Origin of the sequence: Halomonas sp. G11 (assembly GCF_001663515.1) — a bacterium.
Taxonomy (GTDB): domain Bacteria; phylum Pseudomonadota; class Gammaproteobacteria; order Pseudomonadales; family Halomonadaceae; genus Vreelandella.
Map to the genome: position 1 here is coordinate 230,687 of NZ_LYXG01000012.1, position 41,715 is coordinate 272,401.

36 protein-coding genes (1 of these 36 running past the window's edge) are annotated in these 41,715 nt (G+C 57.6%); 17 read left to right on the top strand and 19 right to left on the bottom strand.

Features of this window, described 5'->3' with window-relative positions; all coding sequences use genetic code 11:
- The 13 genes from ADS46_RS07040 to ltnD all read right to left on the bottom strand — a co-directional run.
- On the bottom strand, window positions 1-524 hold the start of the coding sequence (locus ADS46_RS07040) for an urea ABC transporter substrate-binding protein (protein WP_066318083.1). Its footprint begins 712 nt before the window's first position; 524 of the gene's 1,236 nt are visible here — the first part of the coding sequence; it begins with the start codon at window positions 522-524; the stop codon falls past the left edge of the window.
- Window positions 525-674: 150 nt separating this feature from the next.
- Window positions 675-1,325, bottom strand: a complete 651-nt coding sequence (locus ADS46_RS07045; protein WP_199825201.1) for an ANTAR domain-containing response regulator — start codon at window positions 1,323-1,325, stop codon at window positions 675-677.
- Complete coding sequence (locus tag ADS46_RS07050; RefSeq protein ID WP_066318087.1) at window positions 1,322-2,500, bottom strand: transporter substrate-binding domain-containing protein; 1,179 nt, start codon at window positions 2,498-2,500, stop codon at window positions 1,322-1,324. Before ADS46_RS07050 ends, ADS46_RS07045 begins: the two co-directional genes overlap by 4 nt.
- 520 nt (window positions 2,501-3,020) lie before the next feature.
- Window positions 3,021-3,896, bottom strand: a complete 876-nt coding sequence (locus ADS46_RS07055; protein ID WP_066318089.1) for an NAD(P)-dependent oxidoreductase — start codon at window positions 3,894-3,896, stop codon at window positions 3,021-3,023.
- A 30-nt stretch (window positions 3,897-3,926) separates the two neighbouring features.
- Window positions 3,927-5,387 carry an aldehyde dehydrogenase family protein gene (locus tag ADS46_RS07060; RefSeq protein WP_066318092.1) on the bottom strand — a complete coding sequence of 487 codons (1,461 nt, stop codon included), beginning with the start codon at window positions 5,385-5,387 and terminating at the stop codon, window positions 3,927-3,929.
- Between the two features lie 49 nt (window positions 5,388-5,436).
- Window positions 5,437-6,714: a TRAP transporter large permease gene (locus ADS46_RS07065; RefSeq protein WP_066318095.1), complete on the bottom strand. Its 1,278-nt coding sequence runs from the start codon at window positions 6,712-6,714 to the stop codon at window positions 5,437-5,439.
- On the bottom strand, window positions 6,711-7,274 hold the full coding sequence (locus ADS46_RS07070; protein ID WP_066318097.1) for a TRAP transporter small permease: 564 nt from the start codon (window positions 7,272-7,274) through the stop codon (window positions 6,711-6,713). Before ADS46_RS07070 ends, ADS46_RS07065 begins: the two co-directional genes overlap by 4 nt.
- Window positions 7,275-7,333: 59 nt before the next feature.
- Window positions 7,334-8,332 (bottom strand): TRAP transporter substrate-binding protein, encoded by a 999-nt coding sequence (locus ADS46_RS07075; RefSeq protein WP_066318100.1) that lies wholly within the window; start codon window positions 8,330-8,332, stop codon window positions 7,334-7,336.
- Window positions 8,333-8,437: 105 nt separating this feature from the next.
- Window positions 8,438-9,400: a D-erythronate dehydrogenase gene (gene denD, locus ADS46_RS07080; protein ID WP_066318105.1), complete on the bottom strand. Its 963-nt coding sequence runs from the start codon at window positions 9,398-9,400 to the stop codon at window positions 8,438-8,440.
- A 50-nt stretch (window positions 9,401-9,450) separates the two neighbouring features.
- Window positions 9,451-10,248 carry a 2-oxo-tetronate isomerase gene (gene otnI / locus ADS46_RS07085; protein WP_066318107.1) on the bottom strand — a complete coding sequence of 266 codons (798 nt, stop codon included), beginning with the start codon at window positions 10,246-10,248 and terminating at the stop codon, window positions 9,451-9,453.
- Window positions 10,249-10,293: 45 nt separating this feature from the next.
- The gene (gene otnC, locus ADS46_RS07090) at window positions 10,294-10,941 is read right to left on the bottom strand and encodes a 3-oxo-tetronate 4-phosphate decarboxylase (protein ID WP_066318110.1); all 648 of its coding nucleotides are present in this window, start codon (window positions 10,939-10,941) and stop codon (window positions 10,294-10,296) included.
- Window positions 10,938-12,233, bottom strand: a complete 1,296-nt coding sequence (otnK, locus tag ADS46_RS07095) for a 3-oxo-tetronate kinase (RefSeq protein WP_066318113.1) — start codon at window positions 12,231-12,233, stop codon at window positions 10,938-10,940. Before otnK ends, otnC begins: the two co-directional genes overlap by 4 nt.
- Before the next feature lie 3 nt (window positions 12,234-12,236).
- Window positions 12,237-13,169, bottom strand: coding sequence for an L-threonate dehydrogenase (gene ltnD / locus ADS46_RS07100; protein ID WP_234346780.1), 933 nt, complete (start codon window positions 13,167-13,169; stop codon window positions 12,237-12,239).
- Window positions 13,170-13,334: 165 nt separating this feature from the next.
- Between ltnD and ADS46_RS07105 the strand changes: the two genes are divergently transcribed.
- From ADS46_RS07105 to ADS46_RS07115, 3 genes are all read left to right on the top strand, one after another.
- Window positions 13,335-14,369, top strand: coding sequence for a LacI family DNA-binding transcriptional regulator (locus tag ADS46_RS07105; RefSeq protein WP_066318189.1), 1,035 nt, complete (start codon window positions 13,335-13,337; stop codon window positions 14,367-14,369).
- Between the two features lie 289 nt (window positions 14,370-14,658).
- On the top strand, window positions 14,659-15,993 hold the full coding sequence (locus ADS46_RS07110; RefSeq protein WP_156524484.1) for a sensor domain-containing diguanylate cyclase: 1,335 nt from the start codon (window positions 14,659-14,661) through the stop codon (window positions 15,991-15,993).
- A 71-nt stretch (window positions 15,994-16,064) separates the two neighbouring features.
- Window positions 16,065-18,515, top strand: a complete 2,451-nt coding sequence (locus ADS46_RS07115) for an EAL domain-containing protein (protein WP_066318117.1) — start codon at window positions 16,065-16,067, stop codon at window positions 18,513-18,515.
- 77 nt (window positions 18,516-18,592) lie between these two features.
- Here ADS46_RS07115 and ADS46_RS07120 read toward each other — a convergent pair whose 3' ends face one another.
- Window positions 18,593-19,924 (bottom strand): four-carbon acid sugar kinase family protein, encoded by a 1,332-nt coding sequence (locus tag ADS46_RS07120; RefSeq protein ID WP_066318119.1) that lies wholly within the window; start codon window positions 19,922-19,924, stop codon window positions 18,593-18,595.
- 24 nt (window positions 19,925-19,948) lie between these two features.
- On the bottom strand, window positions 19,949-20,995 hold the full coding sequence (locus tag ADS46_RS07125; protein ID WP_066318121.1) for a LacI family DNA-binding transcriptional regulator: 1,047 nt from the start codon (window positions 20,993-20,995) through the stop codon (window positions 19,949-19,951).
- A 131-nt stretch (window positions 20,996-21,126) separates the two neighbouring features.
- Between ADS46_RS07125 and ADS46_RS07130 the strand changes: the two genes are divergently transcribed.
- From ADS46_RS07130 to ADS46_RS07170, 9 genes are all read left to right on the top strand, one after another.
- Complete coding sequence (locus ADS46_RS07130) at window positions 21,127-22,416, top strand: ribulose-bisphosphate carboxylase large subunit family protein (protein ID WP_234346781.1); 1,290 nt, start codon at window positions 21,127-21,129, stop codon at window positions 22,414-22,416.
- 62 nt (window positions 22,417-22,478) lie between these two features.
- The gene (locus ADS46_RS07135; RefSeq protein ID WP_066318124.1) at window positions 22,479-23,453 is read left to right on the top strand and encodes a TRAP transporter substrate-binding protein; all 975 of its coding nucleotides are present in this window, start codon (window positions 22,479-22,481) and stop codon (window positions 23,451-23,453) included.
- A 70-nt stretch (window positions 23,454-23,523) separates the two neighbouring features.
- Window positions 23,524-24,039 carry a TRAP transporter small permease gene (locus ADS46_RS07140; RefSeq protein WP_066318125.1) on the top strand — a complete coding sequence of 172 codons (516 nt, stop codon included), beginning with the start codon at window positions 23,524-23,526 and terminating at the stop codon, window positions 24,037-24,039.
- 2 nt (window positions 24,040-24,041) lie between these two features.
- The gene (locus tag ADS46_RS07145) at window positions 24,042-25,334 is read left to right on the top strand and encodes a TRAP transporter large permease (protein WP_066318126.1); all 1,293 of its coding nucleotides are present in this window, start codon (window positions 24,042-24,044) and stop codon (window positions 25,332-25,334) included.
- Window positions 25,335-25,374: 40 nt separating this feature from the next.
- On the top strand, window positions 25,375-26,328 hold the full coding sequence (locus tag ADS46_RS07150) for an NAD-dependent epimerase/dehydratase family protein (protein ID WP_066318128.1): 954 nt from the start codon (window positions 25,375-25,377) through the stop codon (window positions 26,326-26,328).
- A gap of 404 nt (window positions 26,329-26,732) precedes the next feature.
- Window positions 26,733-28,340, top strand: coding sequence for a gamma-glutamyltransferase family protein (locus ADS46_RS07155; protein WP_066318130.1), 1,608 nt, complete (start codon window positions 26,733-26,735; stop codon window positions 28,338-28,340).
- Window positions 28,341-28,412: 72 nt separating this feature from the next.
- A complete protein-coding gene (locus tag ADS46_RS07160) occupies window positions 28,413-29,411 on the top strand; it encodes a Bug family tripartite tricarboxylate transporter substrate binding protein (RefSeq protein WP_199825202.1) in 999 nt (332 codons plus the stop codon).
- Complete coding sequence (locus tag ADS46_RS07165; protein ID WP_066318132.1) at window positions 29,408-29,944, top strand: tripartite tricarboxylate transporter TctB family protein; 537 nt, start codon at window positions 29,408-29,410, stop codon at window positions 29,942-29,944. Before ADS46_RS07160 ends, ADS46_RS07165 begins: the two co-directional genes overlap by 4 nt.
- A gap of 39 nt (window positions 29,945-29,983) precedes the next feature.
- Window positions 29,984-31,489, top strand: a complete 1,506-nt coding sequence (locus tag ADS46_RS07170) for a tripartite tricarboxylate transporter permease (RefSeq protein WP_066318134.1) — start codon at window positions 29,984-29,986, stop codon at window positions 31,487-31,489.
- Between the two features lie 184 nt (window positions 31,490-31,673).
- Here the strand turns inward: ADS46_RS07170 and ADS46_RS07175 are convergent, their stop codons facing one another.
- The 3 genes from ADS46_RS07175 to ADS46_RS07185 form a co-directional block, all read right to left on the bottom strand.
- Window positions 31,674-32,543, bottom strand: coding sequence for a glycine betaine ABC transporter substrate-binding protein (locus tag ADS46_RS07175; RefSeq protein ID WP_066318143.1), 870 nt, complete (start codon window positions 32,541-32,543; stop codon window positions 31,674-31,676).
- A 120-nt stretch (window positions 32,544-32,663) separates the two neighbouring features.
- Window positions 32,664-33,917 carry a M24 family metallopeptidase gene (locus ADS46_RS07180; RefSeq protein WP_066318145.1) on the bottom strand — a complete coding sequence of 418 codons (1,254 nt, stop codon included), beginning with the start codon at window positions 33,915-33,917 and terminating at the stop codon, window positions 32,664-32,666.
- A 37-nt stretch (window positions 33,918-33,954) separates the two neighbouring features.
- Window positions 33,955-34,845 carry a hypothetical protein gene (locus ADS46_RS07185; RefSeq protein WP_066318146.1) on the bottom strand — a complete coding sequence of 297 codons (891 nt, stop codon included), beginning with the start codon at window positions 34,843-34,845 and terminating at the stop codon, window positions 33,955-33,957.
- 102 nt (window positions 34,846-34,947) lie between these two features.
- Between ADS46_RS07185 and ADS46_RS07190 the strand changes: the two genes are divergently transcribed.
- On the top strand, window positions 34,948-35,859 hold the full coding sequence (locus tag ADS46_RS07190) for a LysR substrate-binding domain-containing protein (RefSeq protein WP_066318148.1): 912 nt from the start codon (window positions 34,948-34,950) through the stop codon (window positions 35,857-35,859).
- Between the two features lie 38 nt (window positions 35,860-35,897).
- On the opposite strand, the gene ADS46_RS07195 is transcribed toward ADS46_RS07190, so the two are convergent.
- On the bottom strand, window positions 35,898-36,803 hold the full coding sequence (locus ADS46_RS07195) for a LysR substrate-binding domain-containing protein (RefSeq protein WP_066318149.1): 906 nt from the start codon (window positions 36,801-36,803) through the stop codon (window positions 35,898-35,900).
- Window positions 36,804-36,986: 183 nt separating this feature from the next.
- On the opposite strand from ADS46_RS07195, the gene ADS46_RS07200 reads away from it, so the two are divergent.
- From ADS46_RS07200 to ADS46_RS07215, 4 genes are all read left to right on the top strand, one after another.
- Window positions 36,987-38,480 carry an aldehyde dehydrogenase gene (locus ADS46_RS07200; RefSeq protein WP_066318153.1) on the top strand — a complete coding sequence of 498 codons (1,494 nt, stop codon included), beginning with the start codon at window positions 36,987-36,989 and terminating at the stop codon, window positions 38,478-38,480.
- A gap of 5 nt (window positions 38,481-38,485) precedes the next feature.
- Window positions 38,486-39,685 carry an iron-containing alcohol dehydrogenase gene (locus ADS46_RS18725; RefSeq protein ID WP_066318157.1) on the top strand — a complete coding sequence of 400 codons (1,200 nt, stop codon included), beginning with the start codon at window positions 38,486-38,488 and terminating at the stop codon, window positions 39,683-39,685.
- Window positions 39,682-40,824 carry a mandelate racemase/muconate lactonizing enzyme family protein gene (locus ADS46_RS18730; RefSeq protein ID WP_066318160.1) on the top strand — a complete coding sequence of 381 codons (1,143 nt, stop codon included), beginning with the start codon at window positions 39,682-39,684 and terminating at the stop codon, window positions 40,822-40,824. The genes ADS46_RS18725 and ADS46_RS18730 overlap by 4 nt, the downstream gene beginning before the upstream one ends.
- 275 nt (window positions 40,825-41,099) lie before the next feature.
- A partial coding sequence (locus ADS46_RS07215) for an ATP-binding cassette domain-containing protein (RefSeq protein ID WP_156524485.1) occupies window positions 41,100-41,715 on the top strand: 616 nt, incomplete at its 3' end.

Below are 41,715 nucleotides of genomic sequence, written 5' to 3' on the forward strand. Positions count from 1 at the left end.
CCAAAGTTATAGTCCGCGGCAATCGTATAGACGTTCGGGCCATACTCTTCCATCATCCAGGGAATCAGTGTCGAGAACTGCTGTTCGGGAACCGCGCCGGTCACGATCATGTTGGCGTCGCACACACCGCCTTCATACTGGTTGTTATAGAATGCCAAGCCGTCGAACTGGTTAACGATCGGGCGATACGCTTCACGCGATGACGACGCAAAACCCGCAAAGACAGTATCCACCTGATCACGCTGCAGGACCCGCCGCATCAGCTCCTGGTAACGACGATCATCCGACTGCGTATCGTAAACAACCAGCTCTACCTCACGACCCGCAATACCGCCCGCCTCGTTGATTTCCTCGGCCGCCAACTCAATGGCACTCACCTTGGCCTGCGTCACCGCGGCAAAGTTGCCCGACTGGTCCTCAAGCACACCAATCTGGATGGGATCATCCGCTGACGCCTGGGTCACGAAAGTGCCCGCCAACAACGTCGTCAAGGTGGCCGTTTTCTGGATTGTTGAGTATTTCATTTGTATACCCCTGATGTAGTTTTACTTTTTCCTTCCTCGCCGTCCTGCAGCAAAACAGCTCCCTAATCGCCTCTGCCTAAAATGAGAAGCGACCTTTTGCTCTTGAAGCCTGACCGATATATTCCGCTTCGACCGATCTAAATCAGTTCGCTATAAATAACCGTTCAATCGGGTCTCCCGAAGGCGATGGACCGAGTCGATCTCCTCTTTGAGGGCCGCCACCGCGATCTCACCCGAGACAATCATTGCCGCCAAATCCTCAAGGGATAGCCGTCGGTTCATGCTCGCCGACCGCAACAGGGCAAAGGCGTCATTGACCGAAATTCCGATATCCTCGATGAGCTTGATCGCCGCCGTGCAGACGACCTGACGGGCACGAACCTGCTGTTCCAGACGATGGAGTTTTTGCTCCGTCTCGCAGGACTCGTTATAGGTTTGGTAAGCGATGATGAGACTGGCCAGAATACCGGCCTTGCGTAACGGCTTGGTCAGATAGCCGCATACGCGACGCTCGATGAACCAATTGACCGAACTCGGCGCATCCGAACCGATCAGGGCAACCGCCGGCCCCTGGACACTGTCGATCATGCGCGTGATGCTGCCGAATTGGCGGCCCAGGTCATCGTCGAAGAACACCAGGTCAAACGGCTTGTCGGCCTTCGCTTCACCCTGACTTTCCTGAACCACCGGGGTGACGCCCAGCTCCACAAGGAACTGAGTCAGCACCGCTCGATCCTTTTCAGCGGCACACACAATTAAGGCCCGATGCCCCCTGAAGTTGCGTCGTGTGGTAACCGTCATCGCACGATCCTCAAACCAATGTTGTTCTGGGCAATGGGCGTTTCCGGCTGTGCTGGACCTGATCCACATGCTTCCGCCCAGACGAGATAAGGATCCGGACGAACAGGTGCGCTTGCTTCTGAAATCACCTCAAACGTCGCGTCTTCGCGGGATATCCCCAGCCGAACCGTCAAGTAACTGTGATTACTTTCAGGATCGACATGCACCCTTCCCTGAGGGGCCTGGAACGATGCTCCATGCAAGGCTTTTTTCACCCGGTCGATATCCACGGAATCAGCGCCAGCCAAAGCAAGGGCGAGTAGATGCACGGTGTTGTAGGAAGCCTCTGCGTCGGCACTCGGCAGGGCATCATGGCCGTAACGTTGGCGATAACTGGCGACGAACTGCTCGTTAACCGGCGTGTCGATCGTCGAGAAGTAAACACTCGATGCGAGATGCCCAGCACACGCCTGCGGACCAATCTGGGCAAGCTCCGGCTCGCAGAGCGTACAGCTGCCCACCACGGTCTTTTGTAGCGCTGCGTTTTCACCCCGCGCCTTGGCAAACGCGCGGTAGAACGCATAGCTGGACTCACCGATCAGCATGTTCATGATGAAGGCTGGACGTTTTTCGTGAACCTCTTCGATGATACGAGCCACATCCAGATCGCCGACCTGCAGGTAGCGCTCGGCAATCATGTGTCCGCCATGCGCCTTGGTCAGCTCTCTGATGATCCGGCCATTTTCCCAGGCCCACACGTAGTTGGAGCCCACAAAATAGACATCGCGGGTGATATGGGTGAGCACATGGTCCATCAGCGGGAGAACATGCTGGTTCTGAACGGCGCCGGTATAGATAACGTTATTATTGGTCTCAAAACCTTCGTAGTGAGACGGATACCACAGCAAGCCATCGTATTTTTCGAAAATCGGGATGACCTCTTTGCGACTGGAAGACGTATAGCAACCAATCACATGCTTCACGCCCTCATGGCGTAGCAAACTCCTCACGTGGGTGCTGTAGGCCGTGTTATCACCGGCTGGCTCGCACTCGATAGGTTCAAGTTCAAAGGGGAATCGTTTGCCCCGGTTGACCTCTTCCAGCGCCAGCATCGCCCCATCACGCATTGAGCGGCCAACGGTGGCGTAAGGGCCCTGGGTGGAAAAGAGTATGCCAACCGGAATACGACTGTTCATTGAACGACCTTCCTGTTTGCGGACATAAAAAAAGGGCTCACAACGCAACCTGACGGTAACGATGGGAGCCCTATTGCTCTGTGCCCTTTCGGCGTATGCCGACGCACAATATGTCTATTACAGAATTTAGATTGTGACCCTTTATCGACTTTGTCAACCCGCTGACAGTATTTTTTAAAGTCGAAGATCACTCCCTAAAATTCTTACTACTCACTACTCAGCTAAAGCAAGCAATAAGCGTGCCAACTGATCAACGCCTGTCATAGCGGCTTTTCCACAAACCTCACGAACGAACGGTGCGCTTTTTTGACTCAAAAGTAAGTCTCTACGCCCCGAACAGGTGCAATCAGTTCTGTAAGTGCCCAACTCATTGCGCGATCAGCAATGATCCTGCCACCGAAGCCCATCGCCTGTAGAAAACCTGATCGCCCTACATAGTCGGGCTTCTACAAGGGCTGGGAGGAACCACAAAAGCATATGCCGGTGGATGCGGAACTTTCCGCTTACTCGGCACCGACCGCTAAGTTCGCTTCTCCAGAACGCCTATCACCTCCGGCACGGCCGCTGTTGTGTCGTCGATAGACGTATAAAGGGCATGAACAGCTTCGGCGACGCCACGCTCCACCCCCAATTCGTTGGTCATGGTGTGATAGTAACCCAGGTCTTTAGTGGCATTGGCAACGGTGAATTTGAAACCAGAGGGGTCATGGTTAACGATATAAGGACGCAAACGTTCTAGTACAACGCCCCCTCCGCCACCCGCTCCCAGCACTTCTAATAGCGCGGCATCGCTGATACCCGCCTTGCGAGAAGCAGCAGTGGCCTCGGCCAGCACGGCCGAAAAGCCCAACGACACAAAGTTATGCAGTAGCTTTAGCGTATGTCCGGCGCCGACGTCCCCAGCATGGGCAATGTTTTCGGCAAACCCTTGCAGTAGTGGCAGGGTTTCATCGAATAACGCCGTCGGGGCACCGACAATCAGATTAAGCCGCCCCTCTTCCGCTTCTTTAGGGGTGCGCGTCATCGCCGCATCCATAAACCGGCCACCTGCCGCCACCACCCTGGCTGCCACTGTTTCTGTCGAACTGGGTAGTGCGGTAGAACAGTCGACGACGACACTACCGGGCTTTAAGCCTTCCAGAACGCCGTTGGGTTCAAAGAGCACTGCTTCTACTTGCGGCGATCCAGTGACGCATAAAATCACCACCTCTGCATTCTGTGCCACTTCCCGGCCCGAACTCAGTGGGCTGGCGCCGGCTGCCATGAGATCATCCACAGGCTGATTGCCTGGATGTTCAAGAAAGCTGACCTTATGGCCTGCACGCAGCAGGCTATTGGCAATACCATGGCCCATCAGGCCCACACCGACAATGCCTACCTGTCGAGATGTTGTCATTGTTATCGCTCCACTTATATTGCTGACATCCTAGTTGTGCTTGATCGCGACGGTCTTGATCCGTGTATAGCTGCGCAAGCCTTCAAAACCCTTTTCCCGGCCATGACCAGAGCGGCCAACGCCACCAAATGGTAGCTCTATACCACCGGCAGCCCCGTAGTTATTGACGAATACCTGGCCGCTGCGAATACCTTTGGCCAAGCGTAGCTGGCGACCACCATCGCGCGTCCATATACCAGCGCAAAGGCCAAAATCCGTGGCGTTGGCCAATTCGAGAGCTTCTGCTTCATCTTCAAACACCTGCACCACCAGCACCGGGCCAAACAGCTCCTCTTTGAGCACTTCATGCCCTTTGGGAATGTCCGTAAGCAGTTGAGGAACGGCGAAATGACCGCCAGTGGGTGCATTGGGTGCTAGCTGCCCCTTTGCCGCCACGCGAATACCATCCGCTTCGGCAGCAGCCAGACGCGCGTCCAGCTTGGCTTTCTGACGCGCATTGATCAGCGGGCCACAGTCTGCGTCCGCCTCACCTGCATCGCAGCGCAGGGCAGCGAAGCGCTCACAAAGTTTCGCGACGACGCTATCGGCGATCTCGCGCTGAACCAAGAGGCGACTGCCCGCTGAACAGGTCTGCCCAGCATTTTGAATAATCCCTTTTATGACGGCTGGAAGCGCCGCATCGAGATCCGCATCCGCGAATACCAGTTGAGGTGATTTGCCACCCAACTCCAATGTCACAGGAACGTGATGCTGCGCGGCCGCTTGGGCGACGTAAGTGCCCGTTTCAGGCGAGCCCGTAAAAGAGAGATGATCAATATCAGGGTGTGAAGCCAACGCCGCACCTGCCTCAGAGCCAAGCCCTGGCACCACATTAAGCGCACCGGCGGGCAAGCCATGATTCACGGCCAGTTCCGCCAAGCATAAAACACTCAAACAGGCGTCTTCCGCCGGTTTGAGCACCACCGTGTTGCCAGCCGCCAACGCCGCTGCCACACAGCGCCCAAAAATCTGTGACGGGTAGTTCCAGGGAATAATCTGCGCACATACACCGTAAGGTTCGCGCAGCGTCATCACGGCGAAATCGGTTTCAAAAGGAATGGTTTCACCATGGAGCTTGTCGGCCGCACCACCGTAAAAGCGAAAATAGCGGGCACAGGCCGCTATATCGCCCTTGGCCTGGGTCATGGGCTTGCCGGTGTCGGCACACTCAAGCCGCGCCAGCTGTTCCTGATGTGCTTCGATAGTATCGGCAAAACGAAGTAACCATTCACTGCGCTTGCGGGCAGACCAACTGGCCCATTCACCCGACTGGCCGGAAAAAGCTTGTTTCGCTGCCTTTACAGCGGCATCTATATGGTCGGATTGGCAGCGCGCAATACGTGCCAAGGGTTCGCCCGTGGCAGGTGCTTCTACCTCCAGCGTGGTGGCAGAACTCACCCAATCACCACCAATGAGGGCCTGTTGGGGCGGTAAATCCGTCGTCTTCAACATGAAATACTCCTGTTATTGTCCTTGTTCGATGCGCTTCAAAGCCGCTCACCTAACCATATAGAAAATCCACCAACCCCAGTGAAATCCACGGCATATAGGTAATCGCCATCAAGCACGCTAAGATCACCAGTACAAAACGAACCAACCAGGGCAGCATCTGATCGATCGATATCTTGGCCACCGCACAAGCCGCAAAGAGGTTCACGCCCAACGGCGGTGTAATCATCCCAAGGGCCAGGTTAACCACCATCACAAGACCGAAATGAACCGGATGAATACCGAACTGCATCGCGATCGGGGTCAAGATGGGCGCAAGCACCAGAATGGCGGCGGACGTTTCAATAAACATACCGACGACTAACAGCAACCCATTGACCACCAACAGGAACATCATGGGGTCACTGATCGTATTGGTGACCAGGGTGGCGATTTGCGCAGGGAGTCCCGTGCGGCTGAGAAGAAAACTAAATAGTGAGGCCGCCGCAATAATCAGCATAACGGCGGCGGTAGAAATCACGCTTTGGCGAAAAATCGGCCACACATCGTCTATTTTCAATTCACGGTAGTAAAAACCACCGACGATGAGGGCAAAGAATACGGCCACGGCCGATGCTTCGGTAGGGGTGAAAATACCACCGTAAATCCCCCCGATAACGACCACCGGCATGAGCATTGCCACCCACGCACGCTTGACCGAGACCATAAAGCCGGTGCTGTCTTTATAATCTTCTTTACCAAAGCCCCGCACCTTACAGAACAGATAAAGAAAGATGATCAGCGCGCTGCCAATCAATATGCCCGGCCCCACGCCCGCAATAAACAATTGCCCAATAGACGTATCGGTACTCACACCATACAAAATCAACGGAATGGATGGCGGAATAAGCACACCCAGCTCTGCTGAAGTCGCCTGAATGGAAGCCGCCAACGGTCTGGGATAGCCATGTTTCACCATGGCGGGAATCAAGATGGCACCGATCGCAAAGGTCGTGGCCACGCTTGATCCTGAGACCGCTGCAAACATCATGCATGTCAGCACACAGGACATCGCCAGTCCGCCCTGGACGCGACCCACAATGGACTTGGCCAAATCCACCAGGCGTTGGGATATCCCCCCAGCCGCCATCAGGTTACCGGCGAGAATAAAGAAGGGGATGGCCATTAATGGAAATTTATCAATGCCGATAAACATCTGCTGCGGGACCAGCAGCAATGGCAGACGCGTGAAGAACTCAATGCCGATAATCGATGCCAGAAGGATGGAAATGGCAATCGGCACACCGACCGTAAACAGGATAATCAAGGACAGACCAATCACCATGTTCATGGCTGCGACCCTCCTTTGGGCAAGTCACCCTCTTGAGGCAGTTCTGCCTCCGGTAGCGTCTCGCTATTTTCTGGCCCCACCTGCTCTCGACCACTTAACTGCGCTAACAACCTTGCAACGGCGGCAACGATCGCAAAACTTGACCCCATGGGGATCGCCGCATACGCCCATGACATCGATATATTCATGCCAGACATGGTCTGGCTGCTTACCCGCATGGTCATCTGAATCCCGTAATGAATCAGCACGCCAAGCACCAATAGGCAACACACCACAATGACGATTTCCAACAGCTTCATAAAACGCGTTGGGACGAGTTTATAAATGACCTCCACCGCCATCATGTAACCACCACGGAAGGTAGCCGCCGCGGCCATGAACACACACCAGATCATCGCCGTGCGTGAGGCGACTTCAGACCAGGTAGAAGGCGCATTAAACACAAAGCGAGTGAGGACTTGATAAAAACTTAGCGTCACTGAGATGGCTAGCATCACCACTGCAATGAGCAGGGCTAAGCGCGTTAAATGGCTTTCCAGACGAAGAAATACCGCTAGCATAGATGGTCACCGTGCAGAAACGGCCCCCAGATGCCTGGAGGCCGAAGTGGAGGAAGTCCTCAGCAGTTGCTGGCTTTTTCCTGAACGCGCTCAAGCATTTCGTTGCCGTACTCCGAGGTAAATATCTCGTAAGCGGGCTCCACCGCTTCCTGGAAAGGCGCAACATCAATATCCGTTTTGACCGTCATGCCTTTCTCTTCGAGCAGTTCTACGCCTTCACGCTCCAAGCGCGAAACTTCTGCACGGGTTGCTTCAGCCGAGGCTTGCGCTGCCTGCTCGAACCAGCCTCGCTCCTCCTCGCTTAAACCATCCATGAAAATGGGCGAACCAAGCACGACCGCCGGTGAATAGACGTGCCCGGTCAGGGAAAGGTAGTCCTGCACTTCCCAGAAGTTGGTGGCGACAATCACAGTGATCGGGTTTTCCTGACCATCCACGGTCCCTTGTTGTAGCGCCGTGAAAAGTTCAGGGAATGCCATGGGTGTCGGCCGTGCGCCCATTTGACGAAACGCTTCCTGGTGCACCGAATTTTCCATTGTGCGAACGCGCAAACCTTCTGCGTCCTCTGGCGTTGCGATCTCACGCTGGCTGTTGGTCATATGGCGGAAGCCATTTTCCGACCACGCCAGGCCCACTAGATTGTGATCACTCATTTTGGCGAGGAGCTCATCACCAAGATCACTGTCCAGTACGCAGCGCGCTTCTTCGTAGTCTTCAAATAGGAATGGCAAGTCGAGCACGTAGGTTTCCGGCACGAAGTTACCCAACGGACCCGTTGACGTGATCACAAAGTCGACCGTGCCGATCTGCAAGCCTTCGATCATTTCCCGCTCACCGCCCAGGGATCCGGACGGATGTTCGTTAACGGTATAGGCCCCGTCGGATAGCTCCTCCAGCGTCTCCTTGAAGGCGTCTGCACCTACCGAGTAATGCGACGAGGAAGACAGGGTGTGACCCAGATTGACTTCCGTTGCTGCATGAGCCTGAAGGGCAACGCCAGTGGTGGCAATGGCAGCGATAGCGGCCACGAGTGAGTGACGAGCAAAGTTTTTAGTCATCTTGATTCCCTCTTTTGTTGTTGTGAGGGTGGGTTTTTTGGGCAAATCGCCAGATGTGCGAATTTGGCCCAGGCAATTACCTACGGCGGTTAGCCGCGTAGGAACTCAAGCGCGTTCTGTCACGAACGCATCAATAATCTGTTTGAAGTTTTCATCGCCCACAAAGCCAAGCTGTGTGGCTTTTGCCGTGTTAAAGCGTGCAGGCCAGCTCGCGACAATGGATTCGATGCGCGGGTCAGGCTCATGGCGTACTAATGAAAAGGCTTTCTCTCCCGCTGCGTCACGCAGCGCCTCCAGCATCTCGGCCACCGTGATGGTGATGCCCGGCAACATGAACGCCCGAAAAGCGCCTAGCGCCTCACCCGGCACCTCTGCACCGTGGACAAGCGCATCGACGACCTTACCCGGCGACATCACGAACATGGGCAGTTCCACCGGCACAGGGCAGATCGCTTCTTCGCCATTCAGCGGTTCGCGTAAAATACTGGAAGCAAAGCTGGACGCAGCCGCATTCGGCCGCCCGGGTCGAATGACAATCGTGGGCAAACGCAGCACAAGACCGTCGACCAATCCTCGGCGGCTGTAATCGTTGACCAGCAGCTCCGACATGGCTTTCTGAGCGCCGTAAGAGTTTTGCGGGTGAAGCGCCGTCATATCATCCAGCACCTCGGGCAAGTCCCCGCCGTAGGCCGCCACCGAACTGGCCATGACCAAGCGGGTATCACTCAGCTCCCGCTTGCGACAGGCTTCCAACAGCGCACGGGTCGCATCGAAATTGACCCTTAGCCCCAGGTCAAAATCCGCTTCGGCCGCCGAACTCACAACGGCTGCCAGGTGGTAGATAACATCCGGGCGTTGCTCAAAAACGCGATCCAGTGCGCCCGGCTCGGTAATATCCAGCGCCATGGGCGTCACCGCGATATTGCCGGCTTCGGGCTGCGGCGCTTCCACCTGGTCAATCAGCGTTAACCGTGTGATGGGCTGCTGGCGAAGCTCACCACGCGCGAGCAGTTGATGTACCAAACGCTGGCCGAGAAAACCGGCGGCACCGGTGATGGCGATATGCATCTTTATGCTCCTGATAGACGGCGATTGTTGTTCATGTACGTTAAACCCGCTCAGTGACCCGTCAGTCCCCACGGTTCGCCCCAGCCCAAACCCGCGTGCGTTTCGGCACCTGGTCGATATTCGCAGCCAATCCAGCCGCGATAGCCCAATGCACTCAAGCGGTCAAAAATAGCGGGATAATGGACTTCACCCACATTCGGCTCGTGGCGCTCGGGCACGCCCGCAACTTGAATATGGCCGATGGCACTGAACTGGCGTTCAAGGTGGCGGATCAAGTCGCCATCCATGATCTGGCAGTGATAAAGATCAAACTGGAGCTTTAAATTTTCCGCGCCTACCTCTTTTATAACGGCCATGGCCTGGGCCTGGCGGGATAGAAAGAAGCCTGGCATATCGCGCGTATTGATCGGTTCGATGAGCACCTCTCGCCCCACTTTGGCCGCTTCCCCCGCTGCAAAGCGAAGGTTGCGAACGTAGGTGGCATGATGCTCAGCCTGGGTGGCGTCATCAGCGCCCGCCGGAAGCAAACCGGCCATGGCATGGACGCGTGGGCAGTTGAGGGCTTCCGCGTAACGTAAAGCCTCAACCACCGAGTAACGAAACTCCGACTCGCGGCCGGGCAGACTGGCCAGCCCACGCTCTCCGGCCTCCCAATCACCTGGCGGCAGATTGAATAGCACCTGCTCCAGTTGGCATTCTTGCAATGCTTGGCGCAACGTTTCAGGAGAAAACGCGTAAGGAAACAAGTACTCCACGCCTTTGAAGCCCGCATTCGCGGCGGCGGCGAAGCGATCCAGAAATCCGTACTCGTTGAACAGCATGCTGAGGTTGGCAGCCAGTCGAATCATGGTGGAACTCTTGTTATTTAGTGTTTATTACCAGCAAGATCGTTATTAATCTCGCGGAAACTTGGCTTCAAGCTCAGCCACCTGCTCCGGCGTTAGCCCCCGGGGGTTCTGGCCGCGTAACAGCAGGTAGAGCTTGGCCGTCTCTTCCAGTTCTTCGGTGGCATACACAGCAGCATCAAGGTTTTTCCCCGCCACCACCGGTCCGTGGTTGGCCAGAAGCACCGCGCTGTGCTTACCCGCCAGGCCACGAACCGCGTCGCCGAGCTTTGGGTCCCCGGGCATGTGGTAGGGGACGAGTGGCAGCTTGCCGACCCGCATCACGTAATAAGCCGTAAGCGGTGGAATACAGTCGCACTGATCTATTTCCGGCAGGCACGAAACGGCGACCGAGTGGGTGGAGTGCAGATGCACAATCGCGCCTGACTGAGGCCGCTCGGCATACATCGCCATGTGGAGAAACTGTTCTTTGGTGGGCTTATCGCCACCCAGCAACTGGCCTTTCTCATCCAGGTGGGAAATGCGCGCTGGATCCAGTCGACCCAAGCAGGCGTTCGTGGGTGTCATCAGCCAGCCGCCATCATCCAGGCGGACGCTGATGTTGCCGCTGGACCCCATCGTCAGGCCGCGATCAAACAACGACTTGCCCAGGATGCTGATCTGCTCCCGCAGGCTGTTCTGGTCGTGAATGCTCATGCCAGCACCTCGAACGCTCTTGTGAAGAAATCGACGCCGCCAAAGTTGCCTGACTTCAGCGCCATGGAAAGCGGTGCTTCCCGCCCGGATAGCAGGGCCTGGGTCCAGGGCACGCCGGGGTCGATCTGCTCACCAATATGCAAGGCCGTAATCCCCAACGCCGACACCACGGCACCTGATGTTTCGCCCCCGGCCACCAGCAACCGGCCAACCCCCTCCTTGACCAGCGTGACCGCCAATTGGCTGAGCGCCTCTTCTACCAGGGCGCCAGCACGCGCAACGCCTAGCGCTTGCTGCGCTGCATTCACCTTTTCAGGCACCGCCGAGGCGTAGATCAGTATGGGGGCCTCCTGAGACAACCGCTGCCGAGCAAAGGCCAACGCCTTTTCCTGCTGCCCTCCTTCAGCCAACGCCAACGGATCAAGCGCAAAGCCACCATCGGGATGTTTGGCCAGAAAATCCTCCACCTGGGCGAGCGTGGCACGGGAACAGCTGCCGGAAAGCACCAGCGCACTTCCCGTGGCGGGGGATAAACGCCCTGGCTCAGTGATCTTGTCTAGCCAACCTTGGGCCCGGTACTGGGCAGGCAGCGCCTGCCCCAGACCAGAGCCGCCAGTGACCAAGGGCATCAGAACAGTCGCTTCAGCGAGTACGTCCAGATCCTTTTCGTCCAGGGAATCGCAAATGACGTGACGCACATCGTTTTCTGAGAGCGCGGATAAATGCTTACGCGTTGCGTCAGCGCCCTGGGCGAGCAACGCATGGTTGGCCAACCCCACTTTGTGCGGTGTTTGCCGGGAGAGCACCCGCACCAGGTCCGCATCCTGCATGGGGTTCAAAGGATGGTCCTGCATGCCGCTGTCGTTGAGCAAACGGTCGCCCACAAACAGATGGCCTTGATAAACCGTACGGCCATTAACCGGGAAGGCGGGCACCATCACTGTTTGAGAAGCCCCTAAAGCGTCTAGCAACGCATCAGCGACCGGGCCGATATTGCCCTGGTCGGTGGAATCAAACGTGGAGCAGTACTTGAAGAACACCTGACGGGCACCCTGCCGACGGAGCCAGTCCAGCGCTGCGAGGGAATCGGCCACGGCCTCATCCACCGGACAGGAGCGGGACTTCAGCGCCACCACCACCGCATCGATATGCGTCAGGTCAATGTCCTCCTGCGGCACACCGATGACCTGCAGGCAGCGCATGCCGCCACGCACCAGGTTATTGGCAAGGTCGGTAGCCCCAGTGAAGTCATCGGCAATGGCGCCCAATACGATGCTAGATCCCATCCCCATGGTTCAGGCTCCCTGGTGGTCGTTGGCGGCTTCGGGCAACTCGATACCTGATAGGCGCTGATAAACTTTAATCACCGACGAATCATCTTCGCGACCGAAACCGGCACCGCTGGCGGCGGTAAACTGCTGCAGCGCACTGGCGGCTACCGGCGTTGATAGCGATAGCTCGCGCCCGGTTTGGTGGACGATATTGAGGTCTTTAACGAAGATATCCACGGCCGAAAGCGGCGTGTAGTCGCCACTCAGAATATGCGGCACCCGGTTTTCGAACATCCAGGAATTGCCTGCCGAGTGGGTAATCACCTCGTAAATAACGTCGGGGTCGAGCCCCATGCGAATCCCCAGCGCCATGGCTTCAGCGGCGGTGGCAATATGCACGCCTGCCAAGAGTTGATTGACCAGCTTCATGCTGGAACCCACCCCAGGGGCATCGCCAAGGCGGTACACCTTGGCAGCCATGGCGTCGAGCACTGGTTGGCCGTAGGTAAAAGCGTCCTCAGCCCCGGACGCCATCACCGATAGTTCGCCGCTTTTGGCTTTAGCCGCACCACCGCTGATCGGCGCATCGAGGAGCATCACCCCCGCGGCCGACAAACGTTCACCCAGCTGTTTTGCCTGGCTGGGCGCCACCGTCGCACACTGGATGATCAGGCTACCCGGCGCCAGATGGCTTACCACCCCCTGTTCACCGAACAGCACTTGTTCAGCCTGGGCCCCGTTAACAACAACCACCAACACGACATGGCAGTGAGCAAGTTCAGCAGGGGTTGCCACGCTTTTTCCCCCGGCTGCCGCAAAGGCATCACGCGCCTCGGCAGAAATATCACACCCGGTTACGTTAAAGCCCTGCTGATGCAGGGTGGAAGCGGTTCCCATCCCCATGGCACCCAGGCCAATAACGCCTACTTGAAGTGATTGTTGATTGTCTTGACTCACTGGCTGCCACCTCAATTTTGTTGCGTTGGTTGCCATCAACACGGCGCTAATTTTTAGATTGTCCGTTATTTCAAGGCTTATGACAGCGCTGTCATGATAGCGCTATCATTCTTTTTAGATTATTATTTTTACATTGACAAGCTAAACATCAGGCCCATACAACCAATGTCTAAAGATCCCTCACATACCGCTAAAAATCGACGCCACTCCGACCAGATCACGCTCACCCAAGTCGCCAAATCGGCAGGCGTATCGCCGATTACGGCATCGAGAGCACTCAACAACCCGGCCAAGGTTAGCGACACAACCCGACGCAACGTTTTAGCGGCCGTGGAACGCTTGGGCTACGTGCCTAACCTGGTTGCCGGGAGCCTGGCCTCTTCTCGTTCAAAGCTGATTGCCGTCATCGTGCCGTCATTGATCAATAGCGTGTTTGTTGAAGTCATCAAGGGGTTGCAGGAAACGCTGGAAGCCGAGGGCTATCAGATACTGCTGGGTAATACCGACTACGATCTGGATCGCGAGTATCAGTTAGTGCGCACCTTCCTGGGCTGGTCCTGCTCTGCACTGGTCACCGCCGGACTTCGCCATAACAAGGCCTGCCATAAACTGCTGGCAAACTGGGATCACCCCATCATGGAAGTCATGGAACTGGGCAAAGGCATGGATCTGAACGTTGGTCTCGATCACGTCGCCGCAGGCCGCTGTATGGCCAGCCACCTGGTGGATAAAGGCTACCGGGATATTGTTTATGTGGGTGCACGACTCGCGCAGGATTACCGGGCCAGCATGCGTTACGAAGGGCATAAGGCGGTGTTGCAAGCCCATGGCATTGACGCGCCAATCGTTGAACTCGACACCCTGGGCAGCCTAAAGGCAGGCTCCGAGAGCCTGGATCTAGTGTTTGCGCAACATCCCAAGACTAAAGCCATTCATTTCGCCAACGACGACCTGGCGGCCGGCGCGTTGCTTGCTGCCCAACGTCGGGGGCTGAATGTCCCCAATGACATCGCTATCGCGGGATTCAATGGCCTGCCGCTTGGACAGCATGTCACTCCCCAACTGACCACGATCCTGTCCCCCCGGGAAGAAATGGGCCGTTTAGCCGCCAAAGAGCTGATCCGTCGGCTAAGCGGTAAAAATGTCTATCGCCGTCAGCATGATGTCGGTTTCAAGCTTCAACTGGGTGAAAGTACGTAGCACAGCTATTAACTCCCACACTCGCCCACGGAAAAATATGACAACACCGGAAAGTTCTCCACGACGCATTATGGTAAAATTGTCAAGTGGTCAGGACTGGCTTTATGCGGCTAGGATTTCCAGCCAAGCTGCGCCATCATTTCGCAGCAAGTCGGTTGGACGTGATGCAATGGTCTTCTTATCGATAACCTGATGGTTTGCTGAATAACGCGAAACAGGCACGATTGATGAAGCCATTCGATATTAATTCAAGCTAAACGGGTGCCCGTCAGTAAATGATGCTATCAGTGTGTTTTTGGCAGAGAGGTTCACCATGAATCTTTCCTCCGAATTGCGTTTGCAGGCGATTATCGATGGCACCAGAGCTGGCACCTGGGAATGGAATGTCAAAACCGGGGAGGTGATTTTCAATGAACGCTGGGCCACCATGCTTGGCTACACATTGGAAGACATTCAGCCGCTTTCCATCGAAACCTGGAACCGCGCCTGCCATCCCGACGACTTGAAGCACTCCTATACGCTGATCGACCAGCATTTGAACAACCAAATTCCCTTCTATGAGTGCCTATGCCGGGTGCGTCGCAAAGACGGCAGCTGGTGCTGGATTCAAGACCGCGGCATGCTGGTCAGGGAGCCAGATGGCACGCCCACCGACTGGATGATGGGCACACACATAGACGTTTCCATCGAGCAGGAATCCCGACAGCATCTTGCCCACCTGGCCGCCTCCGTACCAGGCATACTCTTCTCCTTCGAGATGGTTTCTCCGGTGGCTTTGCGCTTCACTTACGTCAGCGAACGTTCTTACAGCTACTTTGGCCTTGATTGCAAAGCCATTGAAAAAGACCCTTGCTTATTTTTCGATGCCATTCATCCGCTTGATTCAGCAGCAGTCCAAGCCGCCGTCAGAGGTTGTTACACGTCCTTATCAGAGGGTGCCTGTCAATTTCGCATGTTCGTCAATGGCACAGAACGTTGGTTCCGGGCAGTCGCGTGCCCTATTCAGGACCCGCTCGGCAAACTCGTTTGGCATGGTATGCTGACCAATATCGATGACCAAAAACAACTGGAAAACACACTGGCCTACCTGTCCATTACCGACGAACTGACGGGACTGTTTAACCGGCGCTATCTGACTCAATCGCTTAACGACGCCATGGCACTTTATCAGCGATACCAGACCCCTTTTTCGCTGATCAGCCTGGATATCGACCATTTCAAGCAAATCAATGACTCACATGGCCATTTGGTGGGTGACCGGGTGCTGACCAAAATCAGCGAGCTGATGAAGCATCGCTTACGAGCGACCGACATCGTCGGTCGTATGGGCGGTGAGGAGTTTTTGGTCTTGTTACCCAACACCCTTGGGGAAGAAGCCAGACAAGTGGCAGAAAACCTGCGTCTGGCGATCAATCAAAGCGAGTATTTAGCAGAAGACAACTCGCCCTTTGCGGTCTCCGTCAGTGGCGGTGTTCTGGAAATGACAGAAGCGATCACCTCCGTCGAAGACTTGCTCAGGCGCTCTGACCGACTGCTCTATGAAGCCAAAGAGGGTGGCCGAAACAGGGTTCTTGCTGAGCAGACTACTTCAGAAAATCAAGGCCTGCCGACGTCCCTAGGATAGCCCGGACGTATGTTAGAGCCCCAGTTTCCAGCAACCGCACGGTAACGCCACTCCCCTAAGGTGCTTTAAAAATGTTACACCCGCCAGACTACAATGATCTCTTTACTGATCTACTAGAGGCACTAGAGACGGTCTGCGATGCCGTTTGTGCGGCGGTCATTGTTAAAGACGAAAATACGCCAAGCCATCGCATCGGTGACCCCGACGCTGCGCAGATGCTTATGAACCTCGACAGTGTCCAGGCGACGCTGGCTGATGGCATTCCTCGATCGGAAATACCACCGCCTGACGCCCCGCTGAACGGCGCGGCTTTCATCGCGGTTGAAGCACTGAGCACTCCCCATCAGGACACACAACCGACGGTGATTGTGTTTGCCGGTAAACATGCAGAGGATATCGAGCGGGCCGTCCAACTCGTGCATGCCCTGACCACGGAAACTGCCAATGAGCTCATGTTCCTTAGGCAGACACCTCTTTTATCGGCGGCTTTTGCGGAAGTCGAATGTGGCGTGACGATTGCCGACCCCAACCTTTTCGACACACCTATCATCTATGCCAACGCCGCTTACGAGCGCATGACAGGATATCCCAGAGCCGAAATATTAGGCCGCAACTGTCGCTTCCTCCAGGGAGAGCATCGCGACCAACCTGGCCTCCAGATAATGCGCAACGCTCTATCGCGGGGGACCGACTGCACCGCCACCGTGACCAATGTTCGCCGCAATGGCGAGCTGTTTGAAAATCAAGTCAAACTCCGCACCATCCGGGCTGACGACGGCAGCATTTCATACATCATTGGCATTCAGGTTGACGTCACTAAAGAACACTCGGCCCTAAATGCACTGGCCCAACAAAAACGGCGCTTCAGAAGCCTGATTCAAACCCAGGCTGGCTATATCTGGCTGATGGATGCCGAGGGTGAGCTTATAGAAGCCCCCGAGCAATGGTTGGCAATAGCCGGTCTGTCATCTAGCGGCTCCCTCGATATGGCGACGATTCACAGTGCGATAGCGCCGGAAGCCGCGGAGGCCTTTCGCGACGGCTGGAGCGAGGCCCTCAGAAACAAGACATCGTTTGAGGTGGCCTACCAGTTACCGGCTCAAAGCCCCTCACCTCGGTGGTTCATGGATCGCATCTCGCCGGTACTGGATGAGGATCACCAACTCGTCGAGTGGATTGGCACCTCTCAGGAAATCACTCAGTTAAAGCGCGCCGAAAAAGACGTTGAAAATGCCGCTTATAAAGATCGACTTACCGGCCTTTTATCTCTGGAAGGCTTCGCCAGGCGCCTGGACGAGCTGATAAGACAGAAAACGCTGCACCCCGCCAGTCCAGTATTGGTGATCGACATCAAGGCGCTTAGAGAAATCAATAATACCCAGGGCCACGACGTCGGGGACGAGGTACTGCAGGAGGTCGCCCAGCGCTTGACGGCAGAGATTGGTGAAAATGGTTTGATCGCGCGTACTGGCGGTGGTGAATTCACGGTTCTGGCGACTCAAGAGCATCAGCGCACTCGGCGCCAACTGCGCGAAAGCATGGCAGCCGTCTTTGATGTGCCGTTTGAAATCAGGGGATTCGCCTTTCACGTCGAGGCGTCGTTCGGCTATACACGTATCCGTACCACTGCCGACGATGCCAGAAAGCTGATGAACGACGCCACACTGGCCATGCATATCAGCCAGCATAATCCAACCTTGACCTGGACCCAGTACACCAAAACCCTCGAAGAGCAAACCCGCAAGAACGTGGACATCACCATGAAACTGCGCCACGCCATTGCAGCCGACCAATTGACACTTTACTACCAGCCCCAGGTTGACCTGGCGAGCGGCCGCATTGTCTCGACAGAAGCCTTGCTACGCTGGCAGCATCCCGAGATTGGCTTTATTCCGCCGGATCAATTCATCCCTCTGGCAGAACAAAGCCAGCTGATTGGCCCAATCGGAGATTGGGTGATACGTCAGGCCTGCCGCGATATCAGGCGCTGGCATGACGCTGGCATCCCCGTCACCCCAGTATCCATCAATCTGTCGCTGATCCAGTTTCAGCTCGGCTCTATGCCGGATACCGTTCAAAAGGCGCTATCCGACTACAACATCGCGCCGGAATTGCTGACGCTTGAAATTACGGAGAGTGTCTTTGAGCAACACTGCCAAACATTGCAGCATGACCTGGAAGCCTTGACCGCAATGGGCGTTCGCCTGTCGCTGGATGACTTCGGCACAGGTTATTCGTCGCTGGGGCATTTAAAAGACTACTTCTTCGACGAAATCAAAATCGACAAAAGCTTTATCAGTCAACTAGACGACAACCCTTACCGCCAGGCCATCGTCAAGGCAGTGATCGTCATCGCTGAAGCGATTGGCGCTGATGTCGTCGCCGAAGGGCTGGAGTCAACAAGTCAGATAGCGATAGTCCGGCAGCTTGGATGCAGCAAAGGCCAGGGATATCACTACAGCCGCCCGGTACCCGAGCCTCGCTGGCGCCAATTACTGATGGAGCAAATACCGCTCGGGTAGATTCTCGACGCGTTTACCCATGCTGTTCATATCATGGGGAAAACGCAAATGCTGATTGCTGGGTATAAAAGCCCTTCTCAAGTAGCAGGATCAGCCGTTCCGCGCTTGACCCGCACCAGCAACTCCTCCCCGCCAATCTGGCCGCCCTTGAGTACGACCTCCAGCCCGTCGACCGGCGAGTCGGTGGCCACCAGCCGACACAGATGGCCGCCCTGAGCCTCATCGAAGGCTACCAGTTCCAGGGCATCGGCCCCGAGTTGCCGCATGGCATGGCTCGAGGTATCACCACCAGCAAAGACAACACGATGAAGATCGCCTGCCTCTCGCAGCTCGCGGGTCAGTCGAGCGAAAACCTCGCCAACGACCGTCGCCAGTCGCTCGGTTGAAAGGTCAGCAATGACATCCGTGTCGCTGCGCGTGGTCGCCACAGCGACATCATGACCCTCTCGGAACATAGCCATCACCTGGCGGGACAGCCGTCGGGCCACGCCAGGCGCATCGCGCATCGCCTCTTCGGGCTGCAGTGGCAGAACGCAACCGCCCTGCGACTCGAAATGCGCCAACTGCATGCGGGTCTGGGGGGAACAACTGCCGGATAGCACCAGCAACCGCGCCACGCCTTGATAGGTGGTCGGCAACGGGTGGCGCTCCACCGTATCGCGGGTCAAGGAACGGCCCACGGCATCTGCCAGCCCCTGAGCAGCAACCGCGAGCGTAGGACGGTGCTCGGCCAGGCGCAGGATCAACTCGGCAGCGTGTTGCAGCTCGGACTGATCGGTGGCATCAAGGACCACGAAACGCTCTGACTCAACGGCCGACCACAATGCCTCCCAGCCGCCGCCCGCCTGACGATAGTCGAGCAGTGTGACCGCCGCTGACGCAATTGTCGTCTGCGAGGCCAGATGACGACGCAAGTCCGCCTCGTTCATCGGGGTCGAGGGGTGATGAGCCATGCCTGGATGCTGATCCAACCGACAGATCTCGCCCTGGTAGCGGGTGAACAGGTGGGAAAATGCGGTGTATCGCCCGAAGTCCGGGGTAGCGGGCATCACCGGCAGAGCGCAGCCCGGCCAGCGTCGGCGGGCCAGCTCCATTACATGCCCGATGCTGCCCACCGTCGGTGATGAATCGAATGTCGAGCAGATCTTGAACTGCATTAGCCTAGGGGCGATCGACTCGATGACTGCAAGGGCCGGCTCGACCTCGGCGGTGATTGCCGACGGCGTCAACCCACGAGCCGTCCCCGCCAGCCCTACCACATCCAGTTCCGTTGCCATGTCGAAGATCGTCTCGGGCGCTGCAGTAGAGAAAAACAGTCGCCCACGAAATCCATGGCGGCAGAACTGCGCCAAATTTTCCGTCGAACCGGTGAAATCGTCGCCATAAAAGGCAACCAGTGGTCTTGTCATTGTTAGCCCCTCTTGCCTGGTTGCTCAGGTGCTCTCTCGCACCTTAAGCTCGTAGCCTATATCAACTCTCGATGAGGCAGGCGATCCGCCCTCCAACTTCGCCAGTAGCATTTTCGCGGCCTCTACGCCCATCTCGTAGCGGGGCACGGTCACGGTTGTCAGGCGTGGCGTCAGGTGCTCACCCAACGACAACCCCAGATACCCGCCGATGGCGATATCCTGTGGCACCCGTACGCCAATCCGATTGGCTTCCAGAATGGCCCCAGCCGCCAGGTTATCGTTGGCGAAATGCAATGCCTGCAGATCAGGACGTGCGTCCAACGCCTCGAGAAACAGTTTCCGCCCTACCTCATACGATGAAGGCTGGTCATCCTGAAATAGCACGTCACTTTCTATCCCAGCTGCTTTCAATGCCTGACGATGCCCTTCATACCGCAGGCGGGCACGATAATCATGCGCCATGCCAGTTCCCAGAAAGGCAATGCGTTGATAGCCCTGCTCGACCAGGTGCCTGGCCATGCAGGCCCCCGCCTCGGTGTTTTCAACCCCAATGTTCATATCGATGCAGGTCTCACCCAACTCCATGATCTCGACTAAAGGACGTCCCCAGGCCTTCAGCCGACGTTCAGCGCTCTCGCGATGCCGGAGACCGGTCATGATCATCCCTGAAGGCGAATAGCCGAGCACCGTATCCACCAGGGAGGCCTCGCGTTCCAGGTCAAAATCCGTGGAGCCCAACAGCACCTGATAACCCGCGGGTTCAAGGGTCTGCTGGATGCCATGGATCACCTCGATATAGGTCAATATCGACAGTGACGGCACCACCACCGGAATCACTCGGGTGCCTGCCGAGGCCAGACCGCCGGCGATCAGATTGGGAACATAGCCCAGTGCGGACACGGCATTGTCGATACGCTCACGCAAACCGGCAGAGACATTCTCGGGCGTATTCAAGGCGCGCGACACCGTGATCGGCGCGACCCCTGCCTCCCGCGCTACGTCCTTGAGCGTGACACGGTTATCACCGTGATGACGCCGACGTTCTCGCCCACCCGTCTTGTTGGTTGACATACCCTTCTCCTATCTATCCCAGTTTGCGTTCCTGGAAGTTTATCCTATGATGAAAAAAATGGTAGCGCTACCAAATCACCAGTGCTAGCTTTCTGAATAGCCATTCGAACCAGTTGGTGAGGAGTAAGCAAATGGCGAGCCAGCCATCATCCGTTGACATGCCGCGCATCAGCGCCAGCTACCGCATCGAAACGCCGCTTGATCCAGAGCGTGCGGCCCTGGCGATGGCTGGCGAGCAATCCTCCGGCACGTTTCTCAAGCTGGCCGGAGAAACCGATGCCCTGCGCGAACGCCATGCCGCCAGGGTAGACGCGGTTACCGCGCTGACAGCATGTGATACGCCCTCACTGCCTGGCTGCTTATCCGGTGACACTTACCAGCAGGCGGATGTCACCTTGTCATGGCCGCTCGAGAATATCGGGGCCAGTCTTTCCAACCTGATGGCGACGATTCTTGGCAACCTCACTGAGCTACGGGAACTTTCCGGATTTCGGCTGACGGATATCGCACTGCCCGATGCGTTCATCAAGGCAATGCCCGGCCCCCAGTTTTCGGTTTCCGGCACACGGCAATTGGCGGGCGTCGACCGGGGCCCGCTGGTGGGCACCATCATCAAGCCCAGTGTAGGCCTCTCCCCCGAGGAAACCGCCGCGCTGGTCAAGCAACTGGTGGAAGCTGGCATCGACTTTATCAAGGATGACGAGCTGATTGCAGATCCCCCCTATTCGCCGTTAGCCGAGCGGGTCCCTGCGGTGATGCGAGTGATCGAGGAACACGCTCAGCGTACCGGGCGCAAGCCCATGTATGCCTTCAACATCACTGGCGACCTCGATGAAATGCGCCAGCGCCATGACCTGGTCCGCGACCATGGCGGTACCTGTGTCATGGCCAGCGTCAACTGGATCGGCATGGGGTCGCTGACGGCACTGAGGCGTCATGCCCAGCTACCGATTCATGGTCACCGCAATGGCTGGGGGCTGTTCTACCGCCATCCGCAGTTGGGTATCGATTATCGCGCCTACCAGACATTACTTCGCCTGGCCGGTGCCGACCATCTGCATGTCAACGGCCTCGGCAGCAAGTTTGCCGAGGCCGATGCCTCGGTGATCGACTCCGCCCGTGCCTGCCTGACCCCATTGCTCGAAGCGCCGGACCGCGACGATCGTGCAATGCCGGTATTTTCGTCGGCACAAACGATCCACCAGGTACCCGCTACGTTCGCGGCGCTCAAGTCGACGGATCTCATTTACACCTGCGGCGGCGGCATCATGGGCCACCCCGATGGAGTCGCCTCTGGCTGCCGCGGCATTCGTGCCGCCTGGGACGCCACCTCCTGCGGAATATCGCTGGAGGAATACGCTAAACAGGAACCCGACCTTGCGGTCGCGTTGCGGGCCTTTAGCCGCCCGTTTTCAGGATGAAGCAACACCGATACGCCATAACAACATCAATACGCCACTACGATATCAAAGAGGTAAGTACCATGAAGACAATAACAGCCAGCAGCATCTTCCTCGTTGGCCTCGCGGCCTTTGGCACGACAACAACGGCCTCGGCCGAGGAGTTGGCCATTGCCATCCACGTCGAACCGTCGCATCCCATGTTCAAGGTGGGCGAACGACTCAAGGAGAGCATCGAAGAAAAGACCGACGGCGAATTCTCGATCACTCTGCTGGGGACCGAGGTGGGCGGCGAACGTGACCACCTCGAGGGGGCCAGTTACGGTGAGTACGCTATCGCCCTGGGTGGCTCGATGCCCATGACCCTATATGCCGAGGAATTTGCCGCCGCCGACCTGCCCTTCGTCTACGGCTCCAGCGAAGAAGCCCGTGAGGTCTACAACGGCGAGACCGGCGAACTGCTCAACGAACAGCTTATCGCCAACGGCAACATGCGCCTCGTCGGACTTTCCGCACGCAATCCGCGCAACCTGACGTCCAACTTCCCAGTCGAGACGCCAGAAGACGTTCAAGAGGTGCGCATGCGGGTGCCCGAGATCGCGCCCTGGATCCAGATTTGGGAAGAGATCGGCGCCCTGCCCAGCCCCATCGCCTGGCCCGAAGTTTACACGTCACTGCAGACCGGCGTGATCGATATGCAGGAAAACCCAGTTGACCTGATCCATGCCGGCAAACTCTACGAGGTACAGAGCCATATCAACCGTACCGAGCATGTCTACTCTTTCTTCCATTGGCTGATGAACGAGGACTTCTACCAGGGGCTTTCCGATGAAAATCGCGACATCATCATCGGTGCGATCGACGAAGCGACCAGCTGGGGTAACGACATGGTCGCCAATGGCCAGGCCGACCTCTACGCGGAGCTTGAGGAACTCGGCATGACCATCGTCGAGCCGGATGTTGCCGCCTTCCGCAGTGCAGCCGAACCCGCGATTCGCGACATTGCCGAGAGCTATCATCCTGCGGTGCGTGACTACGTCTTGTCACTCGTCGAGTAACCGCAAAGGGCGAACCGTTAATTTCGGCGGTTCGCCCACCCATTCCGATGCACATCACCCGGAGGCGCCCGTGAAAATCTCGGAACGCGTTACCCGTGCACTTGATCTGTTCTGGAAGTTGCTGACCGGGGTTGTGATGACAGCTTTCGCGCTGATGCTGATCATCATGGCTGTTCAAGTCATCTCACGCTATGCCCTGGGCATTGCCGTGTCCTGGACCGATGAAGCCTCACGCTATCTCTTCCTGGCCGAAATTTTCCTGGGGTCAGTGCTCGCGCTGCGCTACCAGGAACATATTCGCATCACCATCGTGACCGACATCCTGAGCCCTTCCGTGCGCAACATCATCGCCAGCGTAGCCGATGTGATCTGCGTGCTGGTGCTGCTAATGCTCGTCGCTGGAGCCTGGAACATGATGGACAGAACGGCCGGCATCATGGCCAGCACCTTTCAGATGAGCTTTTCCTACATCTACCTCATACAGATGATTTCCGCGTTGCTCATGATCGCGCTCCTGCTCGGTGAACTTTACCAGCGTCTCATGGGCACCCCCCAACCCACCATCGAAGATGGCAGGAGTGACTGACCATGGAAGTTTTCGTCATCATGTTCGTCGGCTTGATCGTTCTGCTGATGCTCGGGGTTCCCGTGGCATTCGCCATGATCGCCTCTTCGGCCCTTGTACTGGGCTATACCCGTGGCTTTGACGCCATCCCCATGGAAATGATCTCACAGCGGACACTATACGGGGTCAACAGCTTTACCCTTCTGGCGATCCCCGCCTTTCTGCTCATTGGCCGCCTGATGAACAGCGCCGGCATCTCGGACCGTGTCTTCGATGTCGCCCGCACCATGGTCGGCCACTTCAAGGGTGGGCTGGGTCATGTCAATGTCGTCGCCAGCATGCTGTTCGCCGGCATGTCCGGCTCGGCGGTTGCCGATGCCGGCGGACTCGGGGCGCTGGAAATCAAGGCGATGGAGGACGACGGCTACCCGACTGGCTTCAGTGCCGCCGTTACCGCCAGTTCGGCCACTATTGGTCCGATCATCCCACCCAGCATCCCCGCGGTCATCTACGGCGCCCTGGCCAATGCCTCGATCGCCGCCATCTTCCTGGCCTCCATCATTCCCGGGCTTTTCATGGGAATAGGACTGATGGTGATGGTCGCCATTATCTCCCATCGGCGCGGTTTCCCGACGCGGGCAAGGGCACGCTTCAGAGAGTTTACTCTCGCCCTCACGCGGGGCGCACTGCCAATGTTGACCCCCCTGATTATCATCGTGGGGATTCTCTCGGGGGTGTTTACCCCTACCGAGGCGTCGGTGGTAGCGCTGATCTACTGCCTGATCATCTCGTTTCTGGTCTATCGTTCGATCGACATACGCGAGTTCCTGAATATCCTGCGCGCCACCGCCATTGATACCGCTGCGCTACTCTTTATCATCGCCGGGAGTGCGCTTTATAGCTGGGTGTTGGCACGTTATCAGGTGACCGCGCTGGTGGCGGATTTTCTGCTGGCAACGGTGACCGACCCACTCAGCCTGCTGCTCTTGCTGGCCCTGTTCATCCTCCTGATCGGGCTCTTTATTGATTCGGTTCCGGCGCTGTTCCTGCTGACCCCGCTACTGGTCCCGGTGGTAATGCAATACGGCATCGATCCCGTGCATTTTGGGGTGGTCATGATTTTCACCCTGATGATCGGCTTGATCACACCGCCTGTCGGCACTGTGCTGTTCACGATACAGAAGATCACCGGCATGCCGTTCTCGGACCTGGTACGGGAAATACTCCCGTTCTACATACCGCTTTTCGCGGTATTGCTGATCATCATCCTGTTCCCAGCGGTCGTCATGTTTCTACCTAACCTGGTACTCAACTAGGGCAGCAACGCCTGTCCAAGACAACGAGGAGATTCACAACATGTCTGTTCTCATTACGGGGGGGCTCGGCCACGTCGGCTCCTGGGTGGCCTACCAACTGGCCAAGCAAGGCAAGCAAGTCATCATCTGCGACATGGCGGCCGGCCATTTCGATCGGCTGGGTCTCGACTATCTGGAGGAGGTACGCGACAAGTTAGTGCTGGAAGCCGTCGATGTCCTCGACTATCACAGTATGTTCGAGCTTTTCCTTCGTCATCAGGACGAACTGGAAGGCGTCATTCATGGGGTCTCGGTCATCGCCGGTCCCACCTTCCAACAACGGCCCTTCAAGAACATTTCGATCAACGCGACGGGTACCTTGAACGTACTCGAAATCTGTCGAATTCTGGGTATCAACAAGGTCGTGAACATGAGCTCCGGCGCCGTCTACGGCGATGCCCCGGGCCCCCAAAGCGAAGCGACGCCTTACAAAGCGACCGATCTTTATGGGGCCACCAAGATTGCCGGTGAGCTCTATGGCTTGCAGTACAGTGACACCTACGGAATGGACGTACGCAACGCACGGCTGTTCTTCGTCTACGGCCCTGGCAAGCGCCCGTCGCACATGCATATGGTCTACCAGGGATTGTTTGGCCCGCTGGAAGGGCTTGACGATATCCAGGCACCCAACGGCGCCGAGCAGGCCCTGGACTGGACTCATGTACACGATACGGCGGCCGGCATCGTCAAATTGTTCGAGAAGGACAGTGTCGTCCAGCGCAATTTCAACATCTCCAGCGGGGTCAGCGTCGACCATCTGCAGATCGTCGAACACGTCGCCGAGATCACGGGCAAGCGGGCCAACGTCAAGCTCGGCCCCGGTCCCTTCGTCGTCAGAGGTGCACCGCTGGATATCTCGTTGGCCCAGCAGGAGCTAGGCTTCACGCCCAGGTTCACTGACATTCGCGAAGGCATCCGCGACTACTGGCAGTGGCTGAAATCCAACGCCAATTGAGGGGAGCAATGGGAGCCCGCTGAACGCATTCGCCGCACGATCTGCGAAGAATGCGTCTTATCCGGTGAAAAATGGCTGGCTACCTCAAAGGGGTGAAGCTGGCCATCGTTTACGACGCTCATACAGCCACTTTGCCTACCCAACCCCGCCATCAGAACGGACCATCTCGCCTCGCCTGAACAACGACTAAACACTGAGGGATCACCCGGCACAATGCCTGTGGCCGCATAATCGGGCGAATGCCCTGCCACTGACTCATCACACTGAAGGTTGACGCTGCTTTCTACCACAACATATATTCTAGAAAAGATAATCGATTTTTTAGAAGAAAAGATAACACCATCACCAAAATCAATTTTTAATACGAAAGCTCGACTGCCGACGCCACAAGCAAGGAACCCAGAATGCAATTCGATGCGCGTTATTACCCAAGCCCCTCCCGCCGTATGGCAACCTTTGGCCGTCGTGGCATGGTTGCCACCTCACAGCCTCTGGGTGCCGAAGCCGGTATGCAGATCCTGCGTCAGGGTGGTAATGCCGTGGATGCAGCGATCGCCACCGCTGCCGCCCTCACCGTAGTGGAGCCGACGTCCAACGGCCTGGGTAGTGACGCTTTCGCCATCGTATGGATGAATGGCGAGCTCCACGGCCTGAATGCCAGTGGCCCCGCGCCACAGTCGGCCACGATCGAGGCCGTCAAAGGAATGGGTCACGACGCCATGCCCGAGCACGGCCTCATTCCCGTGACGGTCCCCGGTGCTCCCGCTGCCTGGGCCACGCTGTCCGAACGTTTTGGCCGCCTGCCGTTTGCCGACCTTCTGGCACCGGCCATTAGCCTGGCCGAAGAAGGCTTCCCGATCTCTCCCTTGGTCAGCCAGCTATGGGAAGACGGTTATCAGGCCTTTAGCCGCCACGACGAAGCCGCCTTTAAACCGTGGTTCGACACCTTCGCACCCAAGGGTCATGCGCCCCGCCCAGGCGATATGTGGGCGTCGCCTGATCATGCACAAAGTCTGCGCTTGATTGCAGACACCCACGCCCGGGCTTTCTATGAAGGAGAACTGGCCGACCGTATCGACGCCTTCTTCCGTGAGCACGGGGGATTGCTACGCAAAGAGGACCTCGCGGCCTTTACGCCGGAGTGGGTAACCCCCATCAGTACGCGCTATCGCGACCATGAAATCTGGGAAATACCGCCCAACGGCTGCGGAATGATCGCGCTTCAGGCACTCGGCATGCTCGATCACCTTGGCGAGGAAGGAAGAGACCCCGTCGAGACACTGCACCGCCGCATCGAGGCCACCAAGCTCGCCTACGTGGACGGGCTGCATCACATCACGGACCCCGAGGCAATGAAACCGAGCGTCGCTCAGATGCTGGACATTGACTACCTGAAGAGCCGTGCGGCCACCATCGGTGAGAAAGCAATGGATCCAGTGCACGGCAATCCCATCACCGGGGGCACGGTCTATCTCGCCACGGCGGACGCCGAAGGCAACATGGTTTCCTTCATACAGAGCAACTTCAAAGGCTTCGGCTCAGGCATCGTCGTCCCGGGCACGGGCATCAGCCTCCAGAACCGCGGCTGGTCCTTCAAGCTGGATGAGGGGCACACCAACGCCCTGGCGCCTGGCAAACGCACCTACCACACCATCATTCCCGGGTTTATCACCCGCAACGGCCAGGCAGTGGGACCGTTCGGGGTCATGGGGGGCTTCATGCAACCCCAGGGCCATGTCCAGGTCATCACGGGGATGCTGGATGACGCCCTGAACCCTCAGGCGGCGCTGGACACACCACGCTGGCAGTGGACGGGAGGCCGCACTGTCGAAGTCGAACCCCACTTTCCTGACCACCTTGCACAGGCCCTCGCGCGCCGAGGCCATCACATCGTCAAGAAAGCAGATTCCGTGAGTTTCGGTCGTGGGCAGATCATTCTGCGCGACGCGGAAACCGGGGTGCTCTGCGGCGGCACTGAGCCCCGCACCGACGCCGCGGTACTGCCCTGGTAACCGCCTGGGCATGAAGCCGAGCGGAACGGTGTTGCGGTCGGCAATGCAATCAAAAAGACAAGGAGATGCACCATGCAAGCTGGACATTCGAAAGCCAATGACACCGCCTCACCCTGGTCGCGCCGAGTTCTCACCGCCATGGCCGGTGCCGTACTTGCCGTTGGCTGCGCCTCGGCGAGCGCGCAGGAACCCACCTACCCTGAAGACCCCGTCGAATTCATCGTGCCCTGGGGGCCGGGTGGCGGTAGCGACATTCTGATGCGCCTGGTGTCCAACCACATTGAAGATCATCTGGGCCAACCGCTGCCGGTGATCAACATGCCTGGCGTCAGTGGAACCGTCGGCCTTGCTGACCTGGCAGAACGCCCTAACGATGGGTACACGGTCGGCCAGATCCATGATGGTTTCCTTGTCTCTCACCACACCGGGCTGACACCGCTCAACTGGGACGACTTCGAACCCGTTGGCTCGATCACCGCCTCACCACAGTACCTCACCGTCAACCCAGATAATGGCTGGGAGACGATGGAAGACTTCGTCGACTATGCCAGCGAGAACCCCGGCGAGATTCGTTTCGGTGTGACCCTTGGCGGTGTTCCTCACCTGCACGCCGCGATGATCGCTGAGGCTGAGGGTCTGGACTTCCGCTTCGTCGGCTTTGAAGGCACCGGCGAGCGCATCCGCGCCCTGGTAGGCGGGCACATTGATGCCGCCATGGGTGATATCGCCTCCAGTAACCAGTTTGTCGAAAACGGTGACCTGTCGTTCCTGGCGGTGGGCCACACCGAGCGCATGGCCCAGACGCCCGATGTACCGACCATGATGGAACTGGGTTATGAGGACCTGCAGCTGTCGATCCTCAGGGGGCTTATTGCACCGAAGGGTACACCGGAAGATCACATCGATGTACTGGCGGCAGCGCTGGAAGCCACCTCTAACGATGAGGATTTTGTCCGCGCCGTCAACAACTCGGGCGCTGAGGTTCAATTCATGGGGCCCGACGAGTTCCGCGCCCACCTGGAACGTCTCAATGCCACGGTTGAACGCCTCGCAGGGCAGCTGCAGCAATGAGTGATGTCAATCGCAACGCCCGGTCATTGGATGACCGGGCACCTATCGACGCCAAGCGAGCCAAGGCGTGGGGGCATATTCTTTTCAATGCCATCCTCGCCCTGCTATTCGCGTTCATGTTCATGCGTGCAGGCGAGCTTCCCTCTTCGATGTGGGAGCCCTTGGGAGCAGGGACTTTCCCAAGGATTGTGCTTGCGCTACTGGTCGCTTTTAACGTGATGATCATCGCCAAGGAACTACCCAAACTCAGGCAGACTTCGGCACTTTCGAAAGGAGCCGTTCGCGCCTGGCTGATCGAGCACCGGCTCGCCTTTGGGGTACTGATCCTGTTCGCCCTGATGACCGTAGCCGTTCCTGTTATTGGCTTTCGCTGGGCCAACCTTCCGTTCCTGATCGGCTGCCAATATCTGCTGGGCGCACGCAGCACCAAGGCATTGATCATCGCGACGGTAGTCGCACTGGCGTTGTCATTCGGCCTGGACAGCCTGTTCCGCCATGTTTTCACCATTTCGCTGCCGCGCGGCATGTGGTGACGAGCACCGTTATCGGTACATCGTTACAAGGAACCTCTCATGCTAGAAGCCATCCTTTTAGGAGCTGATCAGCTCTTTACCTTCACGACCATGCTCACCATGATGGTGGGGGTAACGGTGGGTGTCATCGCCGCCGCCATTCCAGGCTTCACCATCACCATGGCGATTGTCCTGACATTGCCACTGACCTTCACCATGCCTCCGCTGCAAGGCGTGGCGACCATGCTGGCCGTGTACATCGGCGGCTACACCGGCGGCATGATCAGTGCCGCATTGCTTGGCATCCCCGGCACACCCTCTGCGGTAGCCACCACCTTTGATGCCTACCCCATGTCACGCAACGGTGAACCAGGGCGAGCCTTGGCCCTGGGCATTTGGGCCTCCTTCTTCGGTACCCTGGTCAGTACCCTGGTTCTCATTGTCGCGGCACCGCCGTTGGCGCTCATTGCCGTGAAGCTGGGTGCATGGGAATATTTCTCACTGGTGATATTTGCCCTGACCATCGTGGCAAGTTTGGTAGGGCGCTCAATGATACGAGGCCTGTTTGCCGGTCTGTTGGGCTTGCTGATTGCCACCGTTGGCGCCGACCCGCTAATGGGCGTGACCCGGTTTACCTTTGACCTGCGCGTGCTCTCGGCGGGCATTCCCTTCCTGGTCGTGCTGATCGGCATCTATGCCGTAAGTCAACTGCTGAAGGAAGTGGAAAACCCCGACCAGGTGCAACATGGCCGCCAACTGATCACCGGGCGGATCGAATTTCACCCCTTTGCGGCCCTGCGCGAAGTCCTGATGAACCCCATCAACCTGCTACGCTCGTCCATGGTCGGGGTATTCATCGGTGCCGTACCCGGGGCGGGGGGCAGCATCGCCAACCTGCTCGCCTATGACCAGGCCAAGCGAGGCTCCCGTCGTCCTGAAGACTTCGGCAAGGGCAGCAGCGAAGGCGTCATTGCCTCAGAGTCCGGCAACTCGGCCACTTCCGGTGGCGGCCTGATTCCCATGATCGCCCTGGGAATTCCCGGCAGTGCCGTGGATGCCGTGCTGATGGCAGCCTTGATGGTGCACGGTATCGGGGTCGGTCCTCGTCTTATCATGGACCACGCCGATACGGTCTATGGCATGTTCATGGCCATGTTCGTCGCCGGTGCCATGATGCTGGTCATCTGCCTTTTCAGCATGCGTTTGTTCCTCAAGGTCACCAGCATTCCAAAATCAATCATCGTCCCGGTGGTGCTGACCTGCTGCCTGGTGGGCGCCTTTACCCTGAATAACCGCGTCACTGATATCTACCTGCTGCTGGGCATCGGCGTGGTCGGCTACATCATGACCAAGCTCGACTACCCACTGGCACCGCTGGTGCTTGGTGTGATTCTGGGTCCCATCGCCGAAACCAACCTGCGCCGTGCGTTGATGACCAATGAAGACTGGACGTTGTTCTTTACGCGGCCGATCTCTGCGGTGCTCCTCGGGCTTGCGGTCATTTCTATCGTGTTGGCCATTCGCTACCACTTGCGAGAGAACCGCCAAAAGCCGCAAGACACTTAACCTCAAACGCCACCTAAAAGGCCTGAACTCCTTGTGGTAAGAGTTCAGGCCTTGGGATACCGCAAGCTGTTGACCACGACGTTATTCACCTGACATTCATTTATCACAGGGACGATATTTAGAAGCCCTTCAGGCGGCCATGGTCATCTTCTGTTTCAATGATAGACACTGAAATAGTGCTGAACTATTCCCCATCGCCAGCAGCTAACCATTCATCAATCAAGTCACGATTTTCATCGATCCAGGTCTGGGCACCTTCCACCGGGTCGCCGGTTTGCTCGATTTCGGCCATCAAGCCACCCAATGTATCGTCGTTCATGTGCCAGTCATTGAGTACAGCCGTTAGCCAGGGATCATCGTCTCCGAAATCTTTGCGCGACATCCAATGAATATCATCGCTTTCGCCGTAAACGCCTTCAGGATCTTCCAGATACTTGAGGTCGTACTCAGCAAAGGCCCAGTGCGGGCTCCACAGTGTCACGACGATCGGCTCTTCGCGCTGATAAGCATCATCAAGCGCCGCCATCATCGCCGGTCCAGAGCTGTTAACTTGATTAAAGGGCAATTCGTAGACGTCTATCGCATCGTCGGTAGAGCCTGCAATTGCTGAGCCTGAATCAATGCCAAGAATCGTTGGACGACCCTGGTACTCATAAGCGTCGGCGTTTTCGCCAAGTTCAGGGATGGTGTCGATGTCGACGTAGCTTGGCACCACCAGGCCCAACCCAGTGCCTTCGTACCAAACATCGTGCACGTCGATCTCATCCTTGTGGGGCTCAAGGAAAGAAGCATCCGTGGTGGGTAGCCAGATCTCCATGGAAAGATCGATATCTTCGTTGGCCAGACCACTGTAAAGCACGCTCTTGCTGACATCGGAGAGTTCGATGTCATACCCATGCTCTTCTTCCAGAATGATCTTCCACATGTTGGCGACGGCAATGTTCTCGGCCCAGTTGTTGGTGCCGATCACCAATGACTTGTGATCGTCTGCCTGAACGCCAGTTATCGCTGCCAAAAGCCCTACCATCAAGACCGATGATGACATTTTATTCATACCAAGTTCCTTCCTTTTGTTTTAGCCATTCTAAAAAGTCAATCGTATCAGGTTATTATCGAATGACGATCGACATTACCGAATAGCCATCATGAGAAAAAAGAATGCAGCGCCGTTTCACTAGGTGTATCCCAGCAACCTGGAATCGAAGGGATAATCGGACAGTAACTCCACTTTTCCGTCGTCGCGTACGTAGAGCTGTTCTTCAAGCTTGACGCCCTCACCCCCCTCTTCGTGGCCGATAAAACTCTCCACGCAAAGCGTCATTCCCGGCTCGATAATTCCGTCGTAGCCCTTGTCGTCGATATCCTCACGATGAACGATGTAGGGATACTCGCCATTCATGCCAACGCCATGCGCCAAGGCAAAGTAACGGCGCGCCTTGTAGGCTTCTGGCAGTCGCCAGGCACGCTCGGCGTATTCCTTGAAACTGATGCCGGGCTGGATGTTTTCCATATTGGTACGTATCTGTTCATAAGCCATGGCGTAGAGATCCTTCTGCGCCTGGCTTGCCTGGCCATCGCCACACAGGAAAGTGCGAGAGAAGTCGGCATAATAGCCGTAGCGCCCAACCACGTCGGTATCCAGCGCCACCAGTTCGCCATCCTGGATGATGCGATCTGAACACTCCTGGAACCATGGGTTGGTGCGCGGCCCAGAGTTCATCAGTCGCGTCTCGACAAAATCAGCGTCGGTTTCGATGATGTGCTGGTGCAGCCGTGACCACACGGCGTTCTCACTCACTCCCGGCTTGATCGCCCTTTCAAGATGACGAACACCATCTTCTACCGCACGAAGCGACGAACGCACCATCTTGATCTCATTGGGTACCTTAATGGCACGCGCCAACTCCAGTGGCGCCTGTGCATCCAATACCTCTAAGCCACCCCTCTGCAGCATGAAGGCCGCTTCCGGCGTGGCGCTTTCGATGCCGATACGCTTACCGCCTCCACATTGACGAACGAGATCGATGATCTCGTCCGCCCAGGCGCGGGTCACCGCCTCGGTGTTCTTCTCATTGAAGTAATAGGAAATTGCCTTCGCCGGGCGAATCTCATCCACCGTTGGCAGGTGCTTGGCGAGGTGTTCGCAGCCGGAAAACTCGAACAAAACCACTGGCCCTTCGGCGGGGACGAACGCATAGCGTGCCGGGTTGCGCGAGCTGTAGACCTGCATGTTGCGCGACCCTGTGGCATAACGTACGTGTGCCGGATCGAAGAGCACGACCGCGGTCATGTCGCGTTTGACGAGTTCACGTCGTACCCGGCCAAGGCGGTCAAGTAATACCTGTTCGATCTCGGCGTGCGTCGGTTCGCAATCGCTGGGTTCGTGGGTCGGCGGAAGAATGCCGAGGGTATCGAGATCCATCTTCATGGTCTCTCCTCTTCATGGAAAATATAGGAAGGCGTGCTTAGTCGATCAGTCCGTCAGTACGCTCGGCATAGCGGGCTTCTGCCTGGATATGCTGCTCGGCGACACGCCCGTACAGCTGGCGTGTGCGTTCCAGCTTGCCGACCACGCCGGGCTGCTGCGAATAGGCGAAAATGGCCGTCAATCTTGGCGTATCACCTTGCACCTCTGAGACGCGGTGCAGACTGAAGCGCCCTTTGAAAAGCTGTAGATCCCCCGGACGCAGATCCAAACGCTTTACAGGTGTTGAGTCATCCTCACGAATCACCGCCCTGACACCGGAATAGTTTTCGTCCTGCGGTGTACGAATACCCGGGCAATACTCGAAAACGCCGCCCGCCTCGGGCTGCTGCGTCATCATGGTGACGATGAATTCGTTGGTGTCGTAGTGCCACGGCTGCTGAGTACCATCAGGCAATACGTTGAGCACGAGGCCAGCAAAGGGGTCGGCATACTCGTAAATTTGCTCTTCGCCAAGACAGCGTGCCACCAGCGACTTCATTGCCCTGGAGACATAGAGCCTATGAATCAGGCTATCCGCCGTGATCATGTCCCGTGTAACGAAACCGCTGGTACGCGTCATGAATATCCGGCGGGGATCATCATCCGGCAGCGAGGGGTCATCAGCCGTAAAATAGGCGTTGACCTGGCGCGTGTTGAAGAAACTCTTCTCGGCCATGCGCGCGCTCTCTAATCGTGCCTGTTCGAGTACGCTCGGGTGCAGAAACCCACGAAGCACCGCACAGCCCTCACGATCAAGATCACGCCGGGCAGACTCAATGACCTCAACCAGCGACGAACTATTGGGGTCATCGAGTGGATAGCGTTCGGTATTGACGAAGGCAGACAGATCCAGGCGCTCGGCATCCGCCAACTGGTCAGCGTTCAGCATTGCATTATCCTCCAGCAGTAAAACAGGCACCGGGCTTGGCACCCGGGCTTATCTGGAGGCATAGTGAATAAACACTCTCTATTGAGGAAACAATTCCTTGTGATGGATTCCATCGACTTTACCGATAGTTCATCCCGCACCCCGTCACTCGACAATGAGCTGCTGAGTGCTTTCGTTGCCGTCGTGGACAACAATGGGTTTACTGCTGCCGCCAACCAGCTGCATAAGACGCAGTCGACAATCAGCCTGCGCATACGCACCCTGGAAGAACGGCTCGGCACGCGTCTCTTGCAGCGCACAAGCCGTCAACTGACACTCACTCAAGATGGAGAAACGTTCCTGGTCTACGCCCGCCGCCTGTTGCAATTGCAACGCGAGGCGTTGAGCGTGCTCGGGCACGGCGACCACGACGGCATCATTCGTTTCGGCCTACCAGAAAATTATGCCGAAGCCTGGCTACCGGCACTATTGGGCCGCTTTGCCGAACGCCATCCGCGCATTCGGCCGCATATTCACTGCCGCATGTCGAGTGAACTCATCGAGTCATTGGAAGCGGGGGAACTGGATCTCGTACTGACCATTCAGCACAAGAGCCAACGGCATGGGGTATCAATGGGCCACGAGGAAGTGGTCTGGGCAGCCCATCGGGATTATTGTGTCGACCCCCATGCGCCGCTCGCACTGGCGCTCTTCCCGGACCACTGCCCTTATCGAGAACGCGCCCTGGAAGCCCTTGCTCGCATGGGCAGGCAATGGTCGCTGGAATATACCACCCAAAGCCCCACCGGGCTGCGTGTTGCCGTCAACCAGGGCAAGGCCGTCACAGTCACTGACCAACGCGCCATGCCAGAGAACTGGCGCATCCTTGATGAAGCGGACGGGTTCCCGGCACTGCCACCTGCCGAGCTGACGGTTCGACAATCGCCGAGTTTCCAGCATCCAGCGGGGGATACGCTCATCGACTTACTGCGAGAACAACTTCTCTCCGATAACAGCCTCCACGACGCCTCATAGCCCTCCGACGACCTTTTCACGACTGCGTCCCAAAATGGCTATAGGCCGGTGGGGGGATCTTCGATCTCCTGCGCCAGCCATTGGCGGAAAAGCTTGAGGTTGGCCGACTCCACCTGGTGCGGCCGGGTTGCCAACCAGTAGGAACGATGCCCGGTGACCTCGACATCAAGCCAAGATACAAGCTCCCCTCTATCCAGCTCACGGGCAACCATGTGCCGGTCAGCGATGGTCACCCCGACGGCGTTGACGGCGGCATGAATCGCCAACTCCAGTAGATCAAACGCAATACCACCGCTGGTCTTCACGCCTTCGATACCTGCCGCTGACAGCCAGTGATCCCAGGTATGAAAGCGATCCTCACCCCAAAGGACATGGAGCAGCACCTGGTGATTGAGGTCGAGCGCATCACGACGCATAGACCCCCTGAGCTTGGGTGCGCAGACGGCGATATGACTTTCTTGCATCAAGTGCACCATCTCGGCATCCGACCACTCACCGGTGCCAAAACGAATCGCGGCATCCAGGTTTTCGTCGCCCACAAGGTCGTCGTCGGCGCGCGTTGTCAGGGACAGCTCCAGATCCGGGTGCAATGATTTCAAGCGCCCCAGCCGCGGGATCAACCATCGGTTGGCAAAGGTAGGCGGCGCATTCAGGCGCAGATGGGGGACAGCATCCGGCTCTTGCAGCCCTCTTACGGTCCAGGCAATACGATCAAAGGACTGACGCAGCACTGGCTGCAACCGGCGTCCCGCGTCGGTCAATCGAAGGTGGCCCGAACCACGTTGGAAAAGCGGCACTCCCAACTGCTCCTCCAGCAACTTGACTTGACGGCTGACCGCGCTCTGGGTCACGCAGAGCCGCTGTGCCGCCAGGGTAAAACTCGCACACTCGGCGGCGGCCTCGAAGGCCTTGAGAGAATTGAGTGGGGGTAACGTGCGTGACATGCGCCGGAGCCTCATTGGGTGATTTTTTCGCAGCAACTCACCAGATAATGTCAGTAAACACCCGTCCAATACCAGCCTTGCATGAGTTATAGGAATACCCGGGGTTCACTTTCATCGTTTGTGGGGCCACAGCTGAGCGCCTAGTATCACGGCGACATGCCAACTCACCGCCGAGGTTATTAGATGACGGACCGCTCCCACGCCGACTGGCAGAACCGCGCAAGCACTCTGCCTCTACCGCAACTGGCTTATATCGACGGACAATTCGTCCACGCTCTCAGCGGCGCCACTTTTTCAGCAGAGAACCCGGCCACCGGTCAGATACTTACGGACGTGGCGGCTTGCGACGCTGCCGACGTCGACCTCGCCGTTGCCAGTGCTCGCCGCAGCTTCGAGAGTGGTGAATGGCGAGACCTGCCGCCCACCGAGCGCAAATCGCGCATGCTCGCCTGGGCGGATGCCATTGAGGCACAGCTAGACGACATTGCGTTGCTCGAGACCCTGGAAACCGGCAAGCCGATCGGCCAGACCACCACCGTGGATGTGCCCGGCCTGGTCGGAGGGCTGCGCTGGTATGCCGAATCACTCGACAAGCTTTACGGTGAGACGGCACCCAACGGGGCAAGCAGCGTCTGCCTGATAGACCGTGAGCCGATGGGCGTGGTGGCCGCCGTGGTGCCATGGAACTACCCCTTGATTATCGCCAGTTGGAAGATCGGCCCGGCACTCGGCGCGGGCAACTCGGTGATCCTCAAGCCCGCCGAGCAGTCTAGCTTGGCAACGCTCAAGGTGGCCGAGCTCGCCCAGGGTGCTGGCATTCCCGCGGGCGCCTTCCAGGTGGTCACAGGGCTTGGCCACATCGCTGGCAAGGCATTGGGCCTGCATGCTGACGTCGATGCTGTCGGTTTCACCGGCTCCACTGAGGTCGGGAAGGCCTTTCTTGAGTATTCCGCGCACTCCAATATGAAGCGCATCGGCCTGGAGTGCGGCGGCAAGAGCCCGCACATCGTCACGCGCGATGTGGAAGACCTGGACAACATCGCCATGTCGGTCGCCTATGGTGTCTGGTACAACCAGGGCGAGACCTGCCACGCGGGTACCCGCTTGATCGTCGATCGAGCCGTCAAGGAACCCCTGCTTGCCAAACTTCGCGGTTGGGCCGAGGCCCTACAGCCCGGTGACCCCCTCGACCCCGCCGTACAGATGGGGGCGATGATCGAGCAGGCACATATGGAAAAGGTGCAGGGGTATCTCGATCAGGGCCAGCGCGAAGGGGCACGACTCCTGTTCGGCGGCGAGCAGGTACGCAGCGAGAGCGGTGGGTACTACCTGACCCCGGCAGTACTCGACGATGTCACCAACGATATGCGGGTGGCCCGCGAAGAGATATTCGGCCCTGTCCTGGTGGTGATTACCGTGGACGACCTGGATGAGGCATTGGCCATCGCCAATGACACCGACTATGGCCTGGGAGCGGCGATCTGGACAGACCGACTCCGCGACGGCCACCGCGCCGCCCGTACCCTGCGCGCGGGTACCGTTTGGGTCAACTGTTACGACCACACATCGATCAATGCGCCCTTTGGTGGCTACAAGCAATCCGGCCAGGGCCGCGACAAATCGCTCCATGCCTTTGATAAGTACACAGAACTCAAGACCACCTGGATCGAGATTTGAGCCCTATGCCCCTGAACCATTTTCACACCGGACGTCAGACACCGATCATCGCGGGACCTGGCAGTCTTGAGCAGCTACCCGAGCTTCGCCGCCGCCTGGGGGCCAGCCGTTATATGGTCATCAGTGACCAGGGCCTTGCCGCGACCGGCCTGGTCGATGCCCTGATCGACGACCTGACGGCTGATGCCGAGGTAGATACCTTCCTGGCACCGACGGGCGAACCCAGCGTCGCTACCGCCGATGCGGCCGCAGTCGCGGTACGTGCCCTGCCCGGCCGCCCATTGGTGATAGGGCTGGGCGGCGGCACCGCATTAGACATCGCCAAGCTGGTCGCCGCCCTCGCAGAAAGCCAGGGCGATATGGAAAATTACCTGCTGGCCAGGACCCCCTGGGCAGGGCGCGTACCCGCCGTGATGGTGCCAACGACCTCGGGTACCGGTTCCGAGGTCACCCGCACGTCGATCCTCACCGACGCAGGGGGACGCAAGCTTTGGGCCTGGGGCGACGAGCTGCTACCCGACGCGGTCCTGCTCGACCCGGTGTTAACCCGTGGCCTGCCCGCCCTGCTCACCGCCACCACCGGCCTGGATGCCTTCGTCCACGCGCTGGAGGCCACTACCGGCCAGGGGCGACACGCGTTTATTGAGGCCCCAGCGCTGCAGGCCATCCGCCAGGTAGGCCAGGCGCTGCCCACGGCGGTGACCACCCCGAATGATCTGGTGGCTCGCCAACGCATGCAGGAAGCCGCTTGCCTGGCGGGCCAGGCCATCGATAATGGCGGTACCGGCATCGCCCACAACATCGGCCATGCACTGGGTAGCTGTTACCACTTACCGCACGGTGTGGCGGTGACTCTGGCGCTGGAAGCGTCATTGGCTTGGTCGGTGGCAGACAATGAGGCATGTTTTGCGCCAGCAGCCCATGCCCTGAAAGCTGGGAGCAAGGCACAAGAGCTGCCCAGGCTATTCCGCGAACTTGCTGATCAGACCCACTTCAACCAAGCCCTTGCTCCCTTCACCACGCAGACACTAGATGCTGAGACGCTCGCCTCTACCATGCAAAAAGACGAGAACGCGCCCATGGCCCGCAACGCGGCCCGCCGCCCAACGGGCGAGGACTGGCAATGGCTCGCTGAAGCCACTGTATCTGTTTTCGATCGCCGTGTTGCCGAACTTGCCACCCAGAACCGGGAGATCAGCGCATGAACGTGATCAAGCGCATCGAGATCAGCCAGCACCAGTGCGAGCTCGACCCACCCTTCCCGGCGGCCTGGGATAGCCAACCCAGGCAAAAGTTTCCGGCCGCCATCGTTCGCGTAATCGACAGCGAAGGCCGTGAAGGCATCGGCTCGGGCGATGCCATGTATGGCTTCGACGACTTCCGGTCACTATTCATTGGACAAGATCCCTTAGCCATCGAACGCCACAGCGCCGTTATCGACAACATCGGCTTTCATGCCGGGCGCTGCTGGCCACTGGAAGTCGCTCTATGGGACTTGATCGGCAAGATCAAGGCACAACCGTTATGGCAATTGCTGGGCGGCACCTCGTCGCGCCTGAAGGCGTACGCCTCCAGCGGTACTCATCGGCCTACCGAGCAGGTCGTTGCCCTCGCCGAGCAGATTCGTGACGCGGGCATCCCCGCCATGAAACTACGCTTTGGTCGTCACCGGCTCGACGATGATCTGGCAGTGCTCGCGGCGGTACGTGATGCCGTGGGACAAGAACTGGACCTGATGGTCGACTGCAACCAGGGTTGGCGGATGCCCTGGGATACCCAGGCACCCTGGGATTTGGCCAAGGCAAGCGAGGTGGCTGAGGAGTTGATTCGCCATAATGTGCTTTGGATGGAGGAGCCGCTCTATCGCGGGGACTACCCCGGCATGCGCGCCCTCAACGACCTGACCGGCGAGCGGCTGAAAATCGCCGGTGGCGAGATGACCCGCGAACCCTACGAATTCCGCGAAATGCTGCGACAGCAGTGTCTTGACGTCTACCAACCGGACGCCGTCTGCTCAATCGGACTTCTCGGCTTATCCAGACTGGCAAAAGAGGTCACCACCGCGGGCAAGTGGTTCACGCCGCACACCTGGGGCAATGGCATCGGCCTTGCCGCCAATCTGCATCTCACCGCCGGGGCGGTTGGCCCAACGGGCTGCCCTTATCTGGAGTACCCTTTCGATCCGCCAGAGTGGACACCTGAGGTGCGCGACTTTCCGTTGACGACCGCTATCAAGCCCGACGCCGAGGGCTGGCTGACGCTCTCTGATGAACCTGGCCTGGGCATCACCCTTGACGAAGCACGCCTCGCGGCCACCCGCGCCAACCAGGCAACTTGGCAGTAGCGACTGTCAATAAAGGCTTTTTGCGGCAATACGCGCCAAGCTCTGTTTCTGGCATCGCGGAGGGGGCAATGCCATGGCGAGCTTGGCGTCAGACGAGTATTCGTTAGACAATAGTCGAAATTACTAGGCGGTCATTTGACAGGATGTCATTCGTTACTTATTAGTTATGCAAACGTTTTAAATTCTGTGGGAAGAAATATTTCTCACACATAGAAAAACAATATCTGTATCTATGCAAACGTTTGCAAAGATGGCGGTGCTATTTGGAGACGCACATGACCGAAAGAATAAATATAAGTAATCTGTCCAAGCGTTATGGAGCCACTGTCGCCCTGAGCGGAGTCGATATGGGCATTTGGCCTGGCGAGGTACATGCCGTCCTTGGTGAAAATGGGGCGGGCAAGTCCACTCTGGTGAAGATTTTATCGGGGGTTGTTAGCTCAAATGCTGGAAGCATATCGCTTGATGAAGAAATCATCCGGCCAAGCTCGATCATAGAGGCGAGACGCTGGGGAATTGCGACTGCATTCCAAGAGCTTAGCCTAATTCCCAACATGACTGTTGCTGAAAATCTTCTTTTGCCCCGGGCATCTTCGGGTCGTTTTTGGCCAGAATCCAAAGCTAGTATTTTCGAACGCGCCAATGAGGTGTTAATCGAATGGGAAATCGATGACATTTCATCCCAGTCGATTGTTGCTGACCTGACACTAGCCCAGCGACAGCGTATAGAACTCGTTCGTGCGCTCAGCCATGCGCACTGCCTACTAATTCTCGATGAGCCTACCGCCGCGCTTCCTGATACCAGTTGGCTGTTTCGTCAAATACGTCGAGTGGTAATCCCCCCATTTTTAACGGGGTTCAAAAGTAGACCTCAGGCCATCATGGCCAACT

Coding starts and splice junctions, on each gene's coding strand:
- ADS46_RS07125 (WP_066318121.1), bottom strand. CDS start 20,995: ATGTCAACCAACAAGACGGGTGGGCGAGAACGTCGGCGTCATCACGGT.
- ADS46_RS07070 (WP_066318097.1), bottom strand. CDS start 7,274: ATGCTAGCGGTATTTCTTCGTCTGGAAAGCCATTTAACGCGCTTAGCC.
- ADS46_RS07160 (WP_199825202.1), top strand. CDS start 28,413: ATGCAAGCTGGACATTCGAAAGCCAATGACACCGCCTCACCCTGGTCG.
- ADS46_RS07065 (WP_066318095.1), bottom strand. CDS start 6,714: ATGAACATGGTGATTGGTCTGTCCTTGATTATCCTGTTTACGGTCGGT.
- ADS46_RS07115 (WP_066318117.1), top strand. CDS start 16,065: ATGTTACACCCGCCAGACTACAATGATCTCTTTACTGATCTACTAGAG.
- ADS46_RS07055 (WP_066318089.1), bottom strand. CDS start 3,896: ATGACAACATCTCGACAGGTAGGCATTGTCGGTGTGGGCCTGATGGGC.
- ADS46_RS07170 (WP_066318134.1), top strand. CDS start 29,984: ATGCTAGAAGCCATCCTTTTAGGAGCTGATCAGCTCTTTACCTTCACG.
- ADS46_RS18725 (WP_066318157.1), top strand. CDS start 38,486: ATGCCCCTGAACCATTTTCACACCGGACGTCAGACACCGATCATCGCG.
- ADS46_RS07045 (WP_199825201.1), bottom strand. CDS start 1,325: ATGACGGTTACCACACGACGCAACTTCAGGGGGCATCGGGCCTTAATT.
- ADS46_RS07120 (WP_066318119.1), bottom strand. CDS start 19,924: ATGACAAGACCACTGGTTGCCTTTTATGGCGACGATTTCACCGGTTCG.
- ADS46_RS07145 (WP_066318126.1), top strand. CDS start 24,042: ATGGAAGTTTTCGTCATCATGTTCGTCGGCTTGATCGTTCTGCTGATG.
- denD (WP_066318105.1), bottom strand. CDS start 9,400: ATGCATATCGCCATCACCGGTGCCGCCGGTTTTCTCGGCCAGCGTTTG.
- ADS46_RS07050 (WP_066318087.1), bottom strand. CDS start 2,500: ATGAACAGTCGTATTCCGGTTGGCATACTCTTTTCCACCCAGGGCCCT.
- otnK (WP_066318113.1), bottom strand. CDS start 12,233: ATGGGGATGGGATCTAGCATCGTATTGGGCGCCATTGCCGATGACTTC.
- ADS46_RS07165 (WP_066318132.1), top strand. CDS start 29,408: ATGAGTGATGTCAATCGCAACGCCCGGTCATTGGATGACCGGGCACCT.
- ADS46_RS18730 (WP_066318160.1), top strand. CDS start 39,682: ATGAACGTGATCAAGCGCATCGAGATCAGCCAGCACCAGTGCGAGCTC.
- ADS46_RS07155 (WP_066318130.1), top strand. CDS start 26,733: ATGCAATTCGATGCGCGTTATTACCCAAGCCCCTCCCGCCGTATGGCA.
- ADS46_RS07190 (WP_066318148.1), top strand. CDS start 34,948: ATGGATTCCATCGACTTTACCGATAGTTCATCCCGCACCCCGTCACTC.
- ADS46_RS07185 (WP_066318146.1), bottom strand. CDS start 34,845: ATGCTGAACGCTGACCAGTTGGCGGATGCCGAGCGCCTGGATCTGTCT.
- ADS46_RS07075 (WP_066318100.1), bottom strand. CDS start 8,332: ATGACTAAAAACTTTGCTCGTCACTCACTCGTGGCCGCTATCGCTGCC.
- otnC (WP_066318110.1), bottom strand. CDS start 10,941: ATGAGCATTCACGACCAGAACAGCCTGCGGGAGCAGATCAGCATCCTG.
- otnI (WP_066318107.1), bottom strand. CDS start 10,248: ATGATTCGACTGGCTGCCAACCTCAGCATGCTGTTCAACGAGTACGGA.
- ADS46_RS07195 (WP_066318149.1), bottom strand. CDS start 36,803: ATGTCACGCACGTTACCCCCACTCAATTCTCTCAAGGCCTTCGAGGCC.
- ADS46_RS07135 (WP_066318124.1), top strand. CDS start 22,479: ATGAAGACAATAACAGCCAGCAGCATCTTCCTCGTTGGCCTCGCGGCC.
- ADS46_RS07130 (WP_234346781.1), top strand. CDS start 21,127: ATGGCGAGCCAGCCATCATCCGTTGACATGCCGCGCATCAGCGCCAGC.
- ADS46_RS07060 (WP_066318092.1), bottom strand. CDS start 5,387: ATGTTGAAGACGACGGATTTACCGCCCCAACAGGCCCTCATTGGTGGT.
- ADS46_RS07105 (WP_066318189.1), top strand. CDS start 13,335: ATGTCTAAAGATCCCTCACATACCGCTAAAAATCGACGCCACTCCGAC.
- ADS46_RS07180 (WP_066318145.1), bottom strand. CDS start 33,917: ATGAAGATGGATCTCGATACCCTCGGCATTCTTCCGCCGACCCACGAA.
- ADS46_RS07200 (WP_066318153.1), top strand. CDS start 36,987: ATGACGGACCGCTCCCACGCCGACTGGCAGAACCGCGCAAGCACTCTG.
- ADS46_RS07150 (WP_066318128.1), top strand. CDS start 25,375: ATGTCTGTTCTCATTACGGGGGGGCTCGGCCACGTCGGCTCCTGGGTG.
- ADS46_RS07175 (WP_066318143.1), bottom strand. CDS start 32,543: ATGAATAAAATGTCATCATCGGTCTTGATGGTAGGGCTTTTGGCAGCG.